At 64.9% G+C, this 57,369-nt stretch carries 50 protein-coding genes and 1 tRNA gene (2 of these 51 only partly in view); 22 read left to right on the top strand and 29 right to left on the bottom strand.

Annotation, left to right across the window (positions count from 1 at the left end; genetic code table 11):
- Together H4W26_RS08575 and H4W26_RS08570 are read left to right on the top strand one after the other, a co-directional pair.
- Positions 1-1,244, top strand: the 3' portion of a protein-coding gene (locus tag H4W26_RS08575) for a hemolysin family protein (RefSeq protein WP_192591643.1). It extends 118 nt beyond the left edge of the window; the window shows 1,244 of its 1,362 coding nt (coding positions 119-1,362); the start codon falls outside the window, past its left edge; it ends in the stop codon at positions 1,242-1,244.
- Positions 1,241-2,317: a CNNM domain-containing protein gene (locus tag H4W26_RS08570; RefSeq protein WP_192591642.1), complete on the top strand. Its 1,077-nt coding sequence runs from the start codon at positions 1,241-1,243 to the stop codon at positions 2,315-2,317. The genes H4W26_RS08575 and H4W26_RS08570 overlap by 4 nt, the downstream gene beginning before the upstream one ends.
- A gap of 235 nt (positions 2,318-2,552) precedes the next feature.
- Here H4W26_RS08570 and H4W26_RS08565 read toward each other — a convergent pair whose 3' ends face one another.
- Positions 2,553-3,308: a rhomboid family intramembrane serine protease gene (locus H4W26_RS08565; RefSeq protein WP_318779815.1), complete on the bottom strand. Its 756-nt coding sequence runs from the start codon at positions 3,306-3,308 to the stop codon at positions 2,553-2,555.
- 127 nt (positions 3,309-3,435) lie between these two features.
- On the bottom strand, positions 3,436-3,969 hold the full coding sequence (locus H4W26_RS08560) for a peptidylprolyl isomerase (RefSeq protein WP_192591640.1): 534 nt from the start codon (positions 3,967-3,969) through the stop codon (positions 3,436-3,438).
- A 136-nt stretch (positions 3,970-4,105) separates the two neighbouring features.
- On the opposite strand from H4W26_RS08560, the gene H4W26_RS08555 reads away from it, so the two are divergent.
- The gene (locus tag H4W26_RS08555; protein WP_192591639.1) at positions 4,106-5,017 is read left to right on the top strand and encodes a hypothetical protein; all 912 of its coding nucleotides are present in this window, start codon (positions 4,106-4,108) and stop codon (positions 5,015-5,017) included.
- Positions 5,018-5,212: 195 nt separating this feature from the next.
- Here the strand turns inward: H4W26_RS08555 and H4W26_RS08550 are convergent, their stop codons facing one another.
- From H4W26_RS08550 to H4W26_RS08540, 3 genes are read right to left on the bottom strand one after another with little or no spacing between them, the layout of a single operon-like run.
- Positions 5,213-5,860, bottom strand: a complete 648-nt coding sequence (locus H4W26_RS08550) for an aminodeoxychorismate/anthranilate synthase component II (protein WP_192591638.1) — start codon at positions 5,858-5,860, stop codon at positions 5,213-5,215.
- Entirely contained in the window at positions 5,853-6,056 is a 204-nt protein-coding gene (locus H4W26_RS08545; RefSeq protein ID WP_192591637.1) for a hypothetical protein, read from the bottom strand. Before H4W26_RS08545 ends, H4W26_RS08550 begins: the two co-directional genes overlap by 8 nt.
- Before the next feature lies 1 nt (position 6,057).
- Positions 6,058-6,810: a class E sortase gene (locus tag H4W26_RS08540; RefSeq protein ID WP_192591636.1), complete on the bottom strand. Its 753-nt coding sequence runs from the start codon at positions 6,808-6,810 to the stop codon at positions 6,058-6,060.
- A gap of 146 nt (positions 6,811-6,956) precedes the next feature.
- Here H4W26_RS08540 and H4W26_RS08535 point away from each other — a divergent pair, with 146 nt between their 5' ends.
- A complete protein-coding gene (locus H4W26_RS08535) occupies positions 6,957-7,253 on the top strand; it encodes a cell division protein CrgA (protein ID WP_318779814.1) in 297 nt (98 codons plus the stop codon).
- Between the two features lie 13 nt (positions 7,254-7,266).
- Here H4W26_RS08535 and H4W26_RS08530 read toward each other — a convergent pair whose 3' ends face one another.
- From H4W26_RS08530 to H4W26_RS08490, 9 genes are read right to left on the bottom strand one after another with little or no spacing between them, the layout of a single operon-like run.
- Entirely contained in the window at positions 7,267-8,019 is a 753-nt protein-coding gene (locus H4W26_RS08530) for a type 1 glutamine amidotransferase (RefSeq protein WP_192591634.1), read from the bottom strand.
- Entirely contained in the window at positions 8,019-9,359 is a 1,341-nt protein-coding gene (locus H4W26_RS08525) for a Mur ligase family protein (RefSeq protein WP_192591633.1), read from the bottom strand. Before H4W26_RS08525 ends, H4W26_RS08530 begins: the two co-directional genes overlap by 1 nt.
- Positions 9,349-11,580, bottom strand: coding sequence for a protein kinase domain-containing protein (locus tag H4W26_RS08520; RefSeq protein ID WP_192591632.1), 2,232 nt, complete (start codon positions 11,578-11,580; stop codon positions 9,349-9,351). Before H4W26_RS08520 ends, H4W26_RS08525 begins: the two co-directional genes overlap by 11 nt.
- Positions 11,577-13,412 carry a protein kinase domain-containing protein gene (locus H4W26_RS08515; RefSeq protein ID WP_192591631.1) on the bottom strand — a complete coding sequence of 612 codons (1,836 nt, stop codon included), beginning with the start codon at positions 13,410-13,412 and terminating at the stop codon, positions 11,577-11,579. The genes H4W26_RS08520 and H4W26_RS08515 overlap by 4 nt, the downstream gene beginning before the upstream one ends.
- On the bottom strand, positions 13,409-14,851 hold the full coding sequence (locus H4W26_RS08510) for a penicillin-binding transpeptidase domain-containing protein (RefSeq protein WP_192591630.1): 1,443 nt from the start codon (positions 14,849-14,851) through the stop codon (positions 13,409-13,411). The genes H4W26_RS08515 and H4W26_RS08510 overlap by 4 nt, the downstream gene beginning before the upstream one ends.
- On the bottom strand, positions 14,848-16,290 hold the full coding sequence (locus H4W26_RS08505; RefSeq protein WP_192592096.1) for an FtsW/RodA/SpoVE family cell cycle protein: 1,443 nt from the start codon (positions 16,288-16,290) through the stop codon (positions 14,848-14,850). Before H4W26_RS08505 ends, H4W26_RS08510 begins: the two co-directional genes overlap by 4 nt.
- 59 nt (positions 16,291-16,349) lie before the next feature.
- Positions 16,350-18,050 (bottom strand): PP2C family protein-serine/threonine phosphatase, encoded by a 1,701-nt coding sequence (locus H4W26_RS08500; protein ID WP_192591629.1) that lies wholly within the window; start codon positions 18,048-18,050, stop codon positions 16,350-16,352.
- A gap of 3 nt (positions 18,051-18,053) precedes the next feature.
- Entirely contained in the window at positions 18,054-18,560 is a 507-nt protein-coding gene (locus H4W26_RS08495) for an FHA domain-containing protein FhaB/FipA (protein WP_192591628.1), read from the bottom strand.
- 13 nt (positions 18,561-18,573) lie between these two features.
- The gene (locus tag H4W26_RS08490) at positions 18,574-19,365 is read right to left on the bottom strand and encodes an FhaA domain-containing protein (RefSeq protein WP_192591627.1); all 792 of its coding nucleotides are present in this window, start codon (positions 19,363-19,365) and stop codon (positions 18,574-18,576) included.
- A gap of 394 nt (positions 19,366-19,759) precedes the next feature.
- Between H4W26_RS08490 and H4W26_RS08485 the strand changes: the two genes are divergently transcribed.
- The 7 genes from H4W26_RS08485 (at position 19,760) to H4W26_RS08455 (ending at position 28,068) form a co-directional block, all read left to right on the top strand.
- Positions 19,760-21,007: an ABC transporter substrate-binding protein gene (locus H4W26_RS08485; RefSeq protein WP_192592095.1), complete on the top strand. Its 1,248-nt coding sequence runs from the start codon at positions 19,760-19,762 to the stop codon at positions 21,005-21,007.
- 2 nt (positions 21,008-21,009) lie between these two features.
- Complete coding sequence (locus H4W26_RS08480) at positions 21,010-22,011, top strand: carbohydrate ABC transporter permease (protein ID WP_192591626.1); 1,002 nt, start codon at positions 21,010-21,012, stop codon at positions 22,009-22,011.
- Positions 22,008-22,985 carry a carbohydrate ABC transporter permease gene (locus H4W26_RS08475; RefSeq protein ID WP_192591625.1) on the top strand — a complete coding sequence of 326 codons (978 nt, stop codon included), beginning with the start codon at positions 22,008-22,010 and terminating at the stop codon, positions 22,983-22,985. Before H4W26_RS08480 ends, H4W26_RS08475 begins: the two co-directional genes overlap by 4 nt.
- On the top strand, positions 22,982-24,427 hold the full coding sequence (locus H4W26_RS08470; RefSeq protein WP_192591624.1) for a GH1 family beta-glucosidase: 1,446 nt from the start codon (positions 22,982-22,984) through the stop codon (positions 24,425-24,427). Before H4W26_RS08475 ends, H4W26_RS08470 begins: the two co-directional genes overlap by 4 nt.
- Positions 24,428-24,503: 76 nt before the next feature.
- Entirely contained in the window at positions 24,504-25,511 is a 1,008-nt protein-coding gene (locus H4W26_RS08465) for a LacI family DNA-binding transcriptional regulator (RefSeq protein ID WP_192591623.1), read from the top strand.
- Positions 25,512-25,631: 120 nt separating this feature from the next.
- Positions 25,632-26,165 carry a YceI family protein gene (locus tag H4W26_RS08460; protein ID WP_192591622.1) on the top strand — a complete coding sequence of 178 codons (534 nt, stop codon included), beginning with the start codon at positions 25,632-25,634 and terminating at the stop codon, positions 26,163-26,165.
- Between the two features lie 730 nt (positions 26,166-26,895).
- Positions 26,896-28,068, top strand: coding sequence for an ice-binding family protein (locus tag H4W26_RS08455; RefSeq protein WP_192591621.1), 1,173 nt, complete (start codon positions 26,896-26,898; stop codon positions 28,066-28,068).
- 64 nt (positions 28,069-28,132) lie between these two features.
- On the opposite strand, the gene H4W26_RS08450 is transcribed toward H4W26_RS08455, so the two are convergent.
- From H4W26_RS08450 to H4W26_RS08425, 7 genes are all read right to left on the bottom strand, one after another.
- Positions 28,133-29,101: an APC family permease gene (locus H4W26_RS08450; protein ID WP_264080823.1), complete on the bottom strand. Its 969-nt coding sequence runs from the start codon at positions 29,099-29,101 to the stop codon at positions 28,133-28,135.
- Positions 29,080-29,316: a hypothetical protein gene (locus H4W26_RS13755; protein WP_225939648.1), complete on the bottom strand. Its 237-nt coding sequence runs from the start codon at positions 29,314-29,316 to the stop codon at positions 29,080-29,082. Before H4W26_RS13755 ends, H4W26_RS08450 begins: the two co-directional genes overlap by 22 nt.
- Positions 29,317-29,365: 49 nt before the next feature.
- Positions 29,366-30,373: a sugar phosphate isomerase/epimerase family protein gene (locus tag H4W26_RS08445; RefSeq protein WP_192591620.1), complete on the bottom strand. Its 1,008-nt coding sequence runs from the start codon at positions 30,371-30,373 to the stop codon at positions 29,366-29,368.
- A gap of 4 nt (positions 30,374-30,377) precedes the next feature.
- The gene (locus H4W26_RS08440; RefSeq protein WP_192591619.1) at positions 30,378-31,577 is read right to left on the bottom strand and encodes a Gfo/Idh/MocA family protein; all 1,200 of its coding nucleotides are present in this window, start codon (positions 31,575-31,577) and stop codon (positions 30,378-30,380) included.
- Between the two features lie 11 nt (positions 31,578-31,588).
- The gene (locus H4W26_RS08435; protein WP_192591618.1) at positions 31,589-32,641 is read right to left on the bottom strand and encodes a substrate-binding domain-containing protein; all 1,053 of its coding nucleotides are present in this window, start codon (positions 32,639-32,641) and stop codon (positions 31,589-31,591) included.
- Between the two features lie 65 nt (positions 32,642-32,706).
- Entirely contained in the window at positions 32,707-33,756 is a 1,050-nt protein-coding gene (locus tag H4W26_RS08430; RefSeq protein WP_192591617.1) for an ABC transporter permease, read from the bottom strand.
- Entirely contained in the window at positions 33,753-35,237 is a 1,485-nt protein-coding gene (locus H4W26_RS08425) for a sugar ABC transporter ATP-binding protein (RefSeq protein WP_225939647.1), read from the bottom strand. Before H4W26_RS08425 ends, H4W26_RS08430 begins: the two co-directional genes overlap by 4 nt.
- Positions 35,238-35,393: 156 nt before the next feature.
- Here H4W26_RS08425 and H4W26_RS08420 point away from each other — a divergent pair, with 156 nt between their 5' ends.
- Positions 35,394-36,596 (top strand): ROK family protein, encoded by a 1,203-nt coding sequence (locus H4W26_RS08420; RefSeq protein WP_318779813.1) that lies wholly within the window; start codon positions 35,394-35,396, stop codon positions 36,594-36,596.
- Here the strand turns inward: H4W26_RS08420 and H4W26_RS08415 are convergent.
- Entirely contained in the window at positions 36,586-36,861 is a 276-nt protein-coding gene (locus H4W26_RS08415; protein WP_192591614.1) for a hypothetical protein, read from the bottom strand. The genes H4W26_RS08420 and H4W26_RS08415 overlap by 11 nt on opposite strands.
- A gap of 71 nt (positions 36,862-36,932) precedes the next feature.
- Here H4W26_RS08415 and H4W26_RS08410 point away from each other — a divergent pair, with 71 nt between their 5' ends.
- Both H4W26_RS08410 and H4W26_RS08405 read left to right on the top strand, forming a co-directional pair.
- Entirely contained in the window at positions 36,933-37,646 is a 714-nt protein-coding gene (locus H4W26_RS08410; protein ID WP_192591613.1) for a dienelactone hydrolase family protein, read from the top strand.
- Entirely contained in the window at positions 37,639-38,529 is an 891-nt protein-coding gene (locus tag H4W26_RS08405; RefSeq protein ID WP_192591612.1) for a LysR substrate-binding domain-containing protein, read from the top strand. Before H4W26_RS08410 ends, H4W26_RS08405 begins: the two co-directional genes overlap by 8 nt.
- Here the strand turns inward: H4W26_RS08405 and thiE are convergent.
- The 3 genes from thiE to H4W26_RS08390 form a co-directional block, all read right to left on the bottom strand.
- Complete coding sequence (gene thiE, locus H4W26_RS08400; RefSeq protein ID WP_192591611.1) at positions 38,426-39,154, bottom strand: thiamine phosphate synthase; 729 nt, start codon at positions 39,152-39,154, stop codon at positions 38,426-38,428. The two genes, H4W26_RS08405 and thiE, sit on opposite strands and share 104 nt — an antisense overlap.
- Before the next feature lie 104 nt (positions 39,155-39,258).
- Entirely contained in the window at positions 39,259-39,813 is a 555-nt protein-coding gene (locus tag H4W26_RS08395) for a type 1 glutamine amidotransferase domain-containing protein (protein ID WP_192591610.1), read from the bottom strand.
- An 86-nt stretch (positions 39,814-39,899) separates the two neighbouring features.
- Positions 39,900-40,511, bottom strand: coding sequence for a malonic semialdehyde reductase (locus H4W26_RS08390; protein WP_225939646.1), 612 nt, complete (start codon positions 40,509-40,511; stop codon positions 39,900-39,902).
- Between the two features lie 136 nt (positions 40,512-40,647).
- Here H4W26_RS08390 and H4W26_RS08385 point away from each other — a divergent pair, with 136 nt between their 5' ends.
- The 3 genes from H4W26_RS08385 to H4W26_RS08375 are packed head-to-tail and all read left to right on the top strand — an operon-like array spanning position 40,648 to position 42,081.
- A complete protein-coding gene (locus H4W26_RS08385; RefSeq protein ID WP_192591608.1) occupies positions 40,648-41,232 on the top strand; it encodes an RNA polymerase sigma factor in 585 nt (194 codons plus the stop codon).
- A gap of 32 nt (positions 41,233-41,264) precedes the next feature.
- Positions 41,265-41,741: a hypothetical protein gene (locus H4W26_RS08380; RefSeq protein WP_192591607.1), complete on the top strand. Its 477-nt coding sequence runs from the start codon at positions 41,265-41,267 to the stop codon at positions 41,739-41,741.
- Entirely contained in the window at positions 41,734-42,081 is a 348-nt protein-coding gene (locus H4W26_RS08375; protein ID WP_192591606.1) for a hypothetical protein, read from the top strand. The genes H4W26_RS08380 and H4W26_RS08375 overlap by 8 nt, the downstream gene beginning before the upstream one ends.
- Positions 42,082-42,148: 67 nt before the next feature.
- On the opposite strand, the gene H4W26_RS08370 is transcribed toward H4W26_RS08375, so the two are convergent.
- The gene (locus H4W26_RS08370) at positions 42,149-43,411 is read right to left on the bottom strand and encodes a phospholipase D-like domain-containing protein (protein ID WP_192591605.1); all 1,263 of its coding nucleotides are present in this window, start codon (positions 43,409-43,411) and stop codon (positions 42,149-42,151) included.
- Positions 43,412-43,541: 130 nt separating this feature from the next.
- On the opposite strand from H4W26_RS08370, the gene H4W26_RS08365 reads away from it, so the two are divergent.
- Together H4W26_RS08365 and H4W26_RS08360 are read left to right on the top strand one after the other, a co-directional pair.
- Positions 43,542-43,612 (top strand) — tRNA-Gly (locus H4W26_RS08365).
- Positions 43,613-44,340: 728 nt separating this feature from the next.
- Positions 44,341-44,703 (top strand): hypothetical protein, encoded by a 363-nt coding sequence (locus H4W26_RS08360; RefSeq protein WP_192591604.1) that lies wholly within the window; start codon positions 44,341-44,343, stop codon positions 44,701-44,703.
- Between the two features lie 329 nt (positions 44,704-45,032).
- Here the strand turns inward: H4W26_RS08360 and H4W26_RS08355 are convergent, their stop codons facing one another.
- Together H4W26_RS08355 and H4W26_RS08350 are read right to left on the bottom strand one after the other, a co-directional pair.
- On the bottom strand, positions 45,033-45,473 hold the full coding sequence (locus tag H4W26_RS08355) for a hypothetical protein (protein ID WP_192591603.1): 441 nt from the start codon (positions 45,471-45,473) through the stop codon (positions 45,033-45,035).
- 320 nt (positions 45,474-45,793) lie between these two features.
- Positions 45,794-48,157, bottom strand: coding sequence for a LuxR C-terminal-related transcriptional regulator (locus H4W26_RS08350; RefSeq protein WP_192591602.1), 2,364 nt, complete (start codon positions 48,155-48,157; stop codon positions 45,794-45,796).
- Positions 48,158-49,031: 874 nt separating this feature from the next.
- On the opposite strand from H4W26_RS08350, the gene H4W26_RS08345 reads away from it, so the two are divergent.
- Positions 49,032-54,152 carry a DUF7507 domain-containing protein gene (locus tag H4W26_RS08345; RefSeq protein ID WP_192591601.1) on the top strand — a complete coding sequence of 1,707 codons (5,121 nt, stop codon included), beginning with the start codon at positions 49,032-49,034 and terminating at the stop codon, positions 54,150-54,152.
- 334 nt (positions 54,153-54,486) lie between these two features.
- Here H4W26_RS08345 and H4W26_RS08340 read toward each other — a convergent pair whose 3' ends face one another.
- Complete coding sequence (locus tag H4W26_RS08340) at positions 54,487-54,789, bottom strand: histone-like nucleoid-structuring protein Lsr2 (protein WP_192591600.1); 303 nt, start codon at positions 54,787-54,789, stop codon at positions 54,487-54,489.
- A gap of 429 nt (positions 54,790-55,218) precedes the next feature.
- Here H4W26_RS08340 and H4W26_RS08335 point away from each other — a divergent pair, with 429 nt between their 5' ends.
- Both H4W26_RS08335 and H4W26_RS14030 read left to right on the top strand, forming a co-directional pair.
- Positions 55,219-56,046 (top strand): ABC transporter ATP-binding protein, encoded by an 828-nt coding sequence (locus H4W26_RS08335; RefSeq protein ID WP_192591599.1) that lies wholly within the window; start codon positions 55,219-55,221, stop codon positions 56,044-56,046.
- Positions 56,047-56,114: 68 nt separating this feature from the next.
- Positions 56,115-57,369, top strand: partial view of an FtsX-like permease family protein gene (locus tag H4W26_RS14030; protein WP_192591598.1) — the beginning only. The gene runs 1,361 nt beyond the window's last position; only the first 1,255 of its 2,616 coding nucleotides appear in the window; its start codon is at positions 56,115-56,117; its stop codon lies beyond the right edge, outside the window.

Genomic DNA, 57,369 nt, shown 5'->3' with positions numbered 1-57,369 from the left:
GCTCCATGGCCGCCGGAGGCGACAAGTCCGCCCAGCGCGCACTCGACGTCACCGGACGCACCTCGTTCATGCTCTCCGGCGCTCAGCTGGGCATCACCGTCACCGGCCTGATGGTCGGCTATGTCGCTGAACCGCTGGTGGGTGAGGGACTCGGCGAGCTGCTCGGAGGCGTCGGCATCCCCGCAGCCCTGGGCATCACGATCGGCACGATCTTTGCCCTCGCAGCCTCCACAGTGGTGCAGATGATCTTCGGTGAGCTCTTCCCCAAGAACTACGCGATCGCCAACCCCACTCCGCTGGCCCTCGGCCTTGCGCGCTCCACCAAGTTCTACCTCGGTGCGTTCGGCTGGCTCATCTCCATCTTCGACATCGCCGCGAACGCGCTGCTGAAGCTGCTGCGCATCGAGCCCGTCCACGACGTCGAGTCCAGTGCAACCGCGAAGGATCTGGAACACATCGTCTCCAGCTCGCACGAGAGCGGCGACCTGGCGGAGGAGATGTACCTGACGCTGGATCGCATCCTGGACTTCCCGGAGCACGACGTCGAGCACGCGATGGTTCCGCGCTCGCGCACCGGTCTGATCCACCCTGACACCACCCTTGGGGAGATCCGTACCCTGATGGCGGAGGAGCACACTCGCTACCCGGTGGTGGACACCCACGATGAGCCCGTCGGCGTCGTGCATATGGTGGACCTGCTCGGCAGCGACCTCTCCGATGACCTGCCGGCCTCCGAGCTCATGCGCACCCCGGTCATCGTGCCCACACTGATGCCGCTCCCCGACGCTGTGCGGACGCTGCGCGACGCCAACGCCAAGCTCGCCTGCGTCATCGACGAATACGGTGGCTTCACCGGCGTCGTGACCATGGAGGACCTGGCCGAGGAGATCCTCGGCGACATCACCGACGAGCACGACGACGAGGCGCCCAGCGGGATCGAACCCGTGGAAGAGAACTTCTGGCGCGTCGACGGCGATCTGCACCTCGACGAGGTCGAGCGCGTCATCGGACGCAGTTTCCCCGAAGGTGACTACGAGACCCTCTCCGGTCTGCTGATGGCTCAGGAGGGCTCACTGCTCACCCAGGGACAGGAGGTCCGCGTGGAGCTGCCTGCAGATCCGGCGGACTACGCTGAATCCTCACCACCGCGCCGCTGGCTCGATGTGACGGTGCTCAGCGTCGACCGCCATGTCCCTGAATCCGTCCACCTTCGCCTCGGCGAAGAGTCCGAGGAGGAACGATGAACGACTGGCTGATTCCACTGGTGGCCACTGTCGTCATCATCATCATCTCTGCCTTCTTCGTGATCCTCGAGTTCGCGCTGCTGGCCGCCCGGCGGCACCGGCTGGAGGAGTCCGCAGAGCACAGCCGCTCCTCACGGGCGGCGCTTCGCGGGCTCAACGAGCTCACCGTCATGCTCGCCGGCGCCCAGCTTGGCATCACTGCCTGCACCTTCGCGCTCGGCGCGGTCAGCAAGCCGGCGGTGCACTATGCGCTGACGCCGATCTTCGAGTCCTGGAGCCTGCCCTATTGGGCTGCCGACGCCCTGGCCTTCGCGCTGGCGCTGCTGCTGATGACCTTCCTGCATCTGGTGGTCGGAGAGATGGCTCCCAAGTCCTGGGCCATCGCTCACCCCGAGCGCGCGGCGAAGCTCGTGGCCATGCCAGCTCAGGTCGTTCTCTGGGGCTTCCGTCCCCTGCTGCTGTGGATCAACGGCATCGCCAACCGGCTCGTCTCGGCCACCGGGATCACCCCGGTGGACCGCGCGGCGGCCGGAGGGTACGACTCCGAGACGATCAGGCATCTGGTGGAACACTCCACGCAGACAGGAGCCCTCGATGAGGCCTCTGCCTCGCAGATCTCCCGGGTCATCGACCTGGAGACCCTCACCGTGGACGATGTGATCGCTGGACGCACCCGGCAGGAGACCACGACGGTGCCCGCCGGCGCCACAGCTGCAGACGTTCAGGCGGCCGCGCGCAGGACGGGACACCTCCGGGTGCTGATCATCCCGGAGACGGGCTCGGACCCGCTGGTGGTCCACGTGCGCGACACCCTGACCGTGGAACCGACGCACCCGGTCAGCGAGCTGGCGCGTCCAGCGCTGGTGGTCCCCACGGGCGCCTCGGTCTACGAGGCCTTCCAGACCATGCGTGAGGCCGGTGAGCAGCTCGCGGTCGTGTACTCCGACACCGGTCTCGCCGGAGCGATCACCTGGAACGACATTCTCAAGCGCATGTGGCCCACTATGGAGGAGCAGTGGAGCGGATCAACCGCTGCACAGGTCCGCCAGGCGGGCGCCGACGCACGCCAGTAGCAGAGCACAGGCTCACCCAGAGCTGGAGATGCCGGATCCACCGAAGGGTGGGTCCGGCATCTTTTTTGCCTCAGCACAACCGGGAGACGGTCTTGTCCACAGGGTTTATCCACAGTGTGTATAAGTTACATGGATGTGTTTCACCAGGTCAGAACGTTATCCATAGGTTTATGTGAACTTCGAATAAAACTGTGGAATAGTTTTGCACAGCCTGAGGGTGGGGACACGCGGAAGGTCAGGCGTAGGGGTTCACGAATTGCATGCCCACGGCCGTCAGCGCGATCAGCAGGATGGCGACGCCGAGAAGACCGAGTCCCTGCCACAGCGACCGACGGCGAGCGTTCTTCTGCGCGTCCGGGGAGCGACCGCCGGGGACCTTGGAGAGCAACAGCGCGCAGATCGCTCCGGTGACCAGGCCGCCGAAGTGGCCCTGCCAGGAGATCCCAGGGATGACGAAGCTGATCACCACGTTGATCGCGATCAGGGTGAGAATCCCGCCGGTCTGTGACCCGGTGGCGCGCATCAGGATGAACAGAGCGCCGAAGAGGCCGAAGACGGCACCGGAGGCACCGAGGGTGGGTGTCATCGCGGGAGTCAGGAACAGCACGGCGACGGAGCCGCCCAATGCGGAGAGCAGCAGCAGGGCGCCATAGCGGGCTCGTCCCAGAGCCGGTTCGAGGGCACGGCCGACGAACCAGATGGCGAACATGTTGAACAGCAGATGCATGGCGTTCGACGGTGAATGCACCAGCGCCGAGGTGAGCATTCTCCAGGGCTCGAAGGCCCAGGCTGAGGTCTGCAGCGGGGCGTACCAGAGAGACGCGGTGACAGCGTCGCTGAACAGCTGCAGGGCATAGACGGCGATGCACAGCCCGATCACGGTGAAGGTGACGACGGGGCGCTGCCCCGGTCGGATCACCGCCCCGAACTGCGAGCGAGGGGTGGGGCGGCGGCGCTGCCAGTCGGTGCGTGCGCGCTCGAGGCAGTCCACGCATTGGAACCCGACGGGGGCCTCCCGCAGACACTCCGGACAGGCCGGCCGGCCGCAGCGCTGACACTGCACAGAGGCTGGCCTGTCCGGATGCCGCGGACAGAATGTTGCGGTGATTCTAGGCTCCTCAGAGCTTCTCGACGTCGATCTTCTCGATGACGACGTCTTCCTTCGGGCGATCCCGGTTGTCGGTGGGCACGGTGTTGAGCGCATCGACGACCTTCTGCGACTCTGCGTCGCTGACCTCGCCGAAGATGGTGTGCTTGCCCTGGAGCCAGTTCGTCGCCACCGAGGTGATGAAGAACTGTGAACCATTGGTGCCCGGGCCGGCGTTGGCCATGGCCAGCTTGTACGGTGCGGTGAAGTCCAGCTCGGGGTGGATCTCATCGCCGAACTTGTAGCCGGGTCCACCGACGCCGAGGCCGAGCGGGTCTCCGCCCTGGATCATGAAGTCGGAGATGATGCGGTGGAACACGGTGCCGCTGTAGAGCGGGGTGTCGACCATCTTCTCGCCCGACTCGGGGTGGGTCCACTCCTGCTCGCCGGTGGCCAGTCCTACGAAGTTGTCCACAGTCTTGGGCGCGTGGTTGCCGAAGAGCTCGACCACGATCTCGCCCTTGGAAGTACGGATAGTTGCCTGATGTGTTGCGATAGCACTCATGGGCCCCATTGTCTCACTATTGGTGGCGCGAGGTGCCAGCTCGGGGGATGATGGGGGAGATGGGCCGTGCCATAGCAGGTCACCGGCAGACCACGTAAGCTGATGTGAGCAACCGATCCGGATTCGGAGGACATGCATGTTCGGCAAGAAGAAGAAGCGGAACCACTCCTGGGAGCACGTCGTGCTCGCGGGAGTCGAGACCGCACGTGATTGGACCGCCCCCAAACTGGGCGCGGCCGCAGATTGGGCCGAAGGCACCTACCGCAAGAGCGCCCCGAAGGTGCAGGACGCCTCCGGGCGTGCACTGACGGCAGTCAACGACGGCGCCTCAGTGGCGGGCCAGAAGATCAAGCAGTACTCCTCGGTCGCTGGTGGGGGAATCGCCTCGCAGTACGACAGGCTCCCCCCGCAGGCCCGCGCCGAGGTGGCCAAGGTCCTCGCCAAGTACGACACGGCCAAGACCCAGTTCACCTCGGAATATGTTCCGGCGACGTCGGCGCGTCTGGGGGGCTACGCGGACAAGACCGCGAAGCTCATCCACCGGGCTGAGCTGGATCCGCGTGTGGAGAAGGCGCTGATCAAGGCGACTGGCGACAAGAAGATCGTCAAGAAGCTGCGCAAGAGCTCTGAGCGCTATGCCAAGGGCACAGCCAAGGCTCTGAAGAAGCAGCAGCGCTCCAACAGCCGCAAGAAGGGCCTGCTGATCTTCGGGCTCGTGGCGGCCACCGTCACGGCAGGTGTCGCCGCATGGCGCGCCAGCCAGCCTGTGGAAGACCCGTGGAAGAAGCCGGAGCCGGTCACTCGTCCCGCCACCTCTTCGACGGCGGCGCCCAAGCCGGTGACCTCCGCTGAGAAGCCAGCCGTGCAGGGAACCCCGGCGGCGCCCGCGAAGCCGGCCAGCTCGGCTCCGCAGACGACGTCCGCGGCACCCAAGCCCTCCGGTTCCCCGGAGACCAAGGCTGGGCCCTCGGGTGAGACCAACGTCAACGCCCAGGACGCCAGCGAGGCCAAGGGCAACAACGTTCCTTCACCGAAGCCGGCCACCTGAGTCGAGCACGTTGTAGGACGAATCTGACGTAGTACCCGGGCGGTGCAGGAGGCAGAACTGCTGCAGCCGCCCAGCACACGAAGCGGACCTGGCGATCACGCCAGGTCCGCTTCGTGTGTCTGCTTCGGAATTGTTGTGGAGGTGGCGGCTGAGCGCGGGAGCCTCAGTGGCCTCGATCCACAGTGTCCTGGATCCTCAGCGGATCGGGTTCAGCTGGGCGGCCTTCTCGGCCGCGCCATGCTGGCCCATGGACTCCAGCCAGTTGCCCAGCATCCGGTAGCCGCCCTCGGTGAGCACCGATTCTGGGTGGTACTGCATTCCCCACAGCGGTGCCGTGCGGTGGGCCAGCCCCATGATCACTCCGTCCGCGGTGGAAGCGGTGACCTCGAGGATCTCAGGAATGGTCTCCGGCGCCACCGTCAACGAGTGGTACCGCGTGGCCACAAAGGTCTCTGGGAGACCCGCGAAGGAGGCATGGCCGGTGTGAGTCACCGGCGAGGTCTTGCCGTGCATGAGCTGCTCGGCGTGGGTCACCGTCGCACCGAAGGCCTCGCCGAGGCCCTGATGGCCCAGGCAGACTCCGAGCATCGGCTCCTGTGCCTCCGCGCACCAGCGAATGAGCTCCACCGAGACGCCAGCCTCACCGGGGGTGCCCGGGCCGGGGGAGATGAGCACGCCGTCGTACTCGGCGGCGAGCTTCTTCGCCTCGGCCACCGTCAGGTCGTCGTTGCGGATCACCGTCGCCTCGGCGCCGAGCTCACGGAGGTACCCGACCAGCGTGTAGACGAAGCTGTCGTAGTTGTCGACCACGAGGATCCGGGCTGCGGAGGAGGTCTCACTCATGGGGGGTCCCTTCGCCTCGGCCGTACGCCGAGGAGGTCATCGTTTCGAGCGTGGAATCGTTGAGCGGGCTGTACTGACTCAGCCACGGGAAGACGAACTGCATCAGGACAAACACGATACCGGCCAGAATGACCAGGCTGAGCAGGATCTGCACAGCCAGCGGCCCGGGGAGCTGACGGAAGAGCCAGGCATACATCTCAGGAACCTCCCTGGGCGACGGCGGCCGGCGCCTCTGAGGACAGTGGAGACCAGTCCACGAGTTCAGCGTGGGTGATCAGCCGTTCGCGATTCGAGAACAGCGGGTGACAGGTGGTCAGGGTCAGCAGAGAGCGATCCGCCTGCGCCTCGGGCTCGCCCGGGACCGGCAGGATCACCTCGGACTGCTCAGGAAGCACCACATAGCTCTCGGTGACCTCATAGGTGTAGTAGCCGTCCGGGGACTCCACGTAGATCTCGTCGCCTGCGGCAAGCTGATCCTGGTCTCGGAGCACGTCGCCATAGGTCAGTCGATGCCCCGCCACGGCGAAGTTTCCTGCCTCACCGGGAAGCTGCGTCTCGGGATAGTGGCCCACACCGCCGCTGTTCAGCGTTGCGTCGTCGACCCCGGAGCGCACCGGGGCAGACCAGTCGGATCCGAGAGCCGGCGCATAGAGCACCGCCATGGCTCCGCTGTCCACCGTGGCCATCTGCTCCGGGCACGCCGCAGCTCCGCCGTCGGGCAGCTCCTGGCAGTCCGGCGAGACGGGGCCGGGGTCTGCATCAGGGTCGACCTGTTCGATCCGGCTGTGAAACTCCTCTTCGAGCGCCTGCGCGTCGCGGTTTGCGTCCAGTCCGGTCCACCAGACCTCCCACACCACGAAGAGCAGTCCCAGCACGCCCAGGGTGATCAGCAGCTCGCCGGTGACACCCAGCACGCGGGCGCCTGCGCCGCCGCGGCGGTGTCCCGACATGAGTCCTCCGAACGGCAGGGTGCGGCGAGCATCACAGTTCAACGGATAGAATGGCGCGCAGACCAGGGCCGGCGCCACGGGTGCTCGGTTGTGGGACCAGGATACCGAACCGAGGTCCGTGCGAGAGCCAGAGGAGCCGATACGACGTGGCAGAGTCCAAGCAGCGCAGGAATCGCAGGAAGAACGAGAAGACCGCAGCCAAGAAGTCTCCGCTCAACGACGCCGAGCCCATGGAGCTGAAGGATCTCGAGCTCGAGGACGAGTCGCTGCCCATGTGGTACCGCGCCACCATGATCGGCCTGATGATCATCGGTCTGCTCTGGCTGATCGTCTGGTACATCACTCAGGGAGCGTTCCCGATCCAGTCCGTGGGCGGCTGGAACGTCGTCATCGGCTTCGGCATCATCATGATCGGCTTCTTCATGACCATGCGGTGGAAGTGACGAGCAGTCCCGCCTAGCGCGGCCGCCTGGTGGCGTGCATCCGCGCCTGACGGGTCAGCTCATCGATGGGCTGCGCCGAGCCCGCGGGCTCGATGGCGGGGTGGACTTCCTCCCCGTAGCGGTTCTGCACGGCGGTCGCGATCAGGAAGTCGGCGATCGCCGGATTCTTGGGCAGCAGCGAACCATGCAGGTAGCTTCCGAGGACATTCTTGTAGCGCGCACCCTCATGGGAGTCCCGGGCATTGTTGCCCTCCCCCTTCGTGACGCGCGCCAGCGGCTGCACGCCCTCGCCGAGGTAGGTCTGGCCAGAGTGGTTCTCATAGCCGAGGATCTCCCCGAACTGGCTGGACTCGGCGACCACGTTGCCGATCAGCCGGGTGTCGGTTCCCTCGGTGTGCAGGTCCAGGACACCGATCCCTTGGATCTCACGGCCTTCCCGGGTGCGGAAGGAATGTCCGAAGAGCTGGTAGAGCCCGCAGATCATCAGCATCGGAGTGTTTTGCTCGGTCAGCGCATGGAGCGTGTCACCGATGCGCAGCAGATCCTGCTGGATCTTGTCCTGACCACTGTCCTGGCCTCCTCCACCGATGACCAGATCGACCTCCTCGGGAAACTCGTCCTCCGGGTCGTAGCTGTGCAGGATCGGCTCGTAGCCGCGCCACTGCAGACGTCGTGAGAGCACCAGCGCATTGCCGAAGTCTCCGTAGATGTTCATGTCCCGGGGGTAGAGCTGGAGCACGTGGATGGGTCTGGCTGCGGCTGTCATCAGAAGGCCTCCACTTCGGTGTAGGCGCTGAGCTGCTTCCGGAGTCCCAGCATCGCCGTATAGGTGCAGAAGATGCGGGCCGGCTGGTCGGGGTTCTCGTCGAGGAACCGCGTCAGCGCCGCCTGGAGGTCAGTCTCCACGGCATCGAAGGCGACGTCGTCGTACTTCAGACGAAGCGCCATGTCGTAGGCGCGCACTCCGGAGATCATCCGCACGCCTTCTTCAGCGAGCGAGTCGAACTCCACGTCCCAGAGCCAGCTCATGTCGCGGCCATCGGCATAGTTGTCATTGATGGCGATCATGGTGGCCACGCCGCTGGATGCGAAGGAGCTCAGCCCGAGCCGGAAGCCGGACGGGTTCTTCACCAGCACCAGATCCAGCGGCCGGCCCTGCACTGTGAGGCTCTCCCCGCGGCCGAACGCAGGAGAGACCTTGGCCAGGGAGGCGATCAGCGCCGCCGAGTCCACGGTCTCATCCAGGGCCTGGCGGACCACTGCCAGGGCGGCTGCAGCGTTGAAGGTGTTGTAGGCGCCGTTGACCGTGAGTGCTGTGCTGATGGTCTCACCGTCGAGCGTGAATCGACCGCCTGCCTCGGTGAGCTCCTCGAGGACCACGTCCGCCTCGGGGCGATCGGCCGCCGCGGCAGGACCGGAATGGAAGTCATCGTCACTGGGGAAGTGGCTGCGCAGCGATTCGCTGAGCCCGAAGTAGTCCACGCGCTGGTCCCCGAGATTGTGCGCGATCGCGCGGACCCGCGGATCTTCGCGGTTGAGCACCACGCCCTGATCCGTGTGCTGGGCGATCGCACGGAGCATGCCCGCCGTGGTGTCGATTTCCCCAAATCGGTCGAGCTGGTCGCGCATGACGTTGAGCAGCAGGCTGTGGTCCGGTCGGACAGCTTTGACGAAATGCACCGCATGCGCCTCGTCCAGCTCCAGCACCGCGATGTCAGCATCGAGCCGACCGTTGAGCCGGACTTCGCCCAGAATGGAGGCGACGACGCCGCGGGTGAAGTTCGAGCCGCTGCGGTTGGTGAAGACCTTCAGGCCCTGGCCGCGGAGAAGCTCCACGACCATCTTGGTGGTGGTGGTCTTTCCGTTGGTCCCGGAGACCACGATGACGCCTCGCGGGAGCCGGTGCAGCGTCCTGGCGAGGAAATGGGGGTCGACCTTCTCCACGACCAGTCCGGGAAACGCCGAGCCGCCAGATCCGCGGAGCTTCGACACGGCGCGGGCCGACCGTCCCAGCAGCACCGAGCCGACCGAGCTCAGCGCAGAGACTGCGGAGCCCAGGGGCCCGGGCCGGGAGGGCGTCGGTGAGCTTCGGAGGTCACTGCTCATCGCCAGCACCTCCCCCGTTGCCGCCATTGCCATTGTTCCCGCCGTTGCCGCCGCCGTTGTTCTGCTGATCGTCGCTGTTTCCCGCGCCCTCGCCGTTGGTGCCCCCATTGCCGTTGTCGTTGCCGCCTTCGTCTGACGGTTCGTCCTCGGGAGCGTCGTCTCCCTCGCCGTTCGAGGGGTCCTCTGACGGCTCCGGGTCCTCGCTGGGCTCCTCGCTGGGGTCTTCGGACGGTTCCTCATCCTCGGGCTCATCCTCGGAGGGAGTGGGGTCCGGCTCGGGAGCCACGGCCACCACGAGGGTCACCTGGGAGCCCTGTGGGATGTCGTCTCCGGCGCGGACCGACTGACCGTTCACGCGCTGACCCACCACGGTGCCTGCGGAGTAGTCCGTGCGTTCGTCCTCGATGGCGTTGACGCTCAGCCCGAGATCCTCGAGGATCGCCTGGGCCTCGGTGCGGCTGCGGTTGAACACTCCGGGCATCTCCACCTGACCGGTGGACAGGATCAGGTCGACCTCGGACCCCGGGCTGACCGAGCTGCCCTCGTCGGGGTCGGTGCTGATCAGCATGTCAGCTTCGACTTCCGGATCGTTCTCCCGGCTGACCTCGCCGACCTCCAGGCCTGCCTCTTCCAGAGCCTCGCGGACCTCGTCTTCAGAGGAGCCGCGCAGATCCTCGGGGACTCGGACGCTCTCGGGCCCTGCCGAGAGGTAGAGCACCACTGCGCTGTCTGCGGGGACCGTGGTGCCGGAGGCAGGATCGGTGCGGACCGCGCGGTCCTCCTCGATCTCAGGGTGCGGCTCGCTCTCCAGGGTGTAGGTCAGATTCGCGTCCTCGAGCTCGGCGATGGCCTCCTCGCGCGCTACGTCCTCCACCTCGGGGATCGAGACCTCGGAAGTCTCCAGCATGTTCATCAGGGCATAGGTGCCGCCCCCGACCAGCGCCAGGATGAGCAGCGTCCAGACCAGTATCAGGCCGCCGCGTCGTCGTCGGGGACGCGGAGCCGGCTCGGGATAGCTCTGATAGAGGGCAGGGTCCTCGGGTGTGCGGGCCGAGAGGCGCGTGGCCATGGGCGCGGCACCCGCGGCGAGCACCTGGTTGAAGTCCTGCCGTCCGCCGACTGCCCCCAGCGCGGCGGTCGGGTGGTCCTCATCGTCGACGCCGATCCCGATCAGCGCCTTCTGGAGCGCTAGGTTGAACTCCTCGGCGGTCTGGAACCGTCGCGCCGGGTCCTTGGTCAGCGCCTTGCCCACGACAGACTCCATGGCCGGGCTCACCCGTGGGTTGAAGTCACTGACCTGGGGCGGTGCTTCGCGCACGTGCTGGTAGGCCACGGAGACCGGAGATTCGCCCTGGAACGGTGGCCGATTGGCGAGCAGCTCGAAGAGCACACACCCCGCGGAGTAGAGGTCCGAGCGGTGATCCACCACCTCACCGCGCGCCTGCTCGGGGGAGAGATACTGTGCGGTGCCCACCACGGCGGAGGTCTGGGTCATCGTGGAGGCGGAATCTGCCAGCGCTCGGGCGATGCCGAAGTCCATGACCTTGATCTGACCGGTCTGCGACACCATCACGTTGGAGGGTTTGATGTCCCGGTGGACGATGCCCTTCTCGTGGCTGTAGCCCAGCGCGCCCAGGATGCCGTGCATGTACCCGGCCGTCTCGTGCTCCGAGAGGGGCTTGTTCAGCGCGTGATCGATCTTCGACTGGAGCTGTGAACCGACCTGGTGTGCGGGCAGGTGGTCCTCGCCGGCATGCACCCGACCGGTGTCTCCGAGCGAGAGGACATCCTCCTCCTGCTCGGGAGGCGGGGGCGGAGAAGAGCCTGCGGCGACCCGGGTCTCCTCCTCGTCGACGTCGGAGGTGTCGGTGATCTTCGGAGTCCCATGCAGGATGTGGCGCAGGGTCACGCCATCCACGTACTCCATGACGATATAGGGGGTCTTGACCTCGTGATGGGTCTGATCCTCGACCTCTTCACGCCCGGAGTCGTAGACGGCGACGATGTTGGGGTGGTTCAGCGAGGCAGAGGACTGGCCCTCGCGGCGGAACCGACCCTGGAACTGGGGATCGCGGGCCAGATCTGGGCGCAGCATCTTGACGGCGACCTTGCGATCCAGGGACAGGTCATGGCCCAGATAGACATCGGCCATCCCACCGCGACCGATCAGCGAGCTGATGCGGTAACGGCCGTTGAGGATACGCTCAGCAGGCTCAGTCATAGTTCAGTTCCTGTCTCCGATCCTGGACCATCCTGGTCTGCAACGCCAGCCCGGGCCGGGTCGCTGGAGGGTCGGGCGCCCGGTTCCGGGCTCTCAGCATCAGCGTCGCGTTCGGCGCTGGAGTCGGAGTCGGAGTCGCTGGGGTCTGCCTCTGCGGCGTCGGCCTCCGGGTCCTCGCCGGATCCGGCATCGGTCTCCGCCTCGGAGGGATCCTCGGTGGTGGGCTCCTCGGCCGGCGCTTCCGCGGGGGTCTCCGGCTCCTGCTGCTCAGCGCTGTTCTGCTGATCCCCGGGGGACTCCTGCTCGCCGTTCTGGCCGTTGTTCTGCTCGGAGCCCTGTTCAGCGTCCTGCTCCATGTCCTGCGGACCGGAGGAGTAGAGCACAGTGATGGTCGAATCCACCGGTACCTCGCCCTCGGGAGAGACTCCGGTGACCACGCCGGCAGGCTGGCTGGACACCACGGGCTCGGCCTGAACCTGCATTCCTGCCTGCTGCAGCGCGACTGTCGCCTCGTCCAGCGAGAGACCCAGGTAGTTGCCCTCCAGGATGTCGACCAGCTCGGTCCCCGGCGTGATGGTCTCGGTGACCGTCGGACTGGGCTCGGACTCCTCGGACGGATCGCCTGCGCCTCCCTGCGGGAAGAAGTAGGAGGCCACCAGCGCGAGCAGAACCAGGGCGAGCAGACCCATGAGCGGCCAGTACCAGCGCCGGCCTCCGTGCGGCCTGGGCTGCTCGGAGCCGGGGGCAGAGGCTCGCGAGCCCGACTCACCTGCCCGAGGGCGAGATGCGGCAGCCCCCGGGGTGGTCCCGTATTGGGCCGTGTGCTCGTCGGCGGCGGGCTGCTCAGGCGTGCGCGCCGAGGCCGCGCCAGCACCTGCAGCGCCCGCGCTCGCCGCTGGGACCACGGCGGTGGGCTGGGTGTCATGACGCGGTATCGCCTGTGTCACGTCCTGCGCATCGGCTCCGTCCATATGCGCCGCCATGCCCGGTACGGCCTTCACCGCAGACTCCGGGTCATGGCGCAGCAGCGCATCCGCGGCCTCCGCGAGCTTGGTCGCGGTCATCGGACGCTGGGAGGGATCCTTCTCCAACATCGACATGATCAGCGCGCGCACCGGTTCGGGCACGGTCTCTGGCAGGGCAGGCGGCGGCTCATTGACCTGTTTCAGCGCAATGGCGATCTGCGATTCACCCGTGAAGGGACGGTGGCCCGCGATCGCCTCGTAGCCGATGATGCCCAGCGCGTAGATGTCAGAGGACCCCGTCGCGTGCTGTCCCGTGGCCTGCTCCGGGGAGAGGTACTGCACGGTGCCCATGACCTGGCCGGTGGCGGTCAGCGGCACCTGGTCCGCCAGTCGGGCGATGCCGAAGTCGGTGATCTTCACCCGCCGCGTGGGGGTGATGAGCAGGTTGCCCGGCTTCACGTCGCGGTGGACCAGACCCTGATCGTGGGCCACCTGCAGGGCGCGCCCCGTCTGCGCGATGATCGAGAGAGTCTTCTCCCAGGACAGCGTCTTGTCCGTCTCCAGCAGGACTGAGAGCGGCCGTCCTGGAACCAGCTCCATGACCAGATAGCCGGAGCCCGACTGCTCGCCGTAGTCGTAGATGTCAGCGATGCCGGGGTGGTTCAACAGGGCGGTGTGGCGCGCCTCCGCGCGGAATCGGCGCAGGAACGCCTCATCCCCGGTGTACTCCTCCTTGAGGATCTTGATCGCCACAGTGCGCCCCAGCACCTGGTCAGAGGCCTTCCAGACCTCGCCCATCCCGCCGATGGCGATGCGTTCGGTGAGCTGGTAGCGCTCACCCATCAGGATGCCGACAACTGGCCTCATTCGATCGCCGCCTCGAGCATGGTCAGCAGCCCGGGGGCCGTGAGCGAGGAGCCGGTGTCATAGTCGATGCGCTCATACGCCACGGTCACGGCGTACTGCGGGTCGTCGGCCGGAGCAAAGCCGGTGATCCAGGAGTTCACCTCTCCGGTGTCGCCGATCTCTGCGGTGCCGGTCTTGGCCGCGACGTCGAAGCTGCCGGTCTGGGCGCGGGTTGCGGTGCCCGTCTCCACAACCTCGACCATCATCTCGGTGATCTCGTCCGCCACGTCCTCGCTGGTCACATCCGAGAGCACCTCGGGTTCGGTGGTCGAGAGCAGCTGGAGGTCCGAGCCGCGGATCGCATCCACCAGGGTGGGCTGCATGAGCGTGCCGCCGTTGGCAATGGCGGAGGCGACCATGTTCATCTGCAGCGGCGTGGCGGTGACGCTCTCCTGACCGACGGCGGAGCGGGCCAGCTCGGCGTCGGCGAGATCCTCCGGGAATGCCGATGTGGCGACCTCCAGCGGGATCCCGAGGTCTTCGGAGTTCCAGCCGAAGGCCTCAGCGCTCTCCCGGATGGGGTCCTCGCCGAGCTCCAGGGCGGCCTCGGCGAAAGGCGTGTTGCAGGACTGCGCGACGATCCAGGAGAGTTCGGCCTGTGGACGCTGATCACAGATTCCTCGATCGAAGTTCGGTAGCTCTGTGTTTGTGTTGGGAAGCGTGATCGAGTTCGGGTTCTCCAGCACCGTGTCGGGCTCATAGTCCCCGGATTCGAGCATCGCGACGAGGTCGACCAGCTTGAAGCTCGAGCCGGGCGCGATGGTGGTGGAGATCGCGCGGGAGGTGTAGCGCAGGTCCTCGTCCGCCTCCAGCTGTTCCTGGTTTCGCACCAGTTCGCTGGAGTCCTGCACCGCAAGCAGGTTGTTGTCATAGCTGGGCTTCGAGGCCATGGCCTTGATGTCCCCTGTGGCGATCTCGCTGACGATGATGCTCCCGCGGGTTCCGTCGGGGATCTGGTCGTAGGCAAGCTGCTGGAGATCGCCGTCCAGGGTCAGCTCCACCTGACCACCGTCCATGGTGTCACCGGTGAACACCGAGGCGATCCGATCGAAGAACTGGCTGTCGGACTGCCCGGAGAGGTACTCGTTGAGCGTCCGTTCGAGACCTGTGGCGTTGGCGATCGAATAGGTCCCGGTGATGCCCGAGTACAGCTCGGGCGCGTTGTAGACCCGCTGGTAGTCGAAGCTGGAGTTGTCTGAGGGCACCGATTCGGCGATGGCAGTGCCATCGACGGTGATCGCACCGCGCGGGGCACCGCGGTCCTCATAGAGCTGGCGCACGTTGTTGGGGTTGGCATTGAGCTCGTCGGTCACGCCCACCTGAATGATGGACAGCGCGGCGAAGAGCGTGATGAACAGGCCCACGGAGACGACCCAGGTATGGCGAATGGCGTTGTTCACTGGGCTCCTCCTCGCGGTGCGTGATCCAGACGGGTGTGGTCCTCATCGGTGGTGGACGGAGCCGGCGGGGCGCTGTGCCGGCGCACGGCGGTCTCACGGGCGCCCGGCCCTTCCGACTGCAGCCGAGATTCGGTCCCGGAGGAGGCCTCCCCGGTCGCATTGACCATCGGGCCTACCACCACGGGCTGACGTGCAGCATGGGAGATCAGCAGCACCAGCGCGACGATCAGCCAGTTCGCCAGCAGGGCAGAGCCGCCTGCCGCCAGGAACGGAGTGGCGAGACCGGTCAGCGGAATGACCCGGGTGATACCGCCGACGACCACGAAGACCTGCAGCACGAGCACCACTGCCAGACCCACTGCGAGCAGCTTGCCGAAGGTGTCGCGGGTGCCCAGTCCGGCGCGCATATAGCGGCTGAACAGCAGCAGGTAGAGCAGCAGCATGGCGGAGAGGCCGATGAAGCCCAGCTCCTCGCCGAAGGCGGTGATGATCATGTCCGAATTGGCCAGCGAGACCATGTTCGGATTCCCCGAACCCAGCCCGGTGCCGGCCAGACCGCCGTGCGCGAGTCCGAACAGCCCCTGCACCACCTGGTGGGAGCCGCCGAAGGCCCGGTTGTAGATCTCGGGATCAAAGGCATTGAGCCAGATCTCCACCCGATCCCGGAAATGTCCGACGAACTGATAGGCCAGGGCCGCACCGAAGAGCATGAACACGGCGCCGATGGCGATCCACGAGAACCGCGAGGTGGCCACGTAGATCACAGCCACGAAGAGGCCGAAGAACATCAGCGCGTTGCCCAGATCGTTCTGCACGACCAGCACGCCGATGGCCACGATCCAGGCGATGAACATCGGCGCGAGATCGCGGAGCCGGGGGAAGGTGACGGGCCCGACCTTGCGTCCTGCGAGGAGGATCAGGTCGCGGTTGTTGGCCAGGAAGCCCGCGAAGAACACTGCCAGCGTGATCTTGGCGATCTCGCTGGGCTGGAAGGAGGCGAAGCCGAGATCCACCCAGATGCGGGCGCCGTTCTCCTCGGAGCCGAGTCCCGGGAGGATCGGCATGAACAGCAGCAGCACGCTGACCGCCAGGGAGATATAGGTCAGCTGTCGCAGCCTTCGGTGGTCCTTGAGCAGCCAGAGCAGCACGATGGCGGCGATGATCGAGACGCCGGTCCAGAGCAGCTGCCGGTCCGCGACGCCGGAGTAGCTCGCGGTGAAGTCGAGCCGGTGGATCATCGCGATCCCGAGCCCGTTCAGCGTCACCACGATCGGCAGGATGAAGGGATCCGCGTACTTGGCGCGCAGCCGCAGGACCACGTGGAAGGCGAGGACCAGACCCGCGAAGACGGATCCTTCGATGAAGTAGTCGGTGGTGATGGGCTCATCCAGGGCGAAGGCGACCAGCATCTGGGCGCCGATCGCCACGGTCAGTGCCATCAGCAGCAGCACGAGCTCGAGGTTCCGTCGGGGCTTGTACACCTGGTGGGTCTGAGTGCTCAATTCTCGCCTCCTTCGTCCTGCTCGGCGTTTGCCTCGGCCATGGCGGTGAGCTGGCTGACGATGTGCTCGGCATGGTCGCGATCATCGGCGGCGATTCCGCGCTCCACACGCTGGCGGTGATACTGGGTCAGGTCCTCCACCGCGATGCCGGCGTGTTCATCCACCTCGGAGAGCCGGATCGGTCCCAGTGACTGGGAGACGCCGCTGTAGATCGCGACCTCGCCGTTGTCATCGCCCACGTAGTACTGGGTCTGGGTCCAGACGTAGCCGAGGAAGGTGACGACGGCGACCAGGACCGCCAGCAGCGCGACGAAGGTGGGCAGGAACCAGGAGCTGCGTCGTCGGGCGGTCCCCAGGGCGTCCAGCTCGTCCTCATCGAGGACCAGCTCCTCCTCCTGCAGGCTCTCCGGGTCCTCGGCCAGTCCGGCTTCTGCACGATGCGGGCTGGGCTCGGAGGCGTCGTCGATCTGCTGTTCGCCGGTGCCTTCGGTGGGCTCGCTGCGCTCGGCCGCCACAGAGGCTTCAGCGGACGCGGTGTCGGTCTCGGTGGTCTGCGCGGGCTCCGTGGAGTCCGTCGCCTCGGGAGCCGCGGAGCCTGATTCGCTGGGGGGATGATGCTCGTCGAGCAGCTCGGAGTATGTGTGGCGGACCGGTCGCAGGGGCTGTCCGGTGAGCAGCGAGGCCATGGGGTGTTCATCGACGTTGCGTCCGACGACGGGAACGGTGCCGGTGTCAGCTGCCTTGTTGGCGGCACCGACGAGCAGGTGCGGGCGTGCGCCGAGCTTCTTGCGCACCATCGCGGCGGAGAGCGGGGAGAGGGTCTCGTGGTCGTCGTGGGCGGAGAAGGCCTCGGTGTTGACCACCGGGACCACGTCCATCTCCATGGTCTCGTCGGGCCCGGCGTAGTCGTAGGAGGCCGCCGCGACGGCAGCCTCGCTCAGCGGGAGGTCATCGCTGGGGGCCAGTGCGGCGTCGTCAGCTTCGACGACCTCCAGGCAGACCACGGTGACGTTGTCCGGTGCGCCTCCGCCCAGGGTGAGATCGACGAGGTCATCGACGATGGTCTCCAGGGACTGCGTGGACCGGAGCTTCTGTTCGATCAGTCGGTCGGAGACGACGGCGTTGAGTCCATCCGAGCACAGCATCCAGCGTTCGCCGGCCTCCAGCGGGAAGGAGGTGATGTCGAGTTCCGGGGAGGCGTCGACGTCGCCGAGCACGCGCATCAGGACGTTCTTGTGCGGGTGGTATTCGGCCTGGTCAGGCTCCAGCCGACCTTCGTCCACGAGTCGCTGGACGAAGGTGTGGTCCTTGCTGACCTGGCGGAAGCGGCCGCGCTTGAGCCGGTAGGCGCGGGAATCGCCGATATGGGCGAACTGCAGCCGGTCCCGGGTGATCAGCAGCGAGGTGATGGTGGTGCCCATCCCTGAGAGCTTGGGATTGGCCTTGACCAGCTTGTTCAGGAAGGAGTTCGCCGTCTGGATCTCATCCGGCAGGACCGTCTCCGGGTCAGCGAATCCCCGCGTGTCCAGATGCGCCAGGTCCAGCACCGTGGAGGCAGACGCGACGTCGCCGCCGGCGTGACCGCCCATGCCATCGGCGACCACTGCGAAATAGCGCCCCGCGTAGCCGGAGTCGTCGTTCTTGGAGCGCACGGCACCGGTGTCGGAGCGCGCTGCAAAGCGAAATACCAGGGGCACGGGCTAGGTCCTCAGCTCCAGGACGGTCTTGCCGATCCGGATCCGGTCCCCGGGCTCCACTGTGGAGGCGCGGGTGAGCTGCTCGTCGCCCAGCCAGGTGCCGTTGGTGGATCCGAGGTCTTCGAGGAACCAGCGCGATCCCTGTGGGAAGAGCCGGGCGTGCTTTCCGGAGGCGTAGTCATCATCGAGCACCAGGGTGCACTCCTGGGCGCGGCCCATCATGATCGATGCCGATCCTAGCGGCAGCTCGGTTCCGGCCAGCGGGCCCTCGCTCACCAGCAGCCGACGAGGTCGCGGGCGCGGCGTCGGACCGCTGTGGCTCGCGGCGGCGGGCGCCGGGGGGCCGGTGCGCGGACCCGGCGCTGTGCTGGGTCCTGATGCGGCGGCGCGGGCGCGTGAGCGCTTGGAGATGGTCATGTCCCGGCCCTGGGCTCCGATGATGGAGAGGATCAGGATCCAGAGCAGCAGCAGCAGACCGAACTGCAGCACGGTGACAGCGAGTTCACTCATATCTCAGCGTCCTTCAGCTCAGTCGGAAGCGCAGGCGCGCATTGCCGAGCGAGATGAGGGCGCCATCGGTGAGCTGAACCTTGGAGTGATCCCCGGTGAGCTGTTCACCGTCCACATAGGACCCGTTGGTGGAGCCGAGGTCGCGGGCGTACCAGTTCCCGGCTGTGCGGAACAGCTCGACGTGCTTGCGGGAGACGCCGGTGTCGGGGACGGTGACGTCCGCGGAGGTGGAGCGACCGATCACCGTGGAATCGGGGCGCAGCGGGTAGGTGCGCTCCTCGTACTCCAGGCTCGCCGCGCGCTCAGGGGCTGGCGCTGGTGCTGGCGCGGGGCGCGAGGGGACGGTGGGCTGAGCCATCGTGGAGGGCAGCGGCGCTCCGGCGGACGGGCCGGCAGCGGGGGAGGAGGCCTGCGGCGCGACCGGGCTGGACTGGGCGTCCTGGTCCGTGCGCGACTCGATGCTGAGCTGACCGCGCTTGAGCTCGGTGTTCTTCACGAAGGTCGCCCGGACCGGTCCCAACAGGGTGTAGCCCTGGGACTCGGCATGGCGCAGGATCTCCTCGCAGAGCTCCTCGGCGAGTGTCACGCCGTACTTCTTGGCCTCGGCGAAGTCCTCCTCGGCAAGGCGGATCTTGTAGAGGTTCGGTGCCAGGCTGTGACCTTCTGCGACGGTCTTGGACTCTCGGTCCATATGACGGCGTACGGCGGTGGCGATCTCCACGGGTCCGAGACTCCCTCCTCGTCCTGAGAAGGCACCGCGGACGGCCTTTTCGATGCCGCGTTCGAGGTTGTCAAGCAGTCCCACCGGCACCTCCTTCTGCTGATGAATGTCTGCCCTGTCCCGGGATCGCTACGTCCACGGGCGGGCGCTAAATGCTGAGTCTACTGTCTCACCCTGGGGCTGTGCCGCTCATCAGCCCTGGGGAGAAGCTAACGATCGGGTGAACCTGACTGTGACGCTTGCCACATTGAGGAGATGGTGTTACCTTCATCTCACCGTGAGAGCGCTCTCATAAGAGGCTATGAGGAATCGCTCGCACCTCACATCGAAGGAGATATCCGTGATGAGGACAACTGATCACAACCAGGAGGACCACAGCTCCTCCGCGCGAGCTGGGTCCCAGCTCGCACCGGCGCGAGCTGGTGGCGGCTCCCGCCGTCGCTCCCGTGTGCTGCAGGGGGTCGCGCTCACCTCGGTGATGACGCTGGCGCTGACAGCCTGCGGCGGGTCCGCCGAGGGCGACGACTCCTCAGGGGGTGGAGCCGAGGGTGAGGACGTGACCCTCAGCGTCACCACGTTCAACGAGTTCGGCTACGAGGACCTCTTTGAAGAATACGAGGAGCTCAACGACAACATCACCATTGAGCACAACAAGATCGACACGGCGGAGAACGCCCGCGACTCCCTGCGCAACAGCCTCGGTGCTGGCCAGGGCGCCTCGGACATCGAACCCATCGAAGTCGACTGGCTCGCAGAGTTCCAGCAGTATCCCGACCGCTTCGAGGATCTCACCGATCCTGAGCTCGAGGACCGCTGGCTCGACTGGAAGAACGAGGACGCGGTCCTCGAAGACGGCCGCCTGATCGGCTACGGCACCGACAGCGGTCCACAGGCGGTCTGCTACCGGGCCGACCTCTTCGAAGAGGCGGGCCTGCCCACCGACCGCGAGGAGGTGGCCGAATTCCTCGGAGACAGCTGGGAGGACTACTTCGCCGCGGGTCGCGAGTTCGTCGCTGAATCGGACTCCGCCTGGTACTCCGGCTCGGACAACATCTGGCAGGGCATGATCAACCAGGTCGAGGTGCCGTACCAGAATGAAGAGGGCGAGATCATCGCCGATACGAACACCGAGGTCAAGGATCTCTACGACCAGCTGCTCGAGGCCTCCGTGGAGGACGAGCTCTCCGCAGGGCTGGCCCAGTGGAGCGGTGACTGGTCCGATGCCTTCCAGCGCGAGGAGACCTTCGCGACCATGATGTGCCCGGGCTGGATGCTCGGCATCATCGAAGGCAACGCCGCAGAGGTCGAGGGCTGGGACATCGCCAACACCTTCCCAGGCGGTGGCGGAAACTGGGGCGGGTCCTACCTGACCGTCCCCTCACAGGGCGAGAACATCGAAGAGGCCAAGGAGCTGGCAGCCTGGCTGACCGCTCCGGAGCAGCAGCTCAAGGCCTTCGACGTCGTGGGAGCCTTCCCGTCGACCACCGAGGCGCTCGAGTCTGATGAGCTGCTCTCGGCGACCAATGAGTTCTTCAACGACGCTCCCACCGGTGAGATCCTCGCCGAACGGGCGGAGGCGGTGGAGACCCAGCCGCTGAAGGGCACCGAGTACCTGACCATCAACGTGGCGATCCAGGACGCGATCAACCGGGTGGATGTCGACGGGATCGATGACCCCGACGCCTCCTGGGAGAAGTTCGTCAACGACATGGAAGCCCTGCGCTGATCATGTCCGCCCCTGCTGCGCACGCACCAGTCACCACCGCACGCAGCGGCGGGTCGGCGCCAGAGCCGAGGACCGGTCGCCGGAAGCCGAAAGTGAGCTTCCGGCACCGGGCCTCGACCTGGGACCGCCGGTACTCGCCGTACCTCTACATCAGTCCGTTCTTCCTCCTCTTCGCCGTGGTCGGGCTCTTCCCGCTGATCTACACCGGCTGGGTCGCCACCCATGACTGGGATCTGATCATGGGTCAGGGTGAGTTCATCGGCGCCGAGAACTTCATGGCGGTGCTGGGGGAGCGGGCGTTCTGGATCTCGCTGCGCAATACCCTCTCGATCTTCATCCTGTCCTCAGCGCCCCAGGTGGTGGCCGCGATCCTGATTGCGTACCTGCTGGACTACAACCTTCGCGCCAAGACGTTCTGGCGCATGGGGGTGCTGGTCCCCTACGTGGTCACACCCGTCGCGGTGGCGCTGATCTTCTCGAACCTCTTCGGCGACCGCTTCGGTCTGGTCAACTCCATCCTGGAAACCGTGGGCATCGACGCCATTGGCTGGCACTCGGGCACGCTGCCCAGCCACCTGGCCATCGCCACCATGGTGAACTTCCGCTGGACCGGCTACAACGCGCTGATCTTCCTCGCGGCCATGCAGGCAGTGCCGCGCGACCTCTATGAGGCGGCAGAGATCGACGGCGCGGGCAAGGTCCGGCAGTTCATCTCCGTGACCATCCCCAACCTGCGGCCCACCATCATCTTCGTGATCATCACCTCCACCATCGGCGGGCTGCAGATCTTCGACGAGCCGCGGATGTTCGATCAGTACGGCCGCGGAGGCACTGACGGGCAGTGGCAGACCATGACCATGTATCTCTACGAACTCGGCTGGACCCGTTCGGACTTCGGGCAGGCCTCGGCGGTGGCGGTGCTGCTCTTCCTGCTGATCGTGGCCATCGGGCTGGTCAACTTCATCATCACTCGCCGCATATCTAGCTCGGAGGTCAAGCGATGAGCGCGCTCGAAGAGAAGCCGCTGCCGATCATCCCTCGCACGGGTCCGGCGACAGCCCCTAAGGACGACGGCGACCCCAGCCGGCGCAGAGGGTCCGGATCCGGGGCAGGATCTCGATCCGGCGGACGCAAGAGGCGTCCGGGAAGCTCCCGGGGACCCGGTCGCGGACCGGGGTGGATCGTCTACGGGTGCCTCGCCGCGGTCATCCTCGGCGGGATGTTCCCGCTCTGGTGGTCCATCCTGATCGGCAGCCACGATTCCACCATCCTGTCCCGGGACTCGTTCCCGCTGATCCCCGGTGGGAACTTCTTCTCCAACGCCGCCGCGGTGATCGACACGGTGCCGTTCTGGCAGGCCACGATGAACTCGGTGATCGTCTCCACCGTCACCGCGGTCTCGGTCGTGTTCTTCTCCACGCTGGCCGGCTACGCCTTCGCCAAGCTGCGGTTCAAGGGTGCAGTGCCCCTGCTGGTCTTCGTCATCGCCACGATGGCGGTGCCCACGCAGCTCGGTGTGGTGCCGCTCTATCAGGTGATGGCCCGCCTCGGCTGGACCGGTGAGCTGCAGGCGGTCATCGTGCCCGGTCTGGTCACCGCGTTCGGAGTCTTCTGGATGACGCAGTATCTGCGCCAGGCGATCCCCGATGAGCTCATCGAGGCCGCCACCGTGGATGGCTGTTCCATGATCCGCACCTTCTGGCACGTGGCTCTGCCCGCGGCCAAACCAGCAGCCGCGATGTTGTTCCTCTTCACCTTCGTCCTGAACTGGACGAACTTCTTCTGGCCGTTCATCGTGCTGGGCCCACAGAATCCCACCCTTCCGGTGGCCCTGCAGCAGCTGCAGGCGGCCCATTTCGTGGACTATTCGCTCGTGCTGGCCGGCGCCACGATGGCGACCGTTCCGCTGCTCATCCTGTTCATCTTCACGGGCCGTCAGCTCGTATCCGGAATCATGCAAGGAGCCGTCAAACAATGAACCCCTCAGTCGCCGCAGAAGTGGCAAGCTCACCGAGCACGGTGGCGTTCCCCGCCGATTTCCTCTTCGGCTCGGCCACCGCCGCGTATCAGGTGGAGGGCGCCGTGGCAGAGGGCGGACGCGGCCCCTCGGTGTGGGACACCTTCTCCCACACTCCTGGCAAGGTGCATGAGGGGGAGACCGGTGATGTCGCCTGTGACCACTTCCATCGCTTCCGCGAGGACGTGGCGCTGATGAAGCGGCTGAACCTCAAGGTCTACCGCTTCTCGGTGAGCTGGTCCCGCGTCATGCCCGACGGAGAGACGGTGAATCCAGAAGGCCTGAAGTTCTACTCCGACCTGGTGGACGAGCTTCTGGCGGCGGGAATCCTCCCCTGGTTGACGCAGTATCACTGGGATCTGCCCCAGGCCCTGGAGGATCAGGGCGGCTGGGCGAACCGGCGGACCGCGGAGCTCTTCGCGGACTATGCCGTGGTGCTGCACCAGGCGCTGGGAGACCGGGTCCGGCACTGGACCACGCTGAACGAACCCTGGTGTGCGGCCTTCCTGGGCTATGCCAACGGGCACCACGCCCCGGGGCGGACCTCGCCGGAGGATTCCCTGGCTGCGGCGCATCACCTGCTGCTCGGGCACGGGCTCGCGGTGGCTGAGCTGCGTCGTCGTGATCCGGAGCTGGAGCTGGGGCTGACGTTGAACTTCACCGACTACCGTCCGGCCGATTCGGAGGCACCGGGGGACGTGGATGCCGCGCGTCGACTCGACGGCAGCTTCAACCGCTTCTTCGCCTCGGCGATCTTCCACGGCGCCTACCCGGGGGACGTGCTGGAGGACCAGCGCGGCCTCTGGCGGGAGGGGCTGGTGCAGCCCGGCGACCTGGAGGTCATCTCCACACCCATCGACGTGCTGGGTGTGAACTTCTACACCGGGGAGCTGCTGACCGGGGTGGATCCCGAGCAGGCCCCTGCGGCGGCCGCCGCGGCGCGCGCCGACGGTGCGCCGAACCCGAATGTCGGCTCGGAGCACGTGTCCTCGGTGCCCCGCGGTCTTCCAGCGACCTCCATGGGCTGGGAGGTGTTTCCGCAGGGGCTGCAGGATCTGCTGCTGCGGCTGCATCGCGAGTACACCGGCCCGGCTTCCGTGGCGCTCTATGTCACCGAGAACGGGGCCGCCTATCCGGACCAGCCCGATGCCGAGGACTTCGTCCAGGACGACGAGCGACTCAGCTATATCCGTGACCACCTGCGCGCGGTGCGGGAAGCGATGGATGCCGGTGCCGATGTCCGCGGGTACTTCGTCTGGTCCCTGCTGGACAATTTCGAGTGGGCGTTCGGCTATGACCGCCGCTTCGGGATCGTGCGGGTGGATTACGATACGCTTCAGCGCACGCCCAAGGCCTCTGCACACTGGTACGCCCAGGTCGCCGCGACAGGCGTGGTGGACTGAGCCCTCCGGCGTCGCGATGGTGTGGGTGTGTGGTGTGGGTATGAGGTGATGAGGCCGGACGACCAAGGAGGAGACCATGCCTGCTCGGCGACTGCCGACTCTGGAGGATGTGGCAGCCAGAGCAGGAGTTTCCCGCGCGACGGCCTCGCGTGCGGTCAATCTTGATCCGCGGGTGCGTCAAGAGTCTCGGGTTGCGGTGGAGGCCGCGGTCTCTGAGCTGGGGTATCGGCCCAACCGGGCGGCGCGCTCGCTGGTGAACCGGGAGGCGGACTCGATCGCCGTCGTCGTGCCGGAGGCGGAGGACCGGGTCTTCGCGGATCCCTTCTTCGCGGCGATGCTGGCTTCCATCACGCAGCGGCTCGCTGACTCCCCGGTGCAGGTGCTGCTCGCGATGGGCCAGCCGGGTGACGGGCGGGAGAAGATTGAACGCTATTTGCGCGGCGGGTACACCGACGGCGCGATCATCGTCTCCCACCACCGCGACGACGACCTCTCCGATGTGCTGCATGAGACGAAGCTGCCGGCTGTCTACGTGGGCCGCCCCTATGCCGGGGACGTGGGCATTCCCTGGGTGGATGTGGACAACGTCTCCGGGGCGGCACTGGCCGCGGAACATCTCATCGCTCAAGGACGACGCCGACTGGCCACCATTGCCGGCCCCCAGGATATGGCGGCGGGCGCCGACCGTCTTGCGGGATGGTCCGCCGCCCTGCGTGCCGCCGGCCTGGACGCGGGACTGGTCGAATACGGCGACTTCTCCTCCTCCTCTGGAGCGGTCGCCATGGAAAGACTCCTGGAGACGGCGCCGGATCTGGACGCGGTCTTCGTCGCTTCGGACCTGATGGCGGTGGCCGCGATGCATGAGGTGCAGTCCCGGGGGATCGCGGTGCCGGAACAGATCGCCATCGTGGGCTTCGATGACACCCACGCGGCACAGCTCACCAGGCCTCCGCTGACCACAGTGATCAACCCGGTGGGCGAGCTCGCGGGCAGGGCTGTGGACCTGCTGATGGAGATGATGAACGGCGAGAGCGTGGATCCTGTGGTGCTTCAGACAGAGTTGGTTCGGCGCACCTCTGGATGACCATCAGGTTAACTTGCTTCAGTTTTGAAATAAATTGGGGCAGACTGCTGTTGAGCACGTTGTCACATACCGTAGCTCTGCGCGGACCGCGCAGCACCGCAACACTTAGGAGACCTATTCATGGCACATCTGACCACCGGTACCTGGAACCTTGACGCTTCGCACTCCGAGATCGGCATGACCGTGCGCCACGCCGGCATCTCCAAGGTCCGCGCGATCTTCGAGGAGGCCGATGCCACCCTCACCGTCTCCGAGAACGACGTGGCGACCCTTGAGGCCAGCGTCAAGGCAAACTCCTTCAACTCGAAGAACGCCGACCGCGACGGTCACGTCCGCGGCGAAGACTTCCTCGATGCAGAGAACCACCCCGAGCTGACCTTCAAGGCAGACAGCATCACCGCCAGCGGTGAAGAGTTCGAGATCACCGGCGACCTGACCATCCGCGGCGTCACCAAGACCGTGACCTTCGAGACCGAGTTCGGCGGCCAGGCCGTGGATCCCTTCGGCATGACTCGCGCGGGCTTCTCCGCCAACACCGTCATCTCCCGCAAAGAGTTCGGCCTGACCTGGAACGCCAGCCTTGAAGCAGGCGGCGTCCTGGTCGGCGACAAGGTCTCGATCGACCTTGAGGCAGCCTTCGTGCTTGCCCAGTAATAGCTGTCTCTGAGGGCCTCAGGCTCTCTGCAGAAAGGCCCGGCTCCGCGCTGGTGGGAAATCCACCGTGTGGGGCCGGGTCTTTCTGTGTCGTTGGGCCCGTTCGTCGGCCCCCTCTGCTGAGCTGGAGAGCCGATGTGGATAGCCCCCGTTGCGGTGGTCAGCGGGGCGGTCGCGACTCCGAGGTTCCCTGTGGACCCTCGATGATCCTGGGAGCCGTCGGCGCAGTCGCCCTGCTCTGGTGACCGCGGTGCGGCCCACTGGAAACGGATGCCCGTTGGCGCTCAAGGGTATGTGGGTCGTCACTTCGATGGGTGCTTCATGAGGAGGATCGAGATGCGACAAACCTGGTGATAGTCACTAGGGTCTTTAGTCCATAGAGGACCTTTGATTTTTTTCTGGCCCGAGACGGGCATTTTCGGCATGCCCGCACTTCAGAGGAACCCTGGTGACTATTACGAGTTGACGCGCGACATTGTGGCTTGTGGATTCTGGAGGCGCCCCGTAATGTCAGCAATAAGTGACCCAGATCGCCCGTTTCTTCTCGGGTGCAGAATCTGTTGGGCCAAGTGCGAACGACAAGGTTCGATCGGCGCCAATAGTATTCCTTTCTGGGGGAATAATGAATAACACGTCCGTCTCAGCACGAGCTGCGTCTGCAGGTCAGAGGCATCATTTCACCACGCGCTTGAAGCTCGGGCTGAGCGCTCTGCTTGTCGCTTTCATCGCCATGGCAGTCGCACTGTCCTTCTCCTCAGCAGCTTCTGCCGCGACCACGCCCCCAGGCCTTGGAACGACAGAGTCCTATTCGGTATTGGGCGGGCAGACCGTCACTAACACAGGCCCCACCACATTGAGCGGCGACCTCGGTGTCAATCCGGGAGAAGCCGTCACCGGTTTTCCGCCGGGACTCGTCAGTGGGACGGTCAATGCGGGGAACGCTGCAGCGGGTCAGGCCCAATCGGATCTGGCCATTGCCTACAACGATCTTGCCGGACGGGCGCCTACCGCGAGCGTCAGCGGTGACCTCGCCGGACAGACCTACGTGGACGGCGTGTACAACTCCAGCGGACCCCTCGGCCTCACTGGAACAGTGACCCTCGATGGTCAGGGGGACCCGAATTCGGTGTTCATCTTCCAGGTGGCCTCGACTCTGATCACGGACACTGGCAGCAACGTGGCCCTGATCAACGGCGCCCAGTCCTGCAACGTCTACTGGCAGGTGGGCCGCTCGGCCACCCTGGGCACCGAATCGAACTTCGCTGGATCCATCCTGGCGCTGACTTCGATCACCGCTACCACCGGGGCAATAGTCCAGGGCCGGGCACTCGCACGCAATGGGGCCGTGACGCTCGACAGCAACGTGTTCACCACTGCCAGTTGCAACGCCGTCGAGCCCTCGGACGACCCCACGGTTCCTCCTACCGATGAGCCCACCGACGTCCCGACCGATGAGCCCACTGACGTCCCGACGGACACGGACGCTCCTACGGAGAACCCCAGCGAATCGGATACGCCGAGCGAGAGCCCGACAGAATCAGAGGCCCCCTCGGAATCGGGATCGCCCAGCTCTTCTGAGTCGGGCGCATCCTCAGACGAGGCTTCCGACTCGGACGCCCCGAGTGATGAGGCCTCTGAGTCGGATACCCCCACTGCGGAGTCCTCTGAATCGGACGCCCCGAGTGACGAGTCGTCTGAATCAGACACCCCGTCCGACGAGGCTTCCGAGTCGCAGGCCGCAGCTGCTGCTGACGAAGAGCGTTCAGCGTCCGATTCGGCCGATCTGCCGGCAACCGGTCCCGGACCCCTGCTCAGCGCGCTGATCGGACTGAGCGCTCTGCTGATCATCACGGGCAGCGCCCTGCTGATTACCAAGCGCCACCGCTCCGGATCCTCGGACTAGCAGCCGAGCACGACACGGGAGGCCCCCCGGGCGATGATTCGCCGGGGGCCTCCCGTGTTCTGCATCAATGGCGGTCGGCATCCTCCGCTGACTCGTGCCGACTGCGCCGTCGAACGATAATCCACTGGGACACCATGATCAGCAGCGCCACCACGGCGGTGACCACCAAGGTGAAGGGATCCGATGTTCCCTTGAGAATGATGAAGGGCACCAGAACTGCGACGTCGAGGACGATGGCCACCCAGGGGATCCAGACCTTGGGGTCCACCTCCTCCTTGAGGTGGCGCACGATTCCGTAGTGGATCGCGATGTCCATGCAGAGGTAGAGGATGGCCCCGAATGAAGCGATCTGGGAGACGTCGAACAGGGCCGCCATCACGATCGCCAGCCCGGCGGTGATGAACAGGGACTGGTGCTCGCGCCGGCCCGGCAGCCCGGGGACCTGCCCCATGTCGCGGAGCATGTCGTAGAGTTTGGAGACCGCGAACAGGCTCGCAATGAGTCCCGAGACGGTGGCCACCACCGCGACGAGCACCGTCAGCCCCACACCCCAGGAGCCGAACAGTGGTTCCGCGGCCTCGGCCAGCGCGTAGTCCCGGGCCTCGATGATCTCGGAGACGCTCAGGCTGCTGGTGACGGCCACCGTGATCAGCAGATACAACACCGTGCACAGCACGATGGAGATGACGATGGATCGCCCGAGATTGCGCTTCGGGGCTTTCAGATCGACACCCTGATTGGTGAGCGTGGTGAAACCCTTATAGGCCAGGATGCACAGAGTGATCCCGGCGAGGAAGCCCATCCACCCCTGCTCAGGAGCGGCACTCTGCGAGGTGGAGACCAGCTGGCCCAGCGAGGAGGCCCCTGCGGCCAGCAGACCCGCGATCGCCAGCGCCGCGATGCCGATGATCTTGATTGCGGCCGTGGCGGTGGCAGAACGTTCCACCCACCTGTTGCCCACGAGGTTCACCAGCGCCGCCGCCGCGATGACGGCCACGGCCAACACCGGGACTAGGAGCGCAGAGCCCTGCATCCCGAAGGGGCGCAGCAGGTAGGTGCCGAAGGTGCGTCCGAGCTGAACCCGACGACGACGGCGCCGGCGAGGAGTGCCCAGGGGACCCACCCGCCGGCCAGCTCGGCGACCTGGCCGATCAGGGCGAAGCTTCCCACCCCGATCATCACCCCGGTGCCCAGCGCGACAGAACCTGTCAGTGAGATCTTCTTCTCGGTCTCCTCATGATGGTCCATGTACCGGACTCTTGCTCATCTGCCGCGCAGCTGCACGTCCCCGCCTCAGTCAGGAGTGAGAGGAGAAGGCGGCGTCGAACGCTGCCTCAGACGGGTCGAACGCGTTGGCCCGGACGAACTCGAGGGCCTGAGGTGCGCCGATGAGCCGGTCCATGCCGGCGTCCTCCCACTCCACGGAGAGCGGACCGGTGTACCCGATGGCGTTGAGCATCCGGAAGGCGTCCTCCCAGGGCACGTCTCCGCGCCCGGTGGAGATGAAGTCCCAGCCTCGCCGCGGATCGGCCCACGCCAGGTGGGATCCCATCCGCCCGTTGCGTCCGTTGTTGAGCCGCTTCTTCGTGTCCTTGCAGTGCACGTGATAGATCCGGTCCTGGTAGTCCCAGAGGAAGCCCACCGGGTCGAGATCCTGCCAGACCATATGCGAGGGGTCCCAGTTTAGGCCGAAGGCCTCGCGGTGCCCAATGGCCTCTAGGGTGCGCTGGGTCGTCCAGTAGTCGTAGGCGATCTCAGAGGGATGCACCTCGTGAGCAAACCGCACCCCGACCTCGTCGAAGACGTCGAGGATCGGATTCCAGCGGTCGGCGAAGTCCCGATAGCCGGCCTCCACCAGCTCTTCGGAGACCGGAGGGAACATCGCCACGTACTTCCAGATGGCGGAGCCGGTGAAGCCCGTGACGGTCTTGACTCCCAGCCGTGCCGCAGCGCGGGCGGTCAGCTTCAACTCCTCGGCCGCGCGCTGGCGCACGCCTTCAGCATCACCGTCGCCCCAGATGTGGTCCGGCAGGATGTCACGGTGTCTGGCGTCGATGGGATCGTCACAGACGGCCTGGCCCTTGAGGTGATTCGCGATGGTGTAGACCTTCAGGCCGTTCTTCTCCATGATGTCCAGACGGTTCTGGACATAGGCGTCATCCTCCGCGGCCCGGGCGGGGTCCAGGTGGTCTCCCCAGCAGGCGATCTCCAATCCGTCGTAGCCCCATTCTCCGGCGAGACGGGCGACTTCTTCGAAGGGCAGGTCGGCCCACTGTCCGGTGAACAGCGTGACTGGTCGTGTCATGTTCTCAACTCCGCTCGAATTCGTGGACTACGGTCCACTGATTGGCTGCGCCGCTGGAGCGCGTGATGGCATCCAGCACACGCTGGACATGGAGGCCGTCCTCGAAGGATGGCCGCGGGTCCTCGTCGGCCGCGATCGCCCGCACCAGGTCGACGATCTGATGGGTGAACCCATGCTCGTAGCCGAGGCCGTGGCCGGGCGGCCACCAGGCGTCCACGAAGGGGTGGTCCGGTTCGGTGGCAAGGATTCGGGTGAAGCCCGCTGTGCGAGCCGAGGTGGTGGCGTCGTAGTGGTGAAGGACGTTCATCTCCTCGAAGTCGAAGCAGAGGGCTCCCCGGGATCCGGAGATCTCGATGCGCATCGCGTTCTTGCGACCCCAGGCGAAGCGGGACGCTTCGAGGATCACCGGGGCACCTGATTCGAGCCGACCGGTGACCAGCGCCGCGTCGTCGACGGTCACCGGGCCCCGCTCTGCTCCGGCGACGCCATTGGAGAGTCCGGCACCTGCCTGCTCGGCCACCGGGCGCTCGGCCACGATCGTGTCGAGCAGTCCGGAGACCCCGGCGAAGCGCTGGCCGGTGAGGAAGTACGTCAGATCCACGATGTGCGCCCCGATATCGCCCAGGGCGCCCGACCCGGCACGTTCCTTGTCCAGCCTCCAGGACAGTGGGACCGCGTCATCCGCGAGCCAGTCCTGCAGGTACTGGGCGCGAACCTGCCGGACCTCACCAATCCTGCCTTCGAGGATGAGTTCGCGTGCCAGCTGCAGGGCCGGCACGCGGCGGTAAGTGAAGCCGACCATGGCGTGGACACCTTGCGGCCGTGCGCGCTGGGCCGCGGCGTGCATCCGTTCGGCCTCCGCGACCGAGTTCGCCATCGGTTTCTCGACCAGGACGTGCTTTCCTGCGTCGAGGGCTGCCTCGGCGATCTCGGCATGGGTGTCTCCCGGAGTGCAGATGTCGATCAGGTGCACGTCCTCCCGCTCGAGCACCGCTCGCCAGTCCGTGGAGACCTCCGCCCAGCCCAGCGTCGAGGCCGCGGCCTCGGCCCTGGGCTGGTCACGCCCCACCAGGACTTTCATCTCCGGCTCCAGCGGGAGGTCGAAGAACCGTGGTGCAGACCGCCAGGCGTGGGAGTGGGTGCGTCCCATGAAGGCGTGGCCGATCATGGCCACGCCGAGGCGCGGCTTCGCTCGCTCTGCCATGATGGCCCCTCTCAGGACTCGAACGCGTTGGGCAGATACTGGTCGACGTTGTCGGCGGTCACGACCGGGGCGAAGAGTTGGATCTCCCGAGGAACCTCGATCTGGACCAGGTCTCCCATGGCCCGGTCCTGCGCGAGCAGACGAGCCAGTCGCACGCCGTCGGCGGCCTGCGTCGCCGGGTAGACGACGGTGGCCTCGACCACGGAGTCACCGGATTCGATCTCGCGCATCATATTTGCCGAACCGGCCCCTCCGACCATGAAGAACTCGTCGCGGCCGGCATTCTCGATGGCGGCGAGGACTCCGACGCCCTGATCGTCATCGTGGTTCCAGATGGCATCGATCTCCGGGGCTGCCTGCAGCAGGTTGGCTGCGGCACTCTCACCGCCGGCGACCGTGAAGTCGGCGGCGACCCGGTTGTCGACGTCGAGCCCGCAGTCGCTGAGGGCTTCTTCGAACCCGTCGCTGCGGTCCTGAGTCAGCGGCAGCGAGTCGATGCCCGCGATCTCCGCGACCACGGCGTCGGGATCGTCACCGAGCTGCTCACAGATGTATTCGCCGGCTGAGACGCCCATGCCGTAGTTGTCTCCGAGGATGGTCGTGCGGGCGGCGAACGGGCTGGAGAATTCGCGGTCGACGTTGACCACGGGAATGCCGGCCTCCATCGCCTCGATGGCGATCTCGGTCAGCGCCGCGCCGTCGAAGGGCAGGACCACGATGGCGTCGACTTCATCATTGATGAACTGTTCGATCTGGCTGATCTGCTGGTTGACGTCATCGGTGCCTTCGGAGACACGCAGATCCACGTCCTCGAACTCGTCGCCCTGGGCCTGGGCGCCTTCGGTGATGGCACCGATCCAGCCGTGTCCGGCGGCGGGTCCGGAGAATCCGATGACGACGTCTTCGCCTGGCTCGGAGTTCTCACCGGCAGGCACGGCGGCGGCAGCCCCGCCGTCGTCCTCGGACTCCACCTCCTCGGGATCGTTCGAGAGGCAGCCGCTGATCAGCAGCGTGACGGAGACGAGTGCGGCGGCCGAGAGGTAGCGCGGGGTGATGCGAGACATGATTCCTCCTGATGAGTGGTGATTCAGCTGTGCGAGTGGGTTGATTTGGGAGATCTGGTGAGTCGTCAGGTTCGGCTGTGGCTGGAGAAGCGCTGCTGCAGCAGCACGGCTCCGACGATGATGGCTCCCTTGACCACCGCCTGGACCGAGGAGTCGAGGTTGTTGATGACGAAGACGTTGGTCAGGACCTGGAAGACCAGCACGCCCAGGACGGTGCCGAAGATGGTGCCGCGGCCGCCGGCCAGCAGCGTGCCACCGACGACGACGGCGGCGATCGCGTCCAGCTCGTAGAGGTAGCCGTGGGCCGAGGAGCCGGAGGTGGTCCGGCTCAGCATCATCACGGCCGCGATGCCTGCGCAGAGTCCGGCGAGGCTGTACACCAGCACCAGGTGTCGCTTCACCTTGATGCCGGCCAGCCGGGCGGCCTCTGGGTTGCCGCCGACAGCGATGGTGCGGCGGCCGAAGGTCGTGCGGTTCAGCAGGAACCAGCCTGCCGCGGCGACGAGCAGGAACATCCAGACGATGACGGGCATCCCGAGGATGTCCCTGCGGAAGAAGCTCAGGAAGCCCGGGACGTCGACGATCTGGGTCTGGCGGTCCGAGATGAGCTCGGCGAACCCGCGGGCGGCGACGAGCATGGCGAGCGTCGCGATGAAGGGCACGACGCGTCCGTAGGCGATGACGAGGCCGTTCAACAGCCCTGCGGCAGCACCGACACCCATGGCGGTGAAGACCATGATGATCCAGTGGACATCCGTGGCAATGGCCTGAGTGCCCAGCGTCGACGCCCAAATGGTGGCGAGCCCCATGACGGAGCCCACCGAGAGATCGATGCCCCCGGAGGTGATCACGAAGGTCACACCGATGCTGATGACTCCGATCACCGCCGCCTGTTGCAGGATGACCATGAGATTGTCCACGCTCAGGAAGCGGTCCCCGCCGGTGATGACGCCCAGGACCACCAGGGCCCCCAGAGCGAGGATCAGACCGAGGCTGTGCCCGAGGCTGAGGTTCGATCCCGGGACGGCCTTCTTGGGCTTGCTCTTCTCAGGTCTCGGATCGCGGTCCGGGGTGTCGGCACCGGTGTGGGCCCCTGTAGCTGTTGTCTCACTCATGTGTGAGCTCCTTCCATGACCAGATCAAGCACCCGGTGTTCGTCGATGTCTTTGGAGGGGCCGGTGTGGACGACGCGGCCATCGGCGACGACGAGGACCCGGTCGGCGAGCCCCAGGACCTCCTCGATCTCGCTCGAGACCATCAGCACGGCGGTTCCCTGCCGGCTCAGTTCCCGCACCAGGCTGTAGATCTCTGCCCGAGCGCCGACGTCGACGCCGCGGGTCGGTTCATCCAGCAGCAGCACGTCGCACCCATGGACCAGCCAGCGCGCCAGCATCGCCTTCTGCTGGTTGCCTCCGGAGAGTGTGCGGATGTTCGGCGCCACGTCAGCAGGGGAGAGGTGCAGCGACTCGGCCTGCTTCTTGGCCGCCGCGCGCTCGGCCTTTTCGTTGAGCAGCCCGGATCTGGCGAAGCGAGCGAAGGTGGAGAGCGTGATGTTGCGATAGATGGGCTGGTCCAGCAGCAGGCCCTGGCTCTTGCGCTCTTCAGGTGCCAGGCCCACCCCGTGGTCCACGGCACTTGCGATGGAGCCTCGGCGCAGCTTCTTGCCCTTGATCCGCACCTCGCCAGCGGTGGCCCGGCGAGCTCCGTAGACTGTCTCGAGAATCTCCGACCGACCGGCGCCGACGAGTCCGGCGAGTCCGACGATCTCGCCGGGACGGACGTCGAAGGAGACCGGTTCGAAGAGGCCGTCGATGGCGAGCCCGCCGACTTCCAGCAGCGGCTCGGAACTGATCGGTCCGCTGGCGACGCCACCGAAGTCCGTGGTCACCTCGTGCCCGGTCATCAGCGAGATGAGTTCTCTTGTGGGCGTATCCGTGACGGTGAGACTGGTGGCCACCGTGCGTCCATCTTTGAGCACCGTGATGCGGTCGCCGATCTGCCGGATCTCGTCGAGTCGATGCGAGATGTAGACGACCGCCACCCCCTGGTCTCGCAGCGAGCGGACGACCCTGAACAGGTTCTCGACCTCTTCGGGGTCAAGCACTGCCGAGGGTTCGTCCATGATGATCAGCTGCGCCTCATGAGAGAGTGCACGAGCCATCGAGACGATCTGCTTTCCCGCCGCAGAGAGGCGTCCCACCTCGCGCTGCGGCGGAATCTCGGGGTGACCGAGCCGTTTCAGCAGCTCACGCGTCTGTTCGAGGGCGGTGGAGCGGTGCAGCACCCCGGCGGAACTGAGCTCATGGCCGAGGAAGATGTTCTCCGCGACGCTGAGGCCGTCGACGACGTCGAGCTCCTGGTACATCGTGGCGATGCCCATTTGCAGCGCCGCCATCGTGGTGGGAATGGTGACCGGCTCGCCCTTCCAGCTGATCTCCCCGGAAGTGGGCTGGTGTGCTCCGGCGAGGACCTTGATCAGAGTCGACTTGCCGGCGCCGTTCTGGCCCAGCAGGCAGTGGACCTCGCCGGCACGGATATCGAGGTCGACGCCGTCCAGGGCCTTGGCGCCGGGAAAGTGCTTGACGATGTCTCGCATGCTCAAAAGCTGGTTACCACTGCTTTGTGTGACCATGCTCACAATCTAGAAGCACTTCTGTCGATAGTCAATCAAAAGTCGCAGAAACTTTGAAAACTTCTGATATTCCACATACAGAAGTCAGGGTGGTTTACTTGGGCCATGGTGTACGTGTCCGTGATTGAAGAGCAGAACAGCGCAACTGCGGCATCCGCAGGAAACAACCTGCCGAACAGTGCAGGGGCGCTGTTCCAGCTTCTGCGCGACGGTGTTCCGCGTACACGCGCTGATCTGGCAGAGATGACTGGCTTCGCGCGCTCGACCATCTCCGCTCGGGTCGAAGAGCTGCTGGCCTCGTCGCTGATCGCCCCCGCGGGAGAGACCACATCCACCGGGGGCCGTCCGCCGAGCACCTTTGCCTTCAACCCGGAGGCTCGTTCAGTGCTGGCTGTGGACCTCGGCGGAACACACGCGCGGATCGCCGTCACGGACCTGTCTACGCGCGTGATCGCTGAGCGGGAGCAGGAGCTCGACATCACCCAGGGGCCGGTGGCAGTGCTGGATGCCGTCGGCAGAATCGCTTCGGAGCTGCTCAGCGAGGCGGGGCGCACGCCCGCCGATCTGCTGGGGGTCGGAGTCGGCGTACCGGGTCCGGTGGAATTCGCCACCGGGCGACTGACCAGTCCGCCGATCATGCCGGGATGGGATCACTTCGACATCCCGGGACATCTGCGTCAGTGGTTTCCCGTGCCGATTCTGGTGGACAACGATGTCAACGCCATGGCGCTGGGTGAACACGCCGTCAAGTATCCCGATGTCTCGAACATGATGTTCGTCAAGGTCGCCACCGGCATCGGTGCCGGGATCATCAGCGATGGCCGGCTGCAGCACGGCGCCCAGGGAGCGGCCGGGGACCTGGGTCATATCGCCATCCCGGACGGCAATGAGACGCCGTGCACCTGCGGCAACACCGGCTGCCTTGAGGCTGTGGCCTCCGGTCCGGCGGTGGCCGCGCAGCTTCGGGCCAGCGGATTCGACGTCCCACATCATGCAGCCCTGCTCGAGCTCGTCCGCTCCGGTGACCTGGAGGCGCTGCGCACGGTGCGTCAGGCCGGTCGCGACGTCGGGTCAGTGCTGGCCAGCTGCGTGAACCTGCTGAATCCGTCGGTCATCGTGATCGGCGGTGTCGTCTCCACGGCGGGGGAGCACTTCCTGGCGGGGATCCGAGAGGCGGTGTATTCACGGTCCCTTCCGCTGGCCACGCAGCATCTGCGCATCCTCGGCACGCAGACCCGTGGTCAGGCAGGCATCCTCGGGGCCTCGGCGCTGGTGACCGGCCACGGGCTTTCGATCGAGAACGTCAACCGACTCATCGGCTGAGATCCTCGGCCGCGGCGCTTGGCTCGGAGGTCGGAGCAGCGGTTTGTTCGAGGTCGACAGCGTCACCTGGTTCGGCTTCTGCCTCCGCCGCAGCATCTGCGCGGCGCCCACGCAGCGCGAGGAGCAGCGCCGCCAGAAGCATGCCCAGGGTGAGTGCCCATCCGAGCACCGGCGCGAAATCGGGAGCCTGTGGGATGGCCGAGAGCACGACCCCGATGGGGGCGAAGAACAGCAGGGCGTTGACGGCATTGCGGTGTCGGCTCATCCCTTCAACCTAGCTGACCGTGCAGCCGACCAGGTGGTTGTGGTGCGGCGCCGATTCGTTAGAGTCGGGACATGAGTGAACAGACCCCACACCAGAACACCACCTTCGCGATCAACCCCTCCGCCGAGGGTCCGAGCACGGGCCACGGCTACCTGGCGGTCCCCGAGAGCGGCTCCGGGCCAGGCGTCATCGTCATCCAGGAGTGGTGGGGGCTCACCGACCACATCAAGGACATCGCCGATCGACTCTCCGCAGCCGGTTTCGTGGCGCTGGCCCCGGACCTCTATGGGGGTCGGATCACCCACGACGGCGAAGAGGCCGGCGAGATGATGTCTCAGCTTCCCGCCGAGAAGGGCGCGCAGCTGCTGGCGGGAGCCACCGACTACCTGCTGGGCCTGGACTCGGTGACCTCCAAGACCGTGGGCGCCATCGGATTCTGCATGGGTGGCGGATTCGTGCTCGCCATGGCCGCTCAGCAGGGCGACAAGGTCTCCGCTGCAGTGCCGTTCTACGGCGTGGGCCAGGGTATTCCCTCCAGCTTCACCGGTCTCACCGCGGCAGTGCAGGGACACTATGCCGAACAGGATCAGAACTACCCCGTGGAGAAGGCCCGCGAGCAGGAGGAGCAGATCCGCGCGGAGTCCGGCGCTGAGGTCACCTACTTCTACTACGACGCCGGCCATGCCTTCCACAACGACGAGAACCTCATCGGGACCTACGATCCAGAGAAGGCCCAGCTGGCCTGGGACCGCGCGGTGACGTTCCTGCGGGACACCGTTGTCTGAGACCTCTGCTCCGGCAGACTCGGCAGAGCCCGAACCGGCGCGCAGCCTGCGACTGGGTGCCATCCCCGGGGCGACTCCGGATAAGTGGGTGGGCCGCTGGCGGGAGCGCTATCCGGACTTCGCGCTGAGCGTGGACCTCTTCGATGAGGCAGGTCAGCTGGAGCGGCTGCGTGCCAGGACGATCGACGTCGGCTACATCCGCTTTCCCGCCGAGGAGGAGGCGAACACCGGAGATGACCTGCACCGCGTGTGGCTCTACCGCGAGGACCCTGTGGTGTGCGCCGCCCGAGACCACTGGGTCGCGGCCGCCGAAGAGTCTGTGAACTGGGAGGAGATCGCTGCCGAGCCGTTCTTCGACGCGAAGGAGATGCTGGAAGAGGCCGCAGCTCTCGACGCCGGCAGCGCTGATGGGGCTGAAAGGCCCGCTGGTGCTGACGCCGGCGACTCAACCGGCAGGGAAGACGTTCACACCCCGAAGCTGGGCCCTGACCTGGCCGCGGGGGAGCGCATGGCGCTGGAAGTCGTGGCCTCCGGAGCGGGACTGCTGATCCTGCCGCACTCGGTGGCGCGGATGCTCTCGCGCCGCGATGTGGTCATCCGCCAGGTCGAGGACCTTCCGGGCTACGACGTCGGGCTGGCCTGGCTGCGTGACGCAGACGGCCCGGTGATTCAGGAGTTCATCGGCGTGGCCCGCGGCCGCAAGGCGGGCAGCGGCCGCAGTGAGATCACCACGGCCGCTGAGCCCAAGACCAGTGCGAAGAAGACGAACCCCAAGGACCCTAGGCGGGGAGCTGCTCGCGCAGCGCCCGGGCGCTCGCGGCAGGGTCAGAAGCCTGGGTCACGGCGCGGACAACCACCACGCGGTCGGCGCCGGCCGCGGTGACCTCGGCGATGTTGGTCTGGTCGATCCCACCGATCGCGAAGAAGGCCTTCGCGCTCTCCAGAGCCGCAGCCTGTGTCGGCAGCTCGAGACCGACGGCGGCGCGTCCGGGTTTGGTCGGGGTCTCCCAGATCGGACCGGTGCAGAAATAGTCCAGCCCGATGTCTGAATCTGCTTCGCGCACCTGCTCGATGGTCTGGCAGGACCGCCCGATGACGACGTCGTCGCCCAGCACCAGCCGCGCCTCCTCCGTGGAGAGATCGTCCTGTCCCACATGGAAGACGTCGACCCCGGTGATCGCAGCGACGTCGGCGCGATCATTGGCTGCGGAGAGTCCGCCAAACTCGTCGGCGACCTGACGCAGCAGGACCAGCGCGGCGATCTCGGTCTGAACTGTCACGTGCTTGTCGCGGACCTGGATGATGTCCACACCCCCGGTGTAGGACGCCACGAAGAACTCGCGCAGTGCGTCGAAGTCCAGCTCATCCACAGGCCCGGCCTCGGGGCGAGTGATGAATCGCTGCAGGTCGGTGCATACGTAGAGACGGGAGGCGATCAGCCGCTCCCGCCGCATACGCCCGAGGTGCTTGGGGTGCGGAGTCTCAGCCATGGGCTCATTGTCAGTCATGACTCCAGATTAGGGCACCTCCACCAACCTCGCCGCGCCTGGTGACGCAGAAGCGGCCAGGACCCGTTGCAGGTCCTGGCCGCTTCTCGTCGAGGCGCGGGGTATCAGCCCTGGGCGACCAGCGTGAGGAACGCGTGGTTGAAGTCGTCCAGATCATCCGGAGTCCGGGAGGTGACCAGTCCGTCGCTGACCACGGCGGACTCGTCGACCCACTCGGCGCCGGAGTTGCGCAGATCGGTCTTCAGGGAGGGGAAGCTCGTCACGCGACGGCCCTTGACCTGATCCACCTCGGTGAGGATCCACAGGCCGTGGCAGATGGCCGCGACCGGCTTCTTCGCCGCGAAGAACGCAGAGACGAACTTCTGCGCATCCTCGTTGATGCGAATGCTGTCCGCGTTGAGCGTGCCGCCGGGAAGGACCAGTCCGTCGTAGTCGCTCGCCGCAGCCGAGCTCAGCTGCACGTCGACGTCGAAGTGATCAGAGTGCTTCCAATCGCCTTCCATGGCCTGCAGCGACTTCTCGTTGGGGGACACGATCGTGGCGGTGCCGCCCGCTGCCGTGATGGCCGCGATCGGCTCGGTGAGCTCTGGAAGCTCCACGCCGTCGGTGACCAGGAGTGCGATGGTCTTGCCGGTGATCTGTGGTGAGTTCTCGGTCATCATGATGCTCCTTCTTGCTCAGTACTTCGTCGTTGCCGCTGATGTCACGTTCTCACGCCCCCAGCGACCTGTCGAATCTCGGGATCTCAGAGAACCTGGGCGGCCTCGTTGAAATCAAAGCGCGGACCGCGTGGGTACTGCGCATTCTCGTCCTCGCTGGGTCCGTGGCCGACGTTGAGCACCATCAGCGTCTTCCATCCGGTCTCGGTGTGCACCTCGGAGTCAACGCCGGGTGCGTCCAGGCCAGCCATGGGGCCGACGTCGAGCCCGTGGGCGCGCAGCGCCAGGATGAAGTATCCGGCCTGGAGAAAGGCGTTGTCGCGGCCCATCTTCTCGCGGAACTCGAGCCGTTCGGCGAACTTCTCGCGCAACCCCTCCACGTGGGGAAAGAGTGTCGGCATGTGCTCGTGCCAGTTCGGGTCGAAGGCCACCACCACGGTCATCGGTGCAGCAGACGTCTTCTGCCCGTTGTCGCCTTTGAAGTGTTCGACGACGGCGTCACGCCGGGGGCCGGGCTTGAGCACGGTCAGGCGCAGCGGCTGGCAGTTCATCGAGGTCGGCGCCCAGCGCGCGTCCGCGTACGCCCGCTCGATGAGATCCAGATCGACCTCGCCTTCGGAGAAGAGGTTCGTCGTGCGCCGACCCTCGAAGAGTTGATGCATCGTCTCGCGATCCACGGTAGCGGTAGCCGTCGGCATAGGTGCTCCTCGTGCTGGTTGGTTCGGCGCCGGCAGGCGCATCATGGCCAGTGGTCAACGGCGCCCGATGTGGCACCGACATGTTCAACGCTGAGACCGGCGCTGATCTTCCCGCAGCCCTGTGTACGATGAGCCCATGTCACGCCAGGCCGCCGGCGACGCGGCCCCCCCGCCAGGTGCCGATGAGGTCACCCTTGTTGCACGTGCCCAGGATGGTGATCTTGCCGCCTTCGAGCAGCTGGTCGACCGCTACGAATCCCGACTCCTCGGTCTGTGCATCCGCATGCTCCACCAAAACGCCGACGCCGAGGACATCGTCCAGGACACGTTCCTGACCACGTGGCGCAGACTAGACTCCCTCCAGGACCCCGCCGCATTCAAAGCCTGGATCTTCCGCCTGGCCAGCAACGGCTGTCTGGACTTCCTCCGTCGGAAACAGGTCCGCCGAACTGACACTGTTGATCCGGCAGACATGGTGGAACAATCAGCAACGGGTGCCTCGGTCGAGCATCGCGCTGAGGCCTCGGCGGCGGTCGACGAGCTCGACCGGGTCCTTGCCACCCTGCCGCCTGAACAGCGACTCGTCTGGCTGCTCTATGAGGTGGAGGGGCAGTCCTACGCGGAGATCGCCGAGGTCCTTCGACTGACCGAGGGAAGTGTTCGGGGACGCATCCATCGTGCACGCATCGCCATCGTGGAGGGAATGAAAGCATGGGCATGACACCGCCGCCTTCAGGCCCGCAACAGGATCCCGTGGAAGATGACGTCTTCAGCGATCTCAGCGAGGCGGAGACGCTGGAGAGCTATAACCGGCTGCGCAGCGTCGTCGATGACTATCGGCGCACCGAGGCCAGCCAGGAGCGCGAGGTCAGTGGACTCAAGGCCCGCATCATGAACATCGTGGAAGACGAGGCAGCGCGGGGTCCCAGCACGGCGCTGTTCTCCTCTGCCGGTCTTCCCTACTCCATGACGACCTCCTCGCTGCGGGCCCAGGTTCGGGCCGCCGTGGATGAGGAGCCTGGGCTGCGCGCTCGGCGCGTGAGGATCACCTCCGAAAGCGCGCCCGGTCGACCGTTGGACCTCCAGGTCACGCTGACCATGGCCGCCGGGAGCTCCCCGAGAGAATTCTCCTCGCGCCTGCGCGAACGAATAGCCCGACGCATGCAGCTCATCGTCGGTGTGAAGGCGGGCAGCGTGGATCTGATGGTGGAGGATGTTCACGATGAATGAGAATCAGCTGCCGCAGCAGCGGGAGGAGCTTGAGATCTCCGTGGTGGACCTGGTCTCCGATCTCCCGGGGGTGGCTCGACTGGTGCCGAGTTTCCGCCAGGTCCTCACCGCCACGGCCCAGCGCCTCTTCGGTGGCGAGTCCAGGACGGCCACTGGAGTTGACATCGTGACCGAGGGATCAGCAATCAGCGTCTACGTGGATCTCTACACGGACGGTTCCCGACCCGCAGGGGATGTCGTCGATGATGTCCACGCAGGAGTCACCTCCCTGTTCCGGGAGCGGACGGGTGCAGCCGCGGATATCAAGGTGCGGGTCATCGGAGTCGCACTGGATCGCTGAGGCCCCGCTCCGCTGTCGCTCTGATGCGCGGCGCGTCTGAGCTGCGCTGCCTCCGGTGCTCGAAGGCTCAGAGCACCGGTCGGAAGGGGATCAGTGCGAACTCGGTCACCCGCGCCATGGGGTTGCGATCACGCCAGGCGTGGGGGTCCACAACCTCACAGTGCTCGGCGTCGCTGTGGAAGACCTTCTCCATCTCAGCGGCGAACCCGGGATCAATGATCTCCACATTGGATTCGTAGTTGAAAGACAGCGAGAGTCTGTCGATATTGGCTGTGCCCACAGTGGACCACTGACCATCGATCGTGGCGGTCTTGGAGTGCATCATAGATGTGGCGTAGAGCAGGATCGTGATTCCAGAGTCCAGCATCGCTCCGTAGAATCCTCGCGAGACCCAGTCGCCGAGCACGTGGTTCGAGGCCTTCGGCACCATCACGCGCACATCCACGCCCCGCTCCGCTGCCCGCTTCAGAGCCCGCAGGATCTGCTGGTCGGGAATGAAGTACGGGGTAGAGATCCAGACGTGGTGCTGGGACCGCTCGATCGCCTTGAGGTACATGTTCCGAATGGGATACACCAGGTCCACGGGCAGGTTCGCCGCCACTCGGACGGTGGGGTCCCAGCTGGTCGGCGGAATCCAGGGGACCTGCTCCTCGGCTGGCCGGTCCTCATTCCACTTCCGTGCGATCGTCTGGCGCAGACCCCAGGCTGCCGGGCCCACCTCGCGCAGATGGGTGTCTCGCCACTCGCGGGCGAAGAGGGAGCCGATGTTGTATCCACCCACGAACCCGGTCGTGTCATCGACCACCAGGACCTTGGAGTGATTCATTCCGGTATAGCGCAGCGGTCCCTTCCAGACCTTCCTGCCCACTGCCGGCAGCCGGAAGACATGGACGGAATCCTCCAGCTGGCGATAGAAGGCGCTGGGCACCACGAGGTTCGCGAAGCCGTCGTAGATCACATAGGTATCGACCCCGCGACGGGCCGCCGCATTGAATGCGTCGATGAAGCGCTGTCCGACCTCGTCGTTCTTCCAGATGTAGGTCTCCATGAAGATGGAGTGCTCGGCCGAATCGATGGCTGCGATCATGTCGTCATACAGCGAGGCGCCATCGGTGTAGATGCTCAGCTGCGATTCCTCGGCCTGGGCCTGGAAGGTCCCTGGCCGTGGAGCCCTGCGCTGTTTACGACCTCTGCGCTTGACGAGGTCCACTGCCACGACCGAGGCGGCGGCGAGAGTGGGCACCGCGGCGGCGGTGGCCGCCAGGGTCCGCAGGGTGATGGGAAAGACGCGGGTGTGGCCGGGGCGGCGTGTGGACCGGGGATGCCTCATGGCCCTACTTTAGCTTTCCGGCAGTACCGGACTGGAGCAGCAACCACGTTCAGCCCGTCGAGGTCTCCCTGCTGCAGCGCACCTGGTAATCTCGAGTCAGGTCATTGAGCCCTGTGCTCACGACCGACATGCGGGCGTAGCTTAATGGCAAAGCTTCTGCTTCCCAAGCAGACGACGCGGGTTCGATTCCCGTCGCCCGCTCTGTGAACACCAGAGCTGATTGAGACCCAGCATAAGCCCAGAAGAACAGCAAAACTGCTGATCAGAGTCCCTCTCCCATTCTGGAGAGGGGCTCTTTTTGCTCTGAGGCGCGATAGCCGGCCCGGGTGCCAGGGTAGTAAAGTGGCGAATATTGGTAGTAGTACGTAGTGGGTCAGGTGCGCCTTGTGTGCCCCGCAATTCCGGGGATTCTGCGTCGGCGGCTCTCCGCGTGCGCCCCGGTGCGCCCTGGGTTCGTCGTTCGAACTGAAGTCCTGGGACGCACGAAGAGCTCCTCATCGTGCCCGAGAAGGGGCGGTCCGCGCCTTAGATTGCAGTACCAAGTTCACTGCACGTGTGGCCAATCGCAGTCTGTAAACACCTGGACGGGCAGCGACGGATAGACGACGTCACTTCCTCGAACGACGAACTACCCATCGAAACTGCAGCGTAGCGAGCGGTGACGCAAGCGGTTCCCTGACCCTGAAGAGTTCGGGCGCGACGACAACAGACCAGTGGCATATACCAGTTGACTCCCGGGCAGGCCTGAGAGGCCGCCTCTCGATGCTCATGCACTCCAGCATGACTGGCTCAGCCGGGCTGGGACTGATCTTCCCGGCACTTCAGGCGGAGTCCTACGTCTTATGCTCGCGGAGAGTTTAAGGGTTCTGTCCAGCATGGGGCGAAGGAGCAGTGGAGACTTTTCAGCCTCCGAAGTACAGAATGGAACCATGATTGCACCGGAGAACCCGGGTCAATTGAACGTTCGGGAGATTGTCCGTCAGCTCCGGAGCTCTCTTGGGCCAACTTTGGTTGCTGTACTGGCAGGAAACCGCGATAGAACGATCAGCTCCTCGTGGGCGCGCACCGACGGGGTCGTCCCCACAGCAGAAGCCCAGGAACGCCTGGAACTCGCGCATCGGGCCTGGACGACAGTTTCACAATCCGAAGGTGAGCACACCGCCCGCCTGTGGTTCATCGGGGCTCACCCATGGCTCGGGGACATCTCGCCGATCGAGGCGATCAGCCATATGCGGGAGAAAGAAGTCATGGTCGCGGCGGTAGCGATAGTTGAAGACACCTTCGCCGGATGAGGGGTCTTCGCAGTTTGCACGAGAATTAGTCTGGGCGCTCGACTAGACCGAGTGATCGCCGAGGGAGTGGGGAGAGCCCGTGCCGCAGCGAGAATGCGGCTGACGACGTTTGAGGCCTTAGTCAAAGGTGCCGCACCGAGGAGCTCGGTTACGGTGCGACCTAGCGGGTCGAATATGAGCGGCATCGTCGGGGATGGGGAGCTCTCCGCCCCCGAGCGCGAGAAGGGTTTGGCGGATCGTCGCTCTTCGCGGCATATGGGGTGGTTCAGAGCTTCGACCGGGAATAGTACAAGCGGCCCTCACCGTCGAGAGGACTGTATGGCGCCAGGTTAGATATCGGCCAAGCTTCCTGCGGCTTTGGTGAGGAAGTCAGGGTCGTCGGCACGATCTGCGGGGATCGCCCCGCCGAAGCGGGGACACGAATTGGCCGCCCACATGGCGAACGATCGGCCCGTCAACTCCGCCTCCTTCAGCAGCCCGATCATGGCCGGGACCCATTCCCGCGGCTCGCGACGCACTGGATCAATCTGGAACGCAGGGTAGAAGGTCTTCCCCTCGTGGCGGACTGCGATGAGCCGGTGCTTCCGAACTGACTCAGACGGCCAGGCTGCCTCCCTTTGGGCATACTCGGCCATCTCGGCTTCCAGGAGCAGGCGAGTCCGAGGGTCCTCATCGAGACGGTCCAACAGCTCTTGCGAGGCCTCTCTAGCCGCAGCGAGGGCCGGTGACAGCGTCGCCCCTGCTGAGGCTGCGTTCGGCTCGCTTTCCATAACCGAATCCTACTTTCGACGTCACCGCCGGTACAGAGCTCGGGGCGCTCCGCCAAGCTACCGTCAGATTCGCGAAGGCAAAGCGAGGTCCGCGTCAGGGTGCTCGGGGGCGCGGAGTTCCGTGAGACCAAGACCAGCCCGATTGATTCCAATACGCCAGCGCTGGTCTCCATTGCGGAGCTCTACAAACTGCGAGTCTTCTAGCTCGTAGTGGTGCATGGGACTCAGGCCTCAGCTGTCTCTTCAAAGGCTGGGCCGCGGTGTGCTGAGAGTAGCCGGATACGCCTGAGAGCATTGCGCGGGGGAGTGGTGCCGATGCATTAGAAGCCCCACTTCAGTGCTGCATCCAACGCTTCGTCCAGTGAATTGGCGTCGAGCTTCTGGTAGAGACTGCGTATCTGGGCCTTCACCGTGTTCTCGGAGCGGTGCTCGAGTGCAGCGATGTCTCGGCGGGTTTTGCCGAGTCTGAGTAAGTGGAGGATCTCGAGTTCTCTGGTGGTGAGTGGTGGGCGAGCGGCTCGTTGCAGAGTAATACGAGGGAGCTGGGCTAGCCGTTGTTGTTGTTCCGTGGAGAGCAGGTTGATGTCCCCGGACTCCTCGAGTGCCCCGGTGAGATAGGGGATGACCACGTCGAGGAGCTCCGCGGAGTCCTCCGAGACTTCTTTCGCCAATGAGGCGGGTTGCGGTATCGGGGGATGCAGGTCGAACAACGGGTAGAGGCTTCCGGTGATGTTGCGCCAGCGAGGTCCTAGCTCGGTGAGTGGAATCGCTTGCAGGAGCGTCTGTGCGCTGTCGAAATCTCCGAGAAGAAGCTTGTGCAGAACTTCGAAGAACCTGCTTTGGTGAGCCCCCACGCTTTCGCGCGGCGAGACTGCACCTTGCGTAGTGGGGGAGTGCAGGAGCGCGAGGTGGTCCGCGAGACTGAGGAGTTGTTCTGCCAGTGCCGACTGGGACGCGTAGGGACGGTCTTTGCGCATGCGCGTTGTCGTGTTTACGGCCTCGTGGGCTCTGCCGGCGAGGATGTTCCTGAGGGCGATGGCGTAGGCGTGTGCGGGCCATAGCTCGTCGGTATCGGGCTGAGAGGGCAAAGTGTTGAGCATGTCGTCCGCCGTGGGGAGGTCCAGCTCGGTCAGAGCGATCAACACTCGTGCGAGGTCAGCGCCTCGGGCCACCATATTCTTGCCCCATCCGACATGGATGATCGTTTCATCGTGCTGGTGCAGCCACTGACGGGCATCTGCGGTGTACCCGCCTTGGGCGGCAAGCAGTGCGAGATTTGCTGTGGCGTTGGCGTGCTGGAAGAAGCTCTCGGCGCCACCCGCCCAATAGAGAGCGGCCTCGTAGGCATGTTTGGCCTTAAGATAGCTGCCCCCTATATGGAGGGACATGCCGGCCTGGAGTTCGACCACGCTGGCCATCAGCGGCCTGACTGGACGCAGGCTCATGGCCTGGTCCAGGGTCTGGCGCAGACGTCCGGCGGCTTCATCGGAGTGCGCGTAGAGACCGACGAGCCGTAGGTGTCCTGTCTCGAGCAGACCTACCGTCAGTGCCTGGACGTCTGGATCGGCGGCGAGTCTCTCGCTTTTTTCCCGCAATCGACGGGCCACGGGGTCAGAGGGGTAGTGGGGCTCGGTGCTGGGAAGGAGGAAGGTCATGCGATCTCTGCCGGCGCCCATGGCCATTCGTAGAGCGACCCCGGCCACATCTCCAAAGGCGGACACCACGACGCGGCGTGGCAGCAGCGAGATCAGCTGATTGATCTTGCGTGCATCAGAGGTGAACAAGTCAGGCCAGCGTTCCCCGAGGATGTGGGTAAAGGCCTGCCACTTGCGCCTTCTATGTGCTTGTTCCAGAACGAGTTCCACACCCGCTGACCTGGTTGTGGTTTTCATCGCCGCGACGGTGAGTTCTTCCGCAGCAACCGGATCATCTTGGCGGATAAGCCGTTGCAAAGCACCACGGATCATCTCGGGAAGGAAATACTCACCCTCCGAGTCCTCCCGCAGGATGCCAGCGGTCGTCATCGCCTCGATGGTGGTTGCCTCGTCGGAAACTTCAGAGAAAAGAGCGTCGAGGGACGCCGCGGTAATCGTCGGCAGGTAGGACGCCATAGCGATCGCTTGGCCTGCCTCGACGCGCTCTACCCAGCGCGCGACGAACGGAAGCACCATCTCTTGGGCTTGCACGGTGTGGGCCGGGTCATTGATCAACACCAGCGAAGGCTCCAGCCACCCACCTGTCGCGCGATAAATGCGGTGGGCCTGTTCAAGTGCAGAGGTCTCGCTGATTGCAGCGTAGTCCTGAAGTGCGTGAATCCTGGAGACGAGCTCGGCGATCTCCGCAGGACTGAGGAGCAGGTCCTCTGCGCTGGCCATTCGCCATTGGGTTTCTGCGAGAAGTTCCCACCGGAAACGAGCGGATTCCAACAGAAGAACAGTGGCCGACGCGGTCTCTGTGCCGGACTGTGATTCAGGCAGCTGCAGCTGCGAGGCCGTCTGCGGATACGAATCCGCGGGGACGTGGGTCGTTCTTCTGTCTTCGCCCGGGCGCCACGAGTTGGTAAACCATGATGCCCCAATGCCGTCGGGCGCATGAACCATCAGCACGGAGACATCGTCATCCATCGTGGTAGCGAAGCGTTCCCACGTCGGATGCTGAGCATTCTTCGCCAACTCCTCGAGCATGCGTGAATACGGCAAGAAGATGACCTCCAGATGTGCCGTTGTATGCCTGTGAGACATCACGACTGAGAACGGATAAGCATGTCGTAAAGACCTTCAAACGGTCCTCGAAAAACAACACGAGTGGTTGATAGAAGACTGTGCACGAACACTAGACGACACAGTACTGAGGGGGGAAATGGCATCACGAATGTGTCGCATGCTGGAACATTTGAGCCCAGAATTCTGCATTTTATGCTCGATGTCAGTGGCAAATATGACGAGGTTGCTGACTTACTCAGTTGACGTGTCCAGTGGATGTCCAACCGTGCGACACGACAGAGTCCAAGGACTCCCTCTTCGATACCCCCAGCCAAAGACGCTAGGTCGTCGTCACAGTCGGAGGATGCGTGGGTAGGCCTCTGGGCGTCGGCACGCGGCCTTCGAACAACCAGAGAAGCGCCCATCCTATTCAGGCCTGCCCGCGATTCGAGGTGTCGACAAGTTTCTTGGTGGACCTAGCACAGCGTTAGTTCGAGAGTTACCGATTTTCTTGCATCACCCGGTTAATAACCCTCAAAATAACCCAAAAATTGTGGAATATTAAGCAGGCATATTTGGTCGAAGTAATCTGTGCGGAAACTATTTAAAAGCTGTCTTTATCCTGATAATGTCGCTGTCGGACGGCCGCCCTGTCCACTTGGCTTTGTTCTATGAACGAGTCAATGGAGGTGAGTTCACCCTTGCAGAGCTCACACCAATTCAGGACGCGGTCGTCGTCATGTGTTGGTCAATCTCGAGGAATACTTCTATGTCTGAACGCGTCCACGCACGGTCTCGTGCCTCAGGTGACGGTCTGTCCATGGTGAGCACTGTGCAACGGTGGTCTCGCAGGATCGTGACGTTCGTCGTTGCCGCCACGTTGGCTCTAGGTACTGCGTTGCTCGGCGCCGCGCCGGCGACGGCGGTGCCTTCGACGGTGCCGGCCGCTCCGAACCCTGAGTTCCCCCAGCAGTGTGAACAGCTGAACCTTGCACTGAGCGTGGACCTGTCCAACTCCGTCGGGGACGGACAGCTGGACCAGTTGAAGTCTCAGCTCAACAACTTGATCGACGGTCTCGCGGAGTACCCGGTGAGCATCGCGGTGCACACGTTCGCCTCAGAAGGACCAGCAGCGGGCGCTAACAATGCGACACTCGGCCTGACCAACACAGACGCAGGTGGCAGTCAGGTCCTGAAGGACAAGATCAACGGACTCTCGCTGCCAGGCGGGAACGCCGGCGGAACAAACTGGGATCAAGCGTTCGCTGACCTGCGTGACGCCCCAGAGTTCTACGACTCCGTACTGTTTCTCACTGACGGCAGCCCGACGTTCTATGGCCCCGACCGATCCGGACTTGGTAACTCCACCAATCAGGCAACCATCGACGCCGCGGTCACCAGCGCGAACTCTCTGAAAGCCCAGGGAACGCGTATCGTCGGCGTCGGGCTGATCGATAACCTCCAGGGCGCTGGTCTGGATGAGTTCTACGAGAACATCCCCCAGGTCACCGGTACCCAGCTGGATCAGGACTACTACCCGACTGACTTTGCCGCGCTGCAGGGAACGCTGATCAATCTGATCAATGAGAACTGCGCCACCATCGACGTCACCAAGACTGGGTCCCTGCAGGATGGGGCGCTCGGCGTTGCCGGTGAAGAGATCACCTATGACTTCGAGGTGACCAACACCGGTGCCGTGACGCTGACCGTCATCTCCCTGACCGATGAGCTCCCAGGGGTCTCCGAGATCTCCTACGGCGAATGGCCCAGTGAAGAGTTCGTGCTGCGTGAAGGAGAATCCGTCTCCGCAACTGCGACCTACACGGTGACCGAGGACGATGTCGCCCGCGGCTACGTCGATAACCTTGGCCTCGTGACCGGCACGCCCCCTGCCGGTGATCCAGTCAACGATGAAGACCCCGACCGTGTTGAGCTGCCTGAGTACACTCCAGCGATCAGCCTCACCAAGACCGGGGCCCTGTCTGAGGGCGCGGCAGGTATCGCGGGCGATCAGATGACCTACACCTTCGAGGTCGAGAACACCGGCAACGTCGACCTCACCGATGTCACGATCAGCGATGACCTCGAAGGACTATCCGAGATCACTTTCGGTGAATGGCCGGCAGAAGCAGGACAGCTCGCTGTAGGTGAGAGTGTCACTGCGACCGCCACCTATTCGCTGACTCAGACCGATGTGGACAACGGGTTCGTCTATAACAACGCCGGCACCACCGGTAACCCGCCCAACGGGCCACCGGTCACGGACGAAGACGAAAACACTCTCCCCATCGACGGTGTCCCCAGCATCGCCCTGACGAAGTCCGGCCAGCTCCCCGACGACGCTGACGGCGTCCCGGGAGAGACGGTTGCCTATGACTTTGAGATCACCAACGACGGAAACGTCACCCTTTACGACGTCGCGCTCAGCGATGTGCTTGAGGGTCTTTCCGAGATTAGCTTCGATGAGTGGCCAGCCGAGGAATTCGTGCTCGCCCCCGGCGAGTCTGTTACCGCCAGCGCCAGCTATGAGCTGACCCAGGCCGACATCAACGCCGGCCAGGTCAACAACACGGCCACCACCTACGGGGTATCTCAGAATGGTGGCGAAGCCACCGACACAGCCGAGGACACCGTCCCGGTGGATCAGAACCCCGCCATCATCCTCGAGAAACAGGGCGGCCTCACCGACGAATCAGAAGGACTCGTCGGTGACACCGTTGGGTACGAATTCACCATCACCAACGACGGCAACGTCAGCCTCACCGACCTCCGCCTGACGGACGAGCTGCTCGGCGAAGACGCCGAGTTCACCTTCGGTGAATGGCCCGGCGAGCCCGGATCGCTGGCGCCGGGTGAGTCAGTCACGGCAACTGCTCCTTACACGCTGACCCAGGCTGATGTGGATGCCGGCCAGGTGTACAACGAAGCCTCCGTCGCTGGCACCCCGCCCAATGGCGAGGACGTCACCGACACCGATGATCACATCGTGCCCACCACCGGGGCCCCGAACATCAACCTCACCAAGGTCGCTCTGCTCGACGACGACACGGAGGGCGAGGTCGGGGACGAGTTCACCTACCAGTTCACCATTACCAACAATGGCGACGTCACGCTGAACAGCATCGCTCTCAGTGACGACATGCTCGATGGCGTCTCCGAGATCACCTACGGCGAATGGCCTGGAGAAGAATTCGTCCTTGCTCCGGGTGAGCAGGTCGTCGCGACAGCTGACTACGAAATCACTCAGGCCGATGTCGATAATCAGGTCATCGAAAACACCGCCACCGTCGAAGGGACAACCCCCAGCGGCGAGAACACGGTGACCGATGAAGACGAAGAGGACATCACCGTTCCCTTCGAACCCAGCATCGGGCTGGCCAAGATCGGCGCCCTGGACCCCGAAGGCACCAACGCCGCAGGTGATCTGGTCGACTACACGTTCCTGATCACCAACAACGGCAACACGACCCTGAACAGCATCGAACTCAGCGATGACATGCTCGACGGTGTCGCCGAGATCAACTTCGATGAATGGCCCAACGAGGCCGGCGTGCTCGCCCCAGGGGAGAGCGTCTCCGCGACGGCGTCTTATCCGTTGACTCAAGCAGACGTGGACCTCGGTGAGGTCACCAACACTGCCGACGTCACCGGGACCCCGCCGGGTGAGGAAGACCCCGTCACCGACGAGGACACTGCCACCGTCACGGTTCCGCCGACCACCGGGATCAGCCTGGTCAAGACCGTCTCCGATGACGTCGCTGCTGCTGCTGCAGGAGACGAGGTCACCTACACCTTCGAGGTGACCAACACCGGTACCGTGACACTGAATGACGTGGTCCTCACCGATGACATGGAAGGCCTCTCCGAGGTCACCTTCGGCGAATGGCCGACAGAGGCCGGTGTGCTTGCCCCAGGTGAGACCGTCACCGCGACGGCGACCTACACGCTGACCCAGGCTGACGTGAATGCTGGTGAGATCACCAACGATGCCACCACCACCGGCACCCCTCCCGGGGATAACGTCAATGACCCGGAGCCACCCGTGGATGAGGACGAGGTCACCTACCCGGTGGAACCCGATGCCTCAATCGCAGTGGTCAAGGACGGTCAGCTGCCGGAGGACGCTGCCGGCGCGCCGGGTGATGTCGTGGATTACACCTTCGAGATCACCAACGACGGCAACGTCACACTCACCGACGTCACGCTGACCGATGAGCTCGATGGGCTCTCGGAGATCACCTTCGAAGAGTGGCCGAACGAGAAGTTCACCCTCGCTCCCGGCGAGACGGTGTCAGCCTCGGCCAGCTACGAGCTGAGCCAGTCCGACATCGATCGTGGCCAGGTGGACAACACCGCGACTACCACCGGCACCCCACCGGCGGGAGATCCCGTTGATGACCAGGATGACCACACCCAGCAGGTGCCGCAGGAACCGGGCATCACTATGGAGAAGTCCGGCGCCCTGGACCGTGACGCCACTGGTGTTGCTGGTGACACGATGAACTACGACTTCATCATCGCCAACAGCGGCAACACCACACTGACTGAGGTCACTGTGATCGATGAGCTCGATGGGCTCTCTGAGGTCAGCTTCGGTGAGTGGCCGAACGAGGAGTTCACTCTCGCTCCCGGCGAGACGGTCTCAGCCTCGGCCAGCTATGAGCTGACCCAGGCCGACATCGACGCCGGGTCCATCGAGAACACCGCCACCGCGGAAGGCACGCCGCCTTCCGGGGAGCCGGTCACCGACGAGGGCACTCACGAGGAGCCGCTGCCTGAACTGGGCATGATCGAACTGAGTAAGACCGGTCAGCTCAACGAAGGTGTTGAAGGTGCCGCCGGTGACACGGTGGCCTACTCCTTCACTGCCACCAACACTGGCAACGTCACCCTCAGTGGCGTGACTATTGACGATGAGCTCGAGGGGCTCTCCGAGGTCAGCTTCGGCGAGTGGCCGAACGAGGAGAACACGCTGGCTCCGGGTGAGTCGGTAGACGCCACGGCGACCTACCAGCTGACCCAGGACGACGTGGACGCCGCAGAGGTGGAGAACACTGCCACCGTGACCGGTACCACCCCGTCTGAGGAGCCGGTCCAGGACGAAGACGATGTCACCGTGCCCCTGATTCCGGGGGCCGGTATCTCTCTGGACAAGACCGGTGAACTCGACCGCGGCGCAGTCTCGGCCGCGGGGGATCAGATGCTGTACACGTTCATCGTGACCAACACTGGCAGCGTCTCCCTGGGCGAGGTGTCCATCACCGATGAGATGGAGGGCCTCTCTGAGGTCACCTACGGCGGATGGCCCAACGAAGAGTTCGTGCTGGCACCAGGTGAATCGGTGACCGCCACGGCGGTCTACGACCTCACCGCGGCGGACCTGGCTACCGGTCAGATCGACAACCAGGCCAGCGTCACGGGCACCCCGCCCGAGGGTGAGGACCCCGTGGTCGACGAGGATGAGCATCAGCAGCCCATTCCCGGGACTCCTGGTATCGCCCTGGTGAAGTCAGGGACGCTCCAGGACACCGACTCCGCGTCCGAAGGTGATGAAGCGACCTACCAGTTCGAGGTCACCAACACCGGTGACACCACACTGCGCGAGGTGTTCATCACCGACGAGCTCGAAGGACTCTCCGAGATCACCTACGGTGAATGGCCCTCCGAGGCAGGCGTACTCGCCCCAGGTGAGACAGTGACTGCCGAAGCCAGCTACGCGCTGACCGACGGTGACCTGGGTGCAGGGTTCGTGGATAACACCGCCACGGCCACCGGCACACCACCGGCGGGAGAGCCCGTGAGTAGCGGAGATGATCACCGACTGGAGCTGCCGGAGGCAGAACAGTCGGATCAAGGACCTCTGGCGACCACCGGTACCACCATGGCTGGGATCCTTGCCCTTGCCCTGTTGGTCTTGACTGTCGGGATCGTTGCCCTCATGCGATCACGACGCAGGACGGTGGACGCAGGGGAGTAGTTCTCACCACGCGACCCGGGTTGATCGGCAGCCCGGGTCGGTGAGGACTGACTGGCGCTGGATCCAGGGGGATCCAGCGCCAGTCGCGTCTCAAGACCGAAAAGAGCATCATCTGGTGGTCTGCCCAGAACGAGGTGCCCCCACCGGGCCTTCAGTTTCAAAGTCGCACCCGCTGGGAAGCTCGCAGCGGTCGAACCGAAGAAGGGGAGCATCTCGAGATCTGGTGTCATAGTTGAAGCATCAGAGGCGCGCCAGTAATTCGTGGGCACAAACAAGCGGCCCTGGAACAGAAGCTCTGTTCCAGGGCCGCCGCGTTGACTAGAGGGTTATCTAGTTAGCGCTTCTTGGCGTTGCGGTAGGCCTCAACAATGTCGCGGTGCAGACGCCCTCTGGCGGAGACCTTGTGACCGTTCTTCACGGCCCACTCGCGAATTTGGCGGGCCTCGTTCTGTGGGGAAGGTGGAGCGGTCGCGCGTCCCTTTCGGACGTACTTCTTCAGTGTCTCGCGCAGTTCTTTGGCGTGTTCTTCACTGAGGTCGATCTCATAGAACCGAGCATCCAGACCAAAGGCGACGGTCTCTTTCGCCTCACTGCCGTCGAGATCATCTACTAGAACCACTTCTACCTTCTGAGCCATTTTCAACCACCTCACTGCGTGATGGAAGTCGAGACATCGTCTGTCTCATCCCCCAGATCAACTTCTACCGGCGAGCCGTCCCATAGAAGATATAGCTACTCATCACTACTACCGGGAATCATAATCGACGAGAGTATGAGCAATGGTCAGGTTTACCTCAGCTGAAAATATGCTTCTGATCGGCAGGTTCTAGCGGGTTAAGGGAGCAGCGAAGCAAGGTGCGGTGAGTCCGTTCTCCTCATGGGGAGATCGATCGCGCACGCAGAGTGTGAGTTCCGCGCGCCGGGTGAAGGAAGCATCAGGTCAAGGAGTTTGGCTCAAGCGACTTTCGCGGCCTTAGGCGGTCACGGAACTCGTCCCGCGGGATGAGGTGGGGATCATCCTCTGCTCCGATGTCACCGCAGGCACTGATCTCTAGGGTTGAGCGTGATGAAACCACTGAACAGCCCAAACCCTGTCCACGAAGCCGTGCGCGCCGAATCGCTGACCAAGGTCTATGGTGACGGTGACACCGCCGTGAAACCTTTGCAGGAGCTGAGCGTCAGTTTCCCCGCTGGGTGCTTCACCGCAGTCATGGGGCCCTCGGGTTCGGGCAAGTCGACGTTGATGCACGTGCTGGCGGGGCTCGATGTCCCGGATTCAGGCACGATCACGTTGGCCACGGAAAGTGGACCAGTGAGTCTCGCGGGGCTTTCCGAGAAGCAGCTCACGCTGGTGCGTCGAGCTAACATCGGCTTCATCTTCCAGGCGTACAACCTGGTCCCGGCCATGACTGCTGAAGAGAATATTCTGCTGCCCACTTCTCTGAGCGGTGGCCGCAATGTCGACAGCGAGTTCTTCGATCAGGTGGTGGATCGGCTGGGGCTCGCAGATCGGCTCGGTCACCGTCCCTTTGAGCTCTCCGGTGGTCAGCAGCAACGGGTCGCGGTCGCACGAGCGTTGGTCTCACGCCCCGCAGTGGTCTTCGCCGATGAACCTACCGGGAACCTGGATCAGACTGCCGGAGCCGAAGTGCTGGACCTGCTGCGTACTGCGGTCGATGAATTCGGCCAGACCGTGATCATGGTGACCCACGATGCGACCGCCGCAGCCCAGGCAGACAGCACCGTGCTGCTCTCCGACGGCCGCGTGGTGGAGACACTGCACCACCCGTCCGCCCCGCAGCTGGCCGCAGCGATGCTCCAGGCGGCGTCGTCGGGATCGGCCGGGTCTGCCTCAGGCCATGACCGGGTTACCGAGGCGGGGCCGCAGCGATGAGCCGGGTTCCTGTGTTGCGGGCTAATCTACGTTCCGGTGGGAAGCGCCTATGGGCCGCTGGTATTGCCGTGGTGATCTCCGTGGCCTTCGTCGTCAGCGCGGTGATTCTGCTCGGGTCCTTCAACCGCACGATGGAAACCCAGGCTGAGGCCGACGCCGCTGGCGCCGACCTGGTGATCAACGCCGGCGCGCTCACCTGGGGTGACCGAGCCGCAAGCGGCCAACAAGGTGCCGATGCCGCCTTGGGTCAGCGGCCGGATCAGATAATCGCCGAGGCGATCAACGGACTCGATGCCGTCGCGGAGGCGGAAGCGCTGAGCTATGTCTTCCTCGAGGGTGCAGCGACCGGCACGAACCTGGTGTTGTTGGCGGGGGATCTTCCGTCAACAGCCACGATCGATCTGGCCGAAGGGTCGATGCCTGAGTCCCAGGACGAGATTCTGCTGGCGAAGGATTTCGCCGAGTCCTACGCTCTGGAAGTGGGTGACACTTTGCCGGTCACCACGGAGCGTTTCAACGATGAGACTGATGTCGTTGACCAGGGCTCTGCGGAGCTGAGGGTCTCAGGACTCGCAGCCGGATCCCATCGCAGCGTCAGTGGCTACCTGACGCCTGACGGTCTCCAGGCTTTGGATGCCGATCAGAGCCCGTCGTCGATACGTGTCGCCCTCGCCAAAGGCGCGCAGGGTGACCCCGCGGCACAGGAGACGGTCCAGCAAGAGATCGCAACGCTCATCGCGTCCATGGTCGAACGTGGCGAACTCCCGGCTGGTGACACCTCGACAGAGAATGCAGAACCTGGGATCTTCACCCAGACCGACGGGAGTCTGGTGGTCGCCGGGGTAGAGATTCACACCAATCAGCAGATCATCGACGCCTGGATCACCGATCTCACCGGTCAGTCCACCGCGGTAGCCAGTATCGGGTTGGGCTTCGGGGCCATCGCGGTGTTCGTCGCGAGCCTGGTCATCTCCAATACGTTCCAAGTCCTGGTCGCATCGCGCTCACGCACGATGGCTCTGCTGCGCGCGATCGGAGCCACACCAGGGCAGCTGCGCCGTGCCACCGTCGCTGAAGGGGCCCTACTGGGGCTTCTGGGCAGCATGGTCGGGGTGTTCCTCGGTTGGGCAGCTGCGATCGGGATCGCCACGGCCGCTCAACAACTGTGGCAGGAGAACTTCGAGTCTGCGCAGCTCAACGCACTCTCGGTGGCCATTGGCCTCGCGTTGGGAGTCAGCGTCACGGTACTGGCAGCGGTGCGGCCCGCACTGCACGCTGGTCGTACCTCGCCCATGGCGGCGCTGCGACCGGCAGAGGTCGCAC

Origin of the sequence: Nesterenkonia halotolerans (genome assembly GCF_014874065.1) — a bacterium.
GTDB lineage: Bacteria > Actinomycetota > Actinomycetes > Actinomycetales > Micrococcaceae > Nesterenkonia > Nesterenkonia halotolerans.
The sequence above is the reverse complement of the archived record's forward strand: the minus strand, read 5'-3'. Positions and strand labels throughout refer to the sequence as shown.

Excerpts from the sequence above, each read along its gene's own strand:
- H4W26_RS08570 (WP_192591642.1), top strand. The coding sequence starts at position 1,241 with ATGAACGACTGGCTGATTCCACTGGTGGCCACTGTCGTCATCATCATC.
- H4W26_RS08560 (WP_192591640.1), bottom strand. The coding sequence starts at position 3,969 with ATGAGTGCTATCGCAACACATCAGGCAACTATCCGTACTTCCAAGGGC.
- H4W26_RS08555 (WP_192591639.1), top strand. The coding sequence starts at position 4,106 with ATGTTCGGCAAGAAGAAGAAGCGGAACCACTCCTGGGAGCACGTCGTG.
- H4W26_RS08550 (WP_192591638.1), bottom strand. The coding sequence starts at position 5,860 with ATGAGTGAGACCTCCTCCGCAGCCCGGATCCTCGTGGTCGACAACTAC.
- H4W26_RS08545 (WP_192591637.1), bottom strand. The coding sequence starts at position 6,056 with ATGTATGCCTGGCTCTTCCGTCAGCTCCCCGGGCCGCTGGCTGTGCAG.
- H4W26_RS08540 (WP_192591636.1), bottom strand. The coding sequence starts at position 6,810 with ATGTCGGGACACCGCCGCGGCGGCGCAGGCGCCCGCGTGCTGGGTGTC.
- H4W26_RS08530 (WP_192591634.1), bottom strand. The coding sequence starts at position 8,019 with ATGACAGCCGCAGCCAGACCCATCCACGTGCTCCAGCTCTACCCCCGG.
- H4W26_RS08525 (WP_192591633.1), bottom strand. The coding sequence starts at position 9,359 with ATGAGCAGTGACCTCCGAAGCTCACCGACGCCCTCCCGGCCCGGGCCC.
- H4W26_RS08520 (WP_192591632.1), bottom strand. The coding sequence starts at position 11,580 with ATGACTGAGCCTGCTGAGCGTATCCTCAACGGCCGTTACCGCATCAGC.
- H4W26_RS08515 (WP_192591631.1), bottom strand. The coding sequence starts at position 13,412 with ATGAGGCCAGTTGTCGGCATCCTGATGGGTGAGCGCTACCAGCTCACC.
- H4W26_RS08505 (WP_192592096.1), bottom strand. The coding sequence starts at position 16,290 with ATGGCACTGACCGTGGCGATCGGCGCCCAGATGCTGGTCGCCTTCGCC.
- H4W26_RS08495 (WP_192591628.1), bottom strand. The coding sequence starts at position 18,560 with ATGAGTGAACTCGCTGTCACCGTGCTGCAGTTCGGTCTGCTGCTGCTG.
- H4W26_RS08485 (WP_192592095.1), top strand. The coding sequence starts at position 19,760 with ATGACGCTGGCGCTGACAGCCTGCGGCGGGTCCGCCGAGGGCGACGAC.
- H4W26_RS08480 (WP_192591626.1), top strand. The coding sequence starts at position 21,010 with ATGTCCGCCCCTGCTGCGCACGCACCAGTCACCACCGCACGCAGCGGC.
- H4W26_RS08475 (WP_192591625.1), top strand. The coding sequence starts at position 22,008 with ATGAGCGCGCTCGAAGAGAAGCCGCTGCCGATCATCCCTCGCACGGGT.
- H4W26_RS08470 (WP_192591624.1), top strand. The coding sequence starts at position 22,982 with ATGAACCCCTCAGTCGCCGCAGAAGTGGCAAGCTCACCGAGCACGGTG.
- H4W26_RS08465 (WP_192591623.1), top strand. The coding sequence starts at position 24,504 with ATGCCTGCTCGGCGACTGCCGACTCTGGAGGATGTGGCAGCCAGAGCA.
- H4W26_RS08460 (WP_192591622.1), top strand. The coding sequence starts at position 25,632 with ATGGCACATCTGACCACCGGTACCTGGAACCTTGACGCTTCGCACTCC.
- H4W26_RS08455 (WP_192591621.1), top strand. The coding sequence starts at position 26,896 with ATGGCAGTCGCACTGTCCTTCTCCTCAGCAGCTTCTGCCGCGACCACG.
- H4W26_RS08450 (WP_264080823.1), bottom strand. The coding sequence starts at position 29,101 with ATGCAGGGCTCTGCGCTCCTAGTCCCGGTGTTGGCCGTGGCCGTCATC.
- H4W26_RS13755 (WP_225939648.1), bottom strand. The coding sequence starts at position 29,316 with ATGGACCATCATGAGGAGACCGAGAAGAAGATCTCACTGACAGGTTCT.
- H4W26_RS08445 (WP_192591620.1), bottom strand. The coding sequence starts at position 30,373 with ATGACACGACCAGTCACGCTGTTCACCGGACAGTGGGCCGACCTGCCC.
- H4W26_RS08440 (WP_192591619.1), bottom strand. The coding sequence starts at position 31,577 with ATGGCAGAGCGAGCGAAGCCGCGCCTCGGCGTGGCCATGATCGGCCAC.
- H4W26_RS08435 (WP_192591618.1), bottom strand. The coding sequence starts at position 32,641 with ATGTCTCGCATCACCCCGCGCTACCTCTCGGCCGCCGCACTCGTCTCC.
- H4W26_RS08430 (WP_192591617.1), bottom strand. The coding sequence starts at position 33,756 with ATGAGTGAGACAACAGCTACAGGGGCCCACACCGGTGCCGACACCCCG.
- H4W26_RS08425 (WP_225939647.1), bottom strand. The coding sequence starts at position 35,237 with ATGCGAGACATCGTCAAGCACTTTCCCGGCGCCAAGGCCCTGGACGGC.
- H4W26_RS08415 (WP_192591614.1), bottom strand. The coding sequence starts at position 36,861 with ATGAGCCGACACCGCAATGCCGTCAACGCCCTGCTGTTCTTCGCCCCC.
- H4W26_RS08410 (WP_192591613.1), top strand. The coding sequence starts at position 36,933 with ATGAGTGAACAGACCCCACACCAGAACACCACCTTCGCGATCAACCCC.
- thiE (WP_192591611.1), bottom strand. The coding sequence starts at position 39,154 with ATGACTGACAATGAGCCCATGGCTGAGACTCCGCACCCCAAGCACCTC.
- H4W26_RS08395 (WP_192591610.1), bottom strand. The coding sequence starts at position 39,813 with ATGACCGAGAACTCACCACAGATCACCGGCAAGACCATCGCACTCCTG.
- H4W26_RS08390 (WP_225939646.1), bottom strand. The coding sequence starts at position 40,511 with ATGCCGACGGCTACCGCTACCGTGGATCGCGAGACGATGCATCAACTC.
- H4W26_RS08385 (WP_192591608.1), top strand. The coding sequence starts at position 40,648 with ATGTCACGCCAGGCCGCCGGCGACGCGGCCCCCCCGCCAGGTGCCGAT.
- H4W26_RS08375 (WP_192591606.1), top strand. The coding sequence starts at position 41,734 with ATGAATGAGAATCAGCTGCCGCAGCAGCGGGAGGAGCTTGAGATCTCC.
- H4W26_RS08370 (WP_192591605.1), bottom strand. The coding sequence starts at position 43,411 with ATGAGGCATCCCCGGTCCACACGCCGCCCCGGCCACACCCGCGTCTTT.
- H4W26_RS08360 (WP_192591604.1), top strand. The coding sequence starts at position 44,341 with ATGATTGCACCGGAGAACCCGGGTCAATTGAACGTTCGGGAGATTGTC.
- H4W26_RS08355 (WP_192591603.1), bottom strand. The coding sequence starts at position 45,473 with ATGGAAAGCGAGCCGAACGCAGCCTCAGCAGGGGCGACGCTGTCACCG.
- H4W26_RS08350 (WP_192591602.1), bottom strand. The coding sequence starts at position 48,157 with ATGCTCGAGGAGTTGGCGAAGAATGCTCAGCATCCGACGTGGGAACGC.
- H4W26_RS08340 (WP_192591600.1), bottom strand. The coding sequence starts at position 54,789 with ATGGCTCAGAAGGTAGAAGTGGTTCTAGTAGATGATCTCGACGGCAGT.
- H4W26_RS08335 (WP_192591599.1), top strand. The coding sequence starts at position 55,219 with ATGAAACCACTGAACAGCCCAAACCCTGTCCACGAAGCCGTGCGCGCC.